This window comes from Dysgonomonas termitidis, from assembly GCF_042654545.1.
Taxonomy (GTDB): Bacteria; Bacteroidota; Bacteroidia; order Bacteroidales; family Dysgonomonadaceae; genus Dysgonomonas; species Dysgonomonas termitidis.
Genome location: NZ_JBHSGN010000105.1, coordinates 1 through 50,221 on the forward strand (window position 1 = coordinate 1; position 50,221 = coordinate 50,221).

The following is a 50,221-nucleotide window of genomic DNA, read 5'->3' on the forward strand; positions in this document are numbered from 1 at the left end:
CGGACGCAAACCGAATTAAATATGAATTGGTCTGCTGAGTTTTTCAGCAGACCCTAATTAATGAATTGTTGCGCGAAAAAGAGCAAGGAAAGCTCAATGATGGTGTTAGAGCGGTTTTCATTTATCCGATGAATGCTTTGGCAAACGACCAAATCAAGGGCTTGCGTGAAATTTTAATGAATTATCCCGATATTAGGTTTGGTGTATATAATGGCGGTACTGAAAATAAAGAGGCGGACGCGATAAAACTTTATGAAGCAATGTACGCCAATGAGAAATATCCTGAATTGAGAAAACGATTGCCAAACGAGGAAGTTTCACGCGAAAGGATGAAAGAACACCCACCACACATTTTATTTACAAATTATGCGATGTTGGAACATATGCTCTTTCGCCCGGGCGATGATACAATTTTTAGTAATTCCAATTTTAAGTTTGTGGTTTTGGACGAGGCACACGTCTATGCAGGAGCAACAGGCATAGAAACAGCTTTTCTGATGGGAAGATTAAAAGGAAGAATTAACGGAGAGAGGAAGCCTCAATTTATTTTGACTTCTGCGACTTTGGGTGATGGAAGCCCTGTAAGTAATAAACGAGTTGTAGAATTTGCAGAACGATTAACAGGTTGTGATTTTAGCACAGACGACATAATAACGGCATATCGGGACAATTCTCAAAAATCGTCAGAAATAAAAAAGTATCCAATTCAACTATTTGCCGATTTGGCAAATGAGGAAAATTTCTTTGACGACATATTGAACAAGTACAATCTAAATATTGCATATTCGCGAGAGAAAGAGGCGGAAATCTTGTATGATATTATTTCTACTTCTACTTGGTATGATACAATGAGAAGTAATAGAAATTTAATCAAACTCTATGACTTTGCCAGACTACTTGAAATATCCAGCCAAGAGGCAGTTCAATTTGTTTCTTTGTGTGCAAAAGCAAGAAAAAATGGGAAACCATTGATAGATATTCGCTATCATTATTTTTTAAAAGCATTAGACGGTTGTTATTTAGCACTTGATTACGAGGAAAGTTTGTCATTAATAAGAAAAGATTTTTATTCGACGTCATATAACAATTCAGCAAAAATGTTTGAAGTTACAGTTTGTGAGGATTGTGGCGAAATTGCTATCGTTGGGAAGGTTGTTAATGACAAATTGGTCAGAGCTAGTATTTCAGATGAGCGGAATTTTTATCAACCTCATTTTGATGAAGAATCAAATGACAAAAACGAAGATGTATATTGTCTTTGTAAAACATGCGGTGCAATAGTTGCGGAAGATGAATCACACAATCGTTGGTGTACATGTGGAAATACACAACCAATAAAAGTTGTAAAATTAATAAAAAACACTTCCATAAGCAATAAGGTATCCCATAATTGCCTCAATTGCAAAGGAACTTTGAGATACTTCAATTTGGGTTACGATACAGCAACAGGAGTTGTTGCAACCTCATTGTATGAACAAATTCCCGAATATACATTTACGATTGAGGATAATACTGAAACACAGGTCAAAAAAAATATATTCCTGCAAACTGCCGAAAAGAAAAAGAGTAAATCAAAAACAGGAAGTCAATTTTTAATTTTTTCAGATAGTCGGCAAGGCGCGGCAAAGTTTGCTTGCTTTTTAGGCGATTCATACAAAGAATTTTTACGCCGTCGTGGAATTTGGAATGTTGTAACACGAGAAGAAAACAATTTTAAGAATGGAATTGGCGTTAGCGACTTTGTCGGTTTACTTGATAACTATTTTTCGAGTTTACGATTATTTCGCAAAAGTAATTCCGACAGTGCCGAATCGTCCATAGTGGAAAATCGCCGTAACGCTTGGGTTGCCGTTCTAAACGAGTTGTACAGCAGCAATCGTGATACTTCATTGGTCTCTTTGGGTAAAGTTTCGTTTGAGTATCTTGGTAATAGCGATGATATTATAAATGTACTTGTCAGTAATTATAAACTTTCAAAAGAAGATGCGAAAAATTATCTAAATTATCTTGCTTTTGAAATCGTGCGTTCGGCAGCTATTATTACTGATAACGAAACGGATATAAACGATAGTGATAGAGAATATTTATATTTTACCCCAACGCAAAAGGTAATTACTAAAAATAAAGATAATTCGCTGTATGGTTCACAGGGATTTATGCCAACCCCATACTTATTAAAAAGTGGTGAAAAAAAGTATTATCGTTCTAACAAATTGACAATTACAAAAAAAGTTCTGAGTTTAGATGATGAAAAAGCCGTAGAATTTTTGGAACAGTATTGGGATTATTTGGTTTCCGATGGCAATAAATATAAACTTCAAACAAAAGACGGTAAAGGATATGTTGTTCCTGTAAAATATTTCAGAACGAATCTTGGAAAGAATGCAGTTCTTTGGCAATGCAAGAAATGTGGAAAAGTAACTCAATTTAATATTGGCAATAATTGTATTCAAATTGGTTGTAATGGAAACTTAGAAAGGCTCAATTCAGAAGAATTTTGCCGAAATAATTATTATGCAATGCTTTACAATAGTGAAAAGGTATCGCCATTATTTGTAAAAGAGCACACCGCTCAACTTGCAAAAAAAGATGCCTTGGATTATCAACAACAATTTATACGAAAAGAAATTAATGCTCTATCGTGTTCTACTACTTTTGAAATGGGTGTTGATGTCGGTGATTTAGAAACGGTATTTTTACGTAATATTCCGCCTCTCGCGTCAAATTATGCCCAAAGAGTTGGGCGTGCAGGTAGAAGTATAAACGCAGCCGCCTTTGCTTTGACGTTCGCGAGATTAAGTTCTCACGATTTTACTTTCTTTGACCAACCACAGGAAATGATAAACGGAGTTATTTATCCACCAAATTTTAATTTAGATAATGAAAAAATTCTGAAACGACATATTTACGCAGTTGCATTAAGCTCGTTTTTGAAAATCAACCCCGAATTGTATTCAGGCAATAACGCAAAAGCGTTTATTAACGAAAAGGGGTACAAAGAATTTGTAAATTGGCTTAAATCAGAGCCAAAAGAATTAACCGAGTTGCTAAAAAACTCAATATCAGGCATAAATCAACAGTTAAAAGACAAGTATATTAATAGTTATGAATGGCTTAATGACTTTTGCGGAGAGCAAGGTTCTTTTACAAGAATAATAAATGAGTTTGAACAGAATGTAAAGTATTTAGAACTAGAATACAAAAAGGCGATGAAAGCAAATGAAGCTGCAACTGCCAGAGTATTTGAACGAAAATTAGAAAGATATCAAAAGAACGATTTAATTGATTTTCTTGTTCGTGGAAATATCTTACCAAAGTATGGTTTTCCTGTTGATTCTGTTGAATTGATACAAAACATTGCTTCTCAAAGTTCTAAATCCTTAAATCTTAGTCGTGATTTGGCTGTTGCCATTGCCGAATACGCCCCGTCTTCTGAGATTGTCGCTGATGGCGGGCTATACACAAGTCGTTATATTCGGAAACCGATTGTGAATAAAAGTGAAATGAGCGATTTTGAAACTGCATATATTGCTACTTGTCCTGAATGTAAAAATATCAATTACTCAAATATGCCAATTAGTAAGGACGAAGGCAAACTTTGCGCTATTTGCGAAAAAGAATTGAAATCAAGAGATTTTTATAAAAGTATTGAGCCAAGAGCGGGTTTTGTTGCAGAAGAAGATGTCAAAGATGTTCCACTTAGTTCGCAAGAAAGAAAATATAAAACGGAAGCAATTTACATTGGCGACAAAATGGCATTTCCAATAAGTAAATATGAATTTGAAATAGAAAATATAAAATTGGAGGTAGAATCAACTGCAAATGATTCGCTTGTGGTTAAATCTACCGATTTTTTCTATGTTTGTCCAAAATGTGGATATTCCATTGCAAGTGATGAAATGAGTAAGTTGAAAGAATATGAAGATTATAGAGATGGAGTCTTACGAATAGAAAATACCAAAAATGGACATAAAAATCCATTCGGTAAAGGGAAATGTAACAATACTTCACTAACAAGATTTTGCTTGCACCACGAATTTAAAACAGATGTTGCTAAAATTTCTTTTGGTTGCGATACTTCCGACCAAGCTACAATGCTGTCTGTAATGTATGCTTTGCTAAATTCTTTTGCTAATGAGCTTAACATTGAAAGACGAGACATTAAGGCTTGTTTAACATACAAGAGAACTAATGGCAAAATGGAACATAAGATTATCATATATGATGCTGTTCCAGGAGGAGCAGGGCATTCAAGACGATTTGTAACAGAAGACGGTGCTGTACTAAATGCCGTAATAAAACGAGCAGTCAAATCGTTAGAAACTTGTCAGTGCGAACCTTCTTGTTATCGTTGCTTACGCAGTTATGAAAATCAAAAAATACACGAAATACTAGATAGAGAAAAAGCTTTGAACTTTTTGAAACAATTTACATATAAACATTTTGAGTCGGTTAGTTGATTTGGCTGGTGCAATTCGAGTGCCTTTTTGATTTTGTCTAACACTTGGGGCAGCAGATTTTTTTCAAATATTTTTCCACCTTCCATAAAATGCGGACACGCTGCGGACACGGAGAGAAAAACAAAAACGCTAAATCTTTATTTCTAAATGATTTAGCGTTTCTAAAAAGTACCCAGAGCCGGGATCGAACCGGCATGGAAGTGAATCCACTGGTGTTTGAGACCAGCGCGTCTACCAATTCCGCCATCTGGGCTTGTGAGGTGCAAAAGTACACAATATTTTTATATATCAAATAGCACGCCTTAACTTTTTTACAAAAGAATAGTATATTTTTCACAACGCTATTGTTATCATTTGTTTTGTTTGTATATTCGTATGATGTAACTTTGCATAAATTATAATCAACATGGATAATAAGAACAACTATTGCGTGATAATGAGTGGCGGTATAGGCAGCCGCTTTTGGCCTTTTAGCAGAGAAGCCCGTCCGAAACAATTTTTGGATTTCTTCGGCACAGGCCGTTCTCTCTTACAAATGACCGTAGATAGGTTCAAGAAAATACTTCCCCTTGAAAATATATACATCGTTACAAACAATGAGTACGCTCAAATGGTCATGGATGAACTTCCCGAACTGAAGCAGAATCAGGTCCTATTAGAGCCTATGCGCCGAAACACTGCACCCTGCATTGCTTTTGCCTCTTATCATATAAATTCTTTCAATCCCGATGCAAATATAGTTGTGGCCCCCTCCGACCATCTCATACTGAAAGAAGACGAGTTTCTAGCAATTATTCAAAAAGCATTCACTTTTGTTGAAAAGCATAACACTCTTCTAACTCTCGGTATCCGCCCCAGCCGTCCGGAAACAGGCTATGGATATATACAAATGAGCGAAGAACAATTGGATGGAATAACTAAAGTCAAAGTATTCACAGAAAAACCAAATCTCGAACTGGCCAAAGTATTCTATGAGAGCGGCGAGTTTCTTTGGAACTCCGGTATCTTTATCTGGAACAACCGCACCATCCTCGATGCATTCCATCGATACCTGCCTGAAATAACAAATCGTTTCGACCTGGGATTAGGTGCATTCGGTACCGATAAGGAAAAAGCGTTTATTGATGAAAACTTTCCGTTCTGCCCTAACATATCCATAGACTATGGCGTGATGGAAAAAGCGGCCAATGTATATGTTCAGGCTGCGGATTTCGGCTGGTCTGACCTTGGCACATGGGGTTCGTTATACGAGATATCGGATAAAGATGAGAATGCGAACGCTACTTTGATTGCCGAAACTTTATTCTTCGACAGTTCCGAGAACGTAGTCACCCTGCCTGCCGGAAAACTGGCGGTTTTGCAAGGACTGAACGGATATATCGTGGCCGAAGCTGATGGCGTACTTCTCATCTGCAAAAAAGAAGAGGAGCAGCGTATTAAACAATTCGTTGCTGACGTTAAGTTGAAATATGGAGAAAAATATATTTAAAATTAGATAGATACATGTCAAAACAACTTTTATCAGGTTTACCATATCTGGTGGCAGACATCAGTCTTGCCGACTTTGGAAGAAAAGAAATCGAAATAGCTGAACACGAAATGCCGGGACTGATGGCACTTCGCAAAAAATACGGAGCGACAAAACCATTGAAGGGAGCACGCATTATGGGTTCGCTCCACATGACCATTCAGACTGCCGTACTTATTGAAACCCTTAAAGAACTGGGCGCTGATATACGCTGGTGCAGTTGCAATATTTTCTCGACTCAGGACCATGCCGCCGCCGCAATAGCTGCCGCAGGTATACCTGTATTCGCTTGGAAAGGCGAAACGCTCGAAGAGTACTGGTGGTGTACAGAGCAAGCTCTTGCTTTTCCCGGAGGGAAAGGGCCAAATCTGATTGTAGATGATGGCGGGGACGCAACATTACTTATCCACTGGGGATATAAAGCTGAAGAAAATTCAGAAACCATAAACCGTAAAGGCTCCAACCACGAAGAACAGGTTATCTTAGACACCTTGTCGCGGATATTAAGAGAAGACAGCAACCGCTGGCACCGCACCGTTGCTGAATGGAAAGGTGTTTCGGAAGAAACCACAACCGGCGTTCACCGTCTGTATCAGATGATGGAGCGGGGCGAACTGCTGATACCCGCCATCAATGTGAACGATTCGGTAACCAAATCGAAATTCGACAACCTGTATGGTTGCCGCGAGTCCCTTGCCGATGGTATCAAACGCGCTACCGACGTGATGATAGCCGGTAAAGTAGCTGTTGTTGCAGGATATGGCGACGTAGGCAAAGGCTGTGCACACTCTATGCGTTCATACGGGGCACGCGTGATAGTCACCGAGATAGATCCAATCTGCGCATTACAGGCTGCCATGGAAGGTTTCGAAGTCACCACGATGGAAGATGCCGTAAAGGAAGGTAATATCTTTGTAACTACCACAGGGAATAAAGATATCATTACTATCGAACATATGGCACGCATGAAGGATCAGGCTATTGTATGCAATATTGGTCACTTCGATAACGAAATACAGGTAGACAAGCTTGTTAATTTCCCAAGCATTGAACATACAAACATCAAGCCTCAGGTAGATAAATATACATTCCCCAACGGACACTCGATCTTCCTGCTCGCAGAAGGCCGTCTGGTAAATCTGGGATGTGCCACAGGACACCCGTCGTTTGTGATGAGTAATTCATTTACAAACCAGACGCTGGCCCAGATAGAACTTTGGCTCAACGATTATGAAGTGAACGTATACCGTTTGCCAAAACACCTGGACGAAGAAGTTGCCCGTTTACACCTTGAGCAAATCGGAGTGAAGCTCACTAAATTATCCCAAGAGCAAGCCGACTATCTGGGAGTGCCCGTAGAAGGGCCATTCAAACCGGAGCATTACAGATATTAAGTATAAAAATCAAATAATCAACAAAGAGGTTGATTCCAGCATAATAATCTTTTCAAACCTTATTCTTAGGAGCAGGGATTTGAAAAGATTATTTTTTATTGAACCTTTTTACAGTAATCAGTTAACAACCTGCAACTGTTAGAAAGTAACAAAGGTAACAGATATATCAGTTAACAGTAAACAGTAAACAGTAAACAGTGAACTAACTTGTAACCCGTAACTGCCCTAGGGCGCAGTAACTTGTAACTTTCAAAAAAAGGTAACAAAGGTAACACTTGTTTACTTATTACTTTTTACCCTCATTGTAAGTCCCCCTTGGGGAAACAACGTTCGGCGGAGCCAATTTAGGGGGCCATTTCAATACTTCAAAGAGCTCTAAACTATCTGCTTGTACTATAGATAAATTTATCAGCCAATTATAGGTCTATATTTATTAATTTATAAAATATTTTCACTTGATAAACACGCAAAAGATTCGTGCGGCAGCAGGGGTCCGTTAGCATAATGAGGCTATTTGTTTAGTATATTTTGTCATGTTTGTGTCATTTTCCCAGATTTCCATCGACTAATATATAAAAAGCGGATAAATGGATAAAGTTGATTTGGAAAAGACATTTATTGATACGCTCCGTAGTAATGAACGGATTATCTATAAAGTTTGTTCTTTTTATGTTTCAGACGAATTTCCTTTGGCAGACTTGTATCAGGAAGTTGTAAGTAATCTTTGGGCTGCATTTCCCCGTTTCAAGAATGGATGTTCTATTTCTACATGGATGTACCGAATAGCGTTAAATACCTGTATATCCGGTATGCGAAAGGATACGCGCCGCCCCAAAGGTTTGCCTGTTTCCATATTACAGGATGCAATTGCAGAACCCGAAACATTGAGTGAACAAATAAAGGAAATGTACTATCATATCTACCGGTTGAAAACAATGGAGCGCGCTATTGTCTTGCTCTATCTGGAAGAAAAGTCATATCAGGAAATAGCCGATATCACTGGATTGACGGTAAGTAATGTGGCCACAAAAATAAAGCGTTCTAAGGAAAAACTAAAAAAAATGTCAAATCTTTAAATTGGGAAAACATGGAACTGGACGAATTAAAACATATCTGGCAATCTTTGAATGAACACTTGCAAAAACAAGAAGTCCTGAAAAAGAATATAATGAAAGAAATGCTACAGACAAAATCAGATAAGGCTTTGAGCCGTTTATTAAATTATGATATATTAGGCGTTGTTATTTTATTGTTAGCGATCCCTTTAATTATTTACGCACTTGATCTACATCCATATTTAGTTGAATACCGGCCATTTATGTATTCCATGTTAATCGTTGATATTATTCTTCTCTTTTGGCAATCCTACAAAGTATATGAATTGACACGGATTGATTTCTCAAAACCTGTAAGCACCAACATACAATATACCAATAAATATAATATACATATAAAAAGGGAAAAGCTGGGAATGCTGTTCTTTGTACCTGTAGTATTTTTTTGTTGTGCTTACCTATATGCCCGGCTAAATGTCAATATAATTTTGTGGGCCGGTCTTATATGTATGGCTATCGGCTTAGTATTATTTACAATCTGGTCATACAAAAGACTTTATGATAAAAATATTAAATCTATAATCCAAAGCCTCGATAATCTGAAAGAGTTAGAAGAGGATGATTGAATATCTTCGTCCCATCGGATTGTAAATCTCCCTGTGTCGTAGGGCTGTTAAGTTCTCCGCTTTGTTCTGTTATTTTCTGCCGTCATTGGCTCCGCTTCGCTCTGCCGAACGTTGTTTCTGAGTGAAACGAAGGATCTCCTTCGATTCAGGAGATGTTTGCCTCGCCTTCGCTTCGGCGATTTGCAATTCACTTCGTTCAACATGACACAGAGGGCATAAGAATTCTGAACTTAACAGCCCGGCCCTGCGTCGTGGTAAAACAAAAGTTCTTACTTGTTCTTCTATTTTACATCACGTACTGACACGAACTTATAATCCACATCTTGCCCGATAGCGCATAGAATGGAAATTAACCTCTATCGGCCTTTCTCTCCGTATATCTAATGTAATTCATCACTGCCTTAATGTCAAGATAAGAACATTCCTTGGGCAATCTCTCCTTTATCTCGGTCAAAGGAGTCTGAGGCGCAATCTCTCTCAATACCGGAAGCATATATTCCATCCTGCTTTCATCGACCAGACGGCTAACGGCCAATTCTCCCGTAAGTACAAAACCCGCCAGATGGCCTTCGATAGTCGTAACAGCCAGATTACGTTCCCTGGAAATCTCTTTCACCGACTTCCCGTCGTTGAAGAGAGACAGGGTCAGGCGTTGCGAATCGCCTTTCTGCGGCCGTTCCTTTTTCTCCGGTTTTGTTTTCGTAATTTCTTCCTTAGGCAATGTCAGTTTATCAAAAGATAACCCTTCAGTAAGATTGACGTCACCATAACGTACAAACTCCATGCGTTCGAGCAAACGGAGTAAAGTTGCATGTATCTCTTTAGCTTTCTTCAGATATTGTTTTACTTTCGATGCGTTTTTAAGACTGTCCAGATGCTCTTCCACAGGCAGTATTATATATTGCTGCACATCTTTATGAAAATACAGTATTCCTTTCTGTACGCGTTCCCGGAGATGGTTAATATCAGGGTTCGGAGCCGACAGTATCCGGTTCAGTTCCTTCGTAAAATTCAGGGCTATCTCCTGCTGTTCCACAGCCCTGCTGCACAACCGGGCAATCATCGCCTGCGTTTCTTCCTGCTTGGGAATTTTCTTTTCCGTCGCCAGTTCATACAAAGAATGCAGGCTGCGGATAAATGGCGTCCAGTCGAAATATTTCTTTACCTGTCCGGCACAATAACGAGGCTTTTCCCGAATCAATATCTGACGGAGATATTCCGGGCTTTGCTCTTTATTAGCGAACTCTAAGGCAAAACGGTCGGTGCTTATGCTCTGCGCCGTGATACGCGAAAACAACACAATCCCCTCCAGGGAAGTGCAACGGCTAAGCGCCACATATACCTGGCCTGCAGCAAAAGCCTGCCCTGCATCTATCACTACCCGGTCGAAGGTGAGCCCCTGGCTTTTGTGGATGGTGATCGCCCATGCGAGGCGTATCGGGTACTGGGTGAATGAACCCAGCTCCTCCTCTTCTATTTCTCCTGATTCTTCGTTCAGCTTGTAACGGACATTACGCCATGTTTCACTTTCGAGCTCCATTTCGTCCCCGTTTTCGAAGCGTACCTGTATCTTATCTTCCGTCAAGAGGCAGATAGTAGCCAGTTTTCCGTTGTAATACCTGCGCTTCTCTCCCGCGTCATTCTTCACAAACATGACCTGCGCCCCTTCTTTAAGCGTCAGACTGGCTTCGGTTGGAAGGGAATTTTCGGAAAAGTCCCCTTTCACTTCCCCGTTGAATTTATATTCTTTACCGGCTAATCCCAATAACTCCTCACTATTGATACGATCGGCCTTATAGTTGTGTGTGCAAAGAACAATATAGCGGTTTTCCCCGGGCAGTTTGAATGTGGGATTATAACGCCGGTTGAGCACCTGCAAATCCTGAGATGTGGCGCAATTGTTGCGGATGCGGTTGAGTATATCGATAAATTGCTGATCCTGCTGCCTGTATATCGTTTTCAGCTCTATATAAAGAGGTGTATAATCGGCCAGTACCTGCGCATGGAAAAAGAACGGGGACGGATAATGATGTTTCAGCAGTTCCCATTCCGAAGTTTGCACGACAGGTGGTAACTGGAACATATCCCCGATAAACAGTATCTGCACCCCGCCGAAGGCCTGCTGGTTGTTCCTATACCGGCGAAGCATATAATCGATGGCATCGAGCATATCGGCACGCAACATACTTACCTCGTCTATAATCAGCAGATCGAGCTCACGCAACATTTCTATTTTAGACTTGCGCAGCTTGAAATGATAGTCCAGTTTCTTCTTTCCTTCAAAGTTGGGAATAAACGGTTCGAACGGCAATTGAAGCAGGGAATGTAATGTCACTCCCCCTGCATTGATGGCGGCAACACCGGTAGGGGCGGCCACAACGACATTCTTATCTACATTTTGTCGTATATAATGAAGGAATGTAGTTTTACCAGTTCCGGCTTTTCCCGTAAGGAATACACTTTGTGAAGTATTACCCACTATATCGGCAGCCAGCCTGAAAACTTCGTTTGCGGAAAGTTGATTCATTTATTTTGATGATTAAGGTCACAGACCTATTTATTGCGTTCATATCTGAAACAGCGATAGTTAGTTATGACTAAATAATGTAGCACTAAATATTTTCTTTTACTTATATTACAAATATAATGCTTATTTCGTACATTTAGGGTCGCAGAGCCCTTTGTTATTTCCCGGGATATGCGCACAGTTGCGATGAGATCGAGAAAAAAGTGTCAGTATCAAATGAAACGTATTATGAAACAGATATTATCCTCCATTATATTGATATATATATTGAGTTCGTGTACCACGATCAATCTTATCCCTATAGATGTACGGCAACCCGCATTCATATCTTTCCCTCCGGAAATTACGAATGTGGTTATTGTCGACAACAGCCCTACGCCAGACAACGACGAAGAAACCGCAACCCCGAATAATGGTCCGTCTATCTTATCGATGGACAGCGCACGCACAATATTCCTGAACTCACTGACTAAGTTTATGAATGAAGAAAAATACTTCAACAAAGTAGAACTATACCCTTATAAAACATATAATGGATCGAGCAATGATATAACCCTGCTGCCGGCAAGGAAAGTTCAGACCATTTGCCAAGAGAAAGATGCGGATGCATTAATATCTCTCAATCTGTTCGCCATTTCCGCTCAACTGGAAACAGAGAACACGGCGTATTTTAGTAATTACAGCATTCTCGGCACAAAGTTGGGAATCATAATGAGAGCATATGCCAAAGACGGTTCTCAATACGGCAACCCGGTCGGCCTTGTAGACAGCCTTTTCAGAGAGGAAACGGCAGACTGGAGCCGGATAAAGAACAACGTAGACGAAATAAACAGCCTTGTTACCGAAATGTCGGTAGTAGGTGCCGATAAAATAACCGGCAACTTCATACCTTCGTGGAAGACAAGCCAACGCTGGTACTACTCGGACAACTCTTCGGAGATGAAAAAGGCTGCGAAATTTGTGGAACAGGGAAAATGGGCGGAAGCCGCGGACATCTGGGGCGGATTGTACGATGACAGTAAGCCGACAAAGAAAATACGTCTGGCATCCAATATCGCTTTAGCAAATGAATCCCTCGATGATATAGAGAATGCCGTAAAATGGATAACCACAGCTTTTGAGATGTTACCCGAAAAGAGCCGCTCGGAACTGGCCATCCAGATAGCCCTGTATAAGGCGGAACTGGATACAAGGCTAAAAAATATACCCAAGCTGAAGGAACAGCTTGGGATAGAGGAGGAACCCCTCGAAGGAAATCCTGATTCTGTTTCCGAATAAAGTATTACATTCTGTCCGGAACTTCTATGCCTAACAGCGACATACCGCTTTTTACGATTTTACCTACTTCCTGCGAAAGAACGAGGCGGAAATCTTTCAACGCAGTATTTTCTTCTTTCAGTATTGTATAGTCGTGGTAGAATTGGTTATATTCCTTTACCAGATCGTATATATAATTCGCGATTAATGCAGGGTTGTATTCATCTCCGGCCTGCTTCACTACGGAAGCATAATCGGAAAGCAACTGTATAAGGTTTTCTTCTTTGGCTGTCAATTCCGTATCAACAGGCAACAATGCAGGAACAGACAATCCCTGTTCACCGGCCTTACGGATCACCGATTGGATACGTGCGTAGGTATATTGTATAAATGGCCCTGTATTTCCGTTAAAGTCGATAGATTCTTTCGGATTGAAAGTCATGTTTTTCTTCGGGTCTACCTTTAGGATAAAATATTTCAATGCCCCCATCCCCACGATACGGGCAATATTGTTTGCTTCATCTTCTGTAGCCCCGTCCAGTTTACCCAGCTCTTCGGATGTTATCTTGGCAGTGGATACCATTTCTGCGACCAGATCATCGGCATCTACAACCGTGCCTTCACGCGATTTCATCTTACCTTCGGGCAATTCTACCATGCCATACGAAAAATGCACAAGCCCCTTGCCAAACTCGTACCCAAGCTTATCTAAAACGATGGACAATACCTGAAAATGATAATTCTGCTCGTTACCTACGACATAGATCATTTCGCTCAGGTCTTTATGTGCCTTGAAGCGTTGCTGTGCAGTACCTATATCCTGAGTCATATAAACGGAAGTGCCATCGCTGCGGAGAAGCAGTTTATGATCCAGCCCTTCGGCTGTAAGGTCAGCCCACACCGAGCCATCTTCTTTCTGATAGAAAACACCTCTTTTCAACCCATCCAGAACCGTTTCTTTTCCATCCAGATAAGTTTCCGATTCGTAATATATCTCATTAAAGTCTACTCCCAGCTTCTTATATGTTTCATCAAAGCCTGCGTACACCCATGAATTCATCATTTTCCACAAACAGACCGTATCCGTATCTCCGGCCTCCCATTTGCGGAGCATTTCACGGGCCTCAGCCATCAGTTTGGACTGGCTCTCAGCTTCTTCTTTCGACAATCCTCTTTCTTGTAATTCCGCCAACTCAGTTTTATAATGCCTGTCGAACAATACATAATAGTCACCCACCAGATGATCTCCTTTTTTACTGCTCGATTCAGGCGTCTCCCCATTACCCCATTTCTGCCATGCCAACATGGACTTGCAGATATGGATGCCACGGTCATTTACTATATTGGTTTTTATTACCCTTTTACCGTTTGCTTTTAACACTTCGGACAGAGCAAAGCCAAGCAGATTGTTACGCACATGCCCCAAATGCAAAGGTTTATTGGTATTTGGTGAAGAATATTCCACCATAACGAGCGGAGCATCCGCTTTTATCTCCTGGATTCCGTAGTTTTCAACAGAATGCACAGAATTAAGTTCCTGTAACCAACAAACTCCGGCTATAGTCAGATTCAGAAAGCCCTTTATTACATTAAATTTTTCTACTTCAGAAGTATTCGCGACCAGCCATTCCCCTATCTCCTGAGCGGTTTGCTCCGGACCTTTCCTTGACATTTTCAAAAAAGGGAAAACTACCAGTGTAAGATGACCTTCAAATTCTCTTTTGGTTTTTTGCAATGAGGCCTGCTCGGGCGATACTGTTTGTCCGTAAAGGATTTCAATCCCTTTTATTACGTTTTCCTGCAACTTGGCTTCAATCTTCATATATCAATTATTTATTATTCTTAATATTAAGTTTGCAAAATTATAAAAAACTATCTATAAAGCTTATAAAAGCTGGGAAGTTTTATCTATAGGGTAGATAGCTGTTAGCAGTTGGATCTTTGACGTATTGATTAAAGCCGTTACGAGTTTGCCTCGCCTTCGCTTCGGCGAATGTTATTTCTGCGCCCTTCGGGCAGTTACGGGTTACAAGTTAGTTCACTGTTTACTGATGACTGTTAACTGTTGACTGTAAATAGTGTTGCCTTTTGACCATATATGGTTAGCATATATGAAAACAGATAATGTATCTAAATTGTAAAAGATGATGCATAGAAACGTTTCATTAGCGATTCGAACCACTTTTTCACTACATCTAGTGATTGCCGGAAATAAAGAGAATATATTACTTTGTGTAATCTAATAAATATAATCTATGAAACGATATTCATATATAAAGAATACACTATTGATCTCATTGGTATTTAATTGTATAACATCTGTTTATGCTAAAGGTGAATTACCTAAAGATACATTATATACCGAACTGAAAAATGACATTGTCATACTTTCCACAACAAAGGAAACCAATAGCCTCAAATCTTTGCCGGCTGCTGTTTCTGTATTTTCTCCTAAGAATCTGGATGCATTGCAGGTGCACTCCCTGAAAGACCTGAGTGCCATTGTGCCTAACTATTTCGCGGCCGATTACGGGTCCAAAATGACGGCACCTGTTTATATACGGGGAATAGGCGCACGGTCCGGTGACCAGACAGTGAGCATGTACGTGGATAATATTCCTTATTTCAATACAACCTCTTTCGATACCGAATTATTTGATATCCAGCGGATAGAGGTGCTTAGGGGTACACAGGGCACGCTATACGGCCGTAACGCAATGGGTGGTATAATGAATATTTATACCTATTCACCCTTGACGTATGAAGGTACGAGTGTTAAGGCAGGTGGAGGGAATTACGGTTTGTTTACAGCCAATGCATCCCATTATCAGAGGCTGAGTAATAAAACGGGATTCTCTGTGGGAGCCTATTACCGCCAGGATAACGGATATTTCACCAATCTATATACAGGCAAGAAGGCCGATGACCTTAAAAATGCAGGAGGCCGGGCTAAGTTTGTATGGGATATAACCTCCCGGCTTTCACTTAATTACAGTTTGAGCTTCGACTATGTAGATCAGGGAGCTTTTCCCTATGCGAATGTAGCTACAGGGGATATAAATTATGATTCGGAAGGCTACTACAAGCGCAGGCTCGTGACAAACGGACTGGCCCTGAAATATGCAGGCAACAACTACGAGATAAATTCTACAACCGGGTATCAATACCTGAATGACGAAATGAATATGGATCAGGATTATACGCCTTTATCCCTTTTTCAGATCAATCAACGCCAACGGCAAAATTCATTGAGTCAGGAAGTAACGGTTAAATCTGTGAGTGCATCAGATTATCAGTGGTCGTTCGGCGGATATGGTTTTTACGATTACCTGCACAACACACCTCCCGTATATATGATGAAAGACGGGATAAAGCGTTTTCTGCAAGACCCGCTGACAAACGCAGGGGCGCCCATTACTTTTACCGATGATCAAATTGATCTGAATGGTGAGTACAAGCGCCCTATTTACGGATTGGCGGTCTTTCATCAGTCGACATTCAATAATCTTTTCGGACTTAAAGGTTTTTCTGCCACGTTGGGATTACGCCTCGATTATGAAAAGACTAAACTGGATTATAATGCCTATACCTCTGCCGGATTTGATATAAATACGGGCCCGGGCAGACCTGTTATGTCGCACACTGTCGATACGGCAGTAGTAGGAAAATCATCTTCCGATTATCTGGAATTGTTGCCGAAAGGGGTATTGAAATACCAGTTCAACCCCGATTCATATGTGTATGCATCGGCGTCCAGAGGCTATAAGGCAGGCGGGCACAACATCCAGATATTTGCAGATCTGCTACAAGAGGCACTTGAGGCAAAGATGAAAAACAGCATGCCGGGAAGCCAGCCTTCGGAAGAAGGTACTCCTATAAATGAGCGTATCTCATATAACCCTGAGTATAGCTGGAATTACGAATTGGGAGGACAGGCCGATATAATCAGTAATACCTTATCCGCGAACATTGCCCTCTATTATATGGATGTCCGTGATGTACAGATCACCCAGTTTATAAAGACCGGGGGCGGACGTATGGTAAGCAATGCAGGTAAGGCAGAAAGCAAGGGACTGGAAGTAGGAATAAAAGCCCGCCCGTGCAATGGTTTCTATCTTTATGCAAGCTACGGATTAGCCGATGCCACATTCAAGGATTATAAAGTAAGGGATAAAGAGGGGACTGTTATCCATGATTATACAGGGAATCATATCCCTTTTGCTCCAAGTTCCACATTCAGCGTAGGCGGCAGTATTTCTTACGATTTCAAACATAATACGATCCTTGACAAGATCACATTCGATACTAATTTCGCCGGTGTGGGCAAAGTGTACTGGGCTGAGGACAATGATATGTCGCAGGGCTTCTACGGTACGTTGAACGCTCATCTGGCGTTGGATAAGAGTATATTTACGCTCGAAGTATGGGGGAAGAATATTCTCGACAGGGATTATAATACGTTCCTGTTCGAATCTATGGGCGACTATTTTGCACAAAAAGGAAAGCCGGTGCGCTGGGGGGCTTCGCTGAAAATTACATTGTAATTCTTGCCTTTATATAATAAGAAAAGTGCCTTTTTGAGGCACTTTTCTTATTATACATGTATTAAATTCTTTACTTTGGCAGATTGAACGCGACTTTCAAGGCTTCCATATCCTTCATCGAAGTACCTTCCGGCTCAAATCCCATCGATTTGGCTGTCAGGTAAATCTGTGCGGATTTGGATAAGGTATCCACCATATCGAAAGCTTCCATTATGTTTTCACTGACAGAGCAGACCCCGTGTTTTTCCCACATCACCACATCGTAGTCTTTCAGCATTTCCACCGTGGCATCTGCCAGTTCCATCGAGCTTGGCATTTTGTATGAAATGATACCCAGGCCTTTAGGGCAGAACGCCCGTGTTTCGGGAATCATACTCCAAAGCAGGTATGTAAGCTTGTCTTTTTCGAGGAAAGCGGGATTATGAGTCATTGCTATCAGGTCGATAGGATGCGTATGCAACGCCGCTTTATAACCCGAGCCTATTCCTATCTGGTAATTGTGCATCGATAAATGTGACGGAAGTTCGGATGTCGGTTTCACCGGATTATCCGCTATTATCACATAGCTGGCACAGTCGTCGAGAATCCGAATAACGGATGCATTTTCCATCGGCCAGCGAGCAAGGTCGCGCATGCGCCTGTTTGTACCTTTGCAGAAGAAATAGCAGCCTTTGAGATGCGGAAGGGGCTTTCCTATCTGCATCACTTCGCTTATGGGCTTCATATTCCGTATTTCATCGTCTGCCACATCGGTAATATTGATCGTGATATTTCCGCCATTACGTTCAGCCCATCCTTTTTGCCACAGGTAGCCGGCTACTTCGGCAACTTCATTTACCCGTTTGGAGAGTTCGGGGCGATTTTCTAATATTGATTTCATTTCTATAATATTATAATTTCTGTAATTATCTTTTCAATAACTGATAGTATAGACAGATACGGGACCCAGCAAACCGGATGATTGTAATCCACTGTCTTTATTATACGGATTGACAGGGCACCAGGTCTGACGCTGATCTTCCGGAAGCATACTGTCCCCGGTCAGACGGTTTACCCAGTTATTGACAACTGATATTTCTATACTGTTTTCTCCTTCATTTATATAGTTGCTGATTTCTATCCGCCACGGCGCTGTCCATACTCCACCTGCATATTTGCCGTTTACGGAGACTTTAGCCATTACCATTGTTTTACCTAAATCGAGATAATAGGATTTGTCTTTTGAAATGTTTGCCAATGTCACATTATTCTTATAGACGGCTGTTCCCGAGTAATATTTTATACTGTCATTATCTGATAGCGTCCAATCCTGGAGCGTATTCATTACCACAGGTTTTACTGGGCCTCTCATTTTTGAGTCGAAAGTAACAGTCCACGGAGAAACAACAGCTTGTACAGGTTCTAGCGCCGGGTAATTTATATTCACGTCTCCTCCGGGTGATTCCTTAGATGGTTCGCGGAATACGATGAAAGCGCTTTCCACAGGTTCCAGTTTAAGGGGTAATATGGTTTTACCGTCTTTTACTGTATATGCTTTCAGCTTCCGGACAGTAGCCGTCAAAGGGTCCCACAATTCCGGTATTTTCCCTTCTATCCTGAATTCAGGATTTATGGAGATTGTTTGTCCCGACTGGTTTGATATAAAGTACATATCCCCGTCATTTTGTGTACGATGGATAAACAGCACAGGATCATCCTGTCCGGTTCTAAAGTCCGGAACTATTTTCAGCATATCAAATAACTCCTGCATCTCCATTCCGGAGGCGATCATACCTTTTCCGGTTTTTGCGTATCTGGTATTTATTCCATCTACACCATTCCATAGAGAAGCAGCAAGCTGTTTCACTTCATTGTCCGCCGCAGGATAATTCTCGTAACTTGGAGATCGTGTTGGTGCAGGACCTAAAACTACTGCGCCGTCATTCACCAGTTGTGATATTTTCTTTAAGAGTTCAGGTCGCATAGTTTCCTGCCGGGGCAAAACGAGCACTTTATATTTTATCCCGTCCGGTAATACGATATAGCCGTCTTTTACCTTAGCCCGTGTCATTAAAACTTCCGCGTTTATATAGTCAAAAGAATAACCTTTCGGCAAGGCAGGATCACAGACTCCGGTCATTTTAGGGGCGTCTTCACCTATAAAATAAGCCACATCGGCGACATAAGTGCCCTGCTGTAACATATAATTGCACCGTTTCAGGTACCGGAGAAAAATATCCATATCATAGAACCATGTATTCTTACGGTTAAATTCATTTCCGAACCATGCGTTCATACCCGGGTTTTTATCCTCGTAAGGCTGATGAACATACACATGCAACAGTGTACTATTTATACCTTCTGTAAAAAAACGGTCGCCACGCTGTTTCAGCAATTCCGGATAACGGGCAAAATGGGCGCCTCCCGCAGTAAAGGATTCCGCGAAGATCTTCTTTTTGCCATAAATATGCCCGCAGGAAGAAGCCGCCTTGTTTTCTATATCGCCAAGGGTGCCTTCGCTCCAGAATTCGCCTCCTATCTCGTCCGACTGGCCGCCATACTGCAAAAATTCACCGGGAAATCCCCAATGACCGTAATTTTCGAGCCATGTTTTTAAGCCATGTTTGCTACCTGCTTCACGGAATCCTCCCACAAAGTCATAGGCTACTTTATCTGCCACAAGCCGTCTTAAATCCCACAGAAAACGATCCGTGATATCGCGGCTGCCGACCACATAGCCGCTGAATGCAGGAATAAAAGGAACGGGATCATAGTTGTATCTCTTTTTGAAGTCTTCAACAAAACCGTCGGTCCAGTTCTGCCCTCCCACTTCATAGCTATCCTGCACTATAACTTTCCAGGTCTTCCTATCTTCGGCAGGAATGCGGCGTATTATCTCACCCATGAATGCATCGAAATGAGCCGCAACATGCTTTTTACTCATTTTATCAATTTCCAGGCCTTCTCCTTCAGCCGATGCTGGGGAATTGCGTGTGCCTGTCGGAACCATTCCCGAACGGATGATCTTCCAGTCGCCTTCCGGAACTTTCCACTCCAGATTACCATCTTTATCCATATACCCAGTAATATCAATGATTTTAGTCGGATCGACAAGAGACAATTTGTTGCCGGTTTCGGGTTGTTTGTCCCACATATATTCATGCCAGTACGGAAGCGGGCTTTGGAACATTTTGCCTAACGTTTTTTCTACATAGCGCTCCTCTAATGTTTCGGCAGATAACGAAAGCTCCGCTATGCCACAATTTTGGTTCGCGTTTGTAAATATTACCCTGAAATCTTTACTCTCTGTTTCCGGAACGGCTATTACCACCGGGCCATATGGGTTGAATCCGACCTGTACGCTTGCATTCGTGCGGTTGATATTGAATTTTCGAACTGCGTTGTATTGCCCGTTACTGTCTTTTACGAGTAATTCAATATCCGCGTTTATGGGATGCCGGGTGGGCAAAACCGATATAGACCTTAATACATAAGGTTCCGGATTTTCAAAATCTACTGTAACGGTTCCGAACGATTCCAAATTGATCCCCGTATCAGGATTTCCGTCTGCAATATAGGATATATCCCTGATCTGAGGTGTCGATTTTATTTTAGCAATCTTAGAGTTCAACGGCAGAAGTGATTTGTCGTAAGGAAAAGCCAAAACTTTTACATCCTGAAAATCGCCATCCGGCTTTTCCAGTTTCGTGCTTAATGCAAGCGGGCCTGTAACGGACAGTTCCGATACGGAAAGATAGCGCATCGACTGACCGGGTGTTACCCAGGGGCCTCCCGACTGGCTCCAGCCAGGGCCATTGAATATTCCTATTTCTATATCTAATTCTGTAGCCTTTTTCAGTGCGGTGTGCATTATATCCCACCACTCGTCCGAGAGCAGTTTTACATTCCCGTAGGGAATATCATTAGGACCTAATCCTATATTTCCGATAAAAGCTCTGTTGATGCCGACCTTCTTCATGGCTTCAAGATCTTTTATAACACCCTCTTTTGAGATGTTGTCCGATATCCAGTACCAATATACAGAGGTTTGCACCTCCCCGGGTATATCTTTAAAGTTTTTTTCTATTTCTGAAAAACTTACAACGGAATTTTCTTCATTTTCAGAAGACAAACAGCTTGTCAGAAAGAAACATATTAAAAATGTTCCGGCAATTAAATATAAAAACTTTATAATTTTCATACCTGTGATCTTTGATGCTGTTTATTTCAATATCTGAGGTAAAATTATAGAAATTATCAATACAAGCAACCCTATAACCAGTATAGTGATCGTCTTCTGTCCCGAACCTTTCCATTCTTTCAGTATAATGCCCCACAGATTACTGAACAATACGTTCAGCGACATCAGGATACTCCACGAGAATGCCATCATTACACTACCCGGCTCAAAGAAGCTCTGACCGATACCCAATCCGAAAAACTGAGAATACCAAAGCAATCCGGCCAAGGCGCAGAACATAAGGTTATTTATCCAGTTCGCACCTGTGATGGACGTATAATCCTTAAACGATTTATTCTTATAATTCTGATAAAGGCAATAGACCGCATTTGTGATGAAACCGCCCGTGGTAACAAGTAATATAACCGGGTTGAGAGCCAGCAGGGTGCTTGCTCCGGCTTCCAGCAATTGAGCCTTGATCGGTGCTCCGGCTTCCAGCCCGAGGTTGAAGCAGGCACTCATTACTCCTGCGAGAAGCGCAATAAGGATACCTTTTTTTAATGCAAAATCTTTTACCGCCTTTTTCTTTTCCTCCTCCGACATATTGCGCGATTTCAATGCTCCGGCATATCCGATTATCGCAATGCCGGCAATGGCTATCGATACTCCGATAAGGAGAATAAGCCCGTTGCCTTCAAAAAGGTTCTCTCCTTTCAGCAGAGCCGGAATCAATGTCCCGAAAGCCGAGCAGGTGCCCAGCGCCAGCGATTGCCCCAAAGCAATACCCAGATAACGCATACTAAGGCCGAACGTAAGTCCCCCTATTCCCCAGAGAATGCCATATCCTATTGGTTTCAGTATGGCGTCCCCTCCGGAAAACAATAGTTCGGTAAGCGAGAAACCGGAGGGAACAGCCAATAATGCTCCTATTAAAGGAAATACCAACCATGCGAAGATTCCCTGAACAAGCCAGAAACATTCCCACGACCAATTTTTCACTTTATTGATCGGCACGTAGGAACTGGATTGTCCGAGGCTTCCTATTGCAATTATTATTAATCCTATGATTGTATTCATATATATTCCACCTCCCCCTTGCCCCCTCCAAAAGAGGGGGGGATGAGAGTATTTGTTTTAATTAATTATTATTCATTTAAACATTCTTACTCCTCCCTTTTGGGGAGGTCGGGAGGGGTGTTTAACGTTTCGATGTTACGTCCTTTTCATACTGCTGTATTTCGCCGATATAATCTTCTCCGACAGCAATATTGTTTTTCAGGCAGAAGTAATCCCATACGGCATTCCAAGGCAAGCCCTTAGCTTCTTCGAGCAATGCGAGACGTTCAAAGTATTGTCCGTTGGCTTCGTACTCGCGAAGTTTGACGATCGGCTCGAGCAATCCCTGCAGGAATGCTTTCTGAGTAGAGCGTATACCGATTGCATAAGCGCCGATACGATTGATAGAAGCATCGAAGAAATCCAGTCCGATATGCACTTTGTCCAGTGCATCGGCACGTACGATTTCTTTTGCCAGATCGATAGTCTCATCATTGAGCAATACCACATGGTCAGAGTCCCAACGGACGGCACGGCTGACATGTAACATGATTTCAGGAGTGAAGAGAAGTAAAGATGAAATTTTGTCGGCGACACTCTCTGTCAGGTGGAAGTGTCCCATATCCAGTGTAACCATCTTTTGTTTTTTAGCCCCATAACCCAAATAGAAGTCATGTGAGCCTACTGTATAACTTTCGAGAGCGATACCGAATAGTTTAGACTCTATACAGTCTTTCATATTTTTATACTCTTTCGCAAATATCTGGTCTAAAGAGTTTTCCAGTAATGAACGGTACAGATAACGGTTTACAGTTACATCTTTCGATCCGTCGTGTACCCAGATATTCATAATACACGGATCGTTCTGGAATTTACCCATTTCTTCCGAAATGGCACGGCAGCGTTTTGTATGCTCGATCCAGAAATCACGGATAGATTTGTCGGGATTGGCCAGAGTGAGATCGCCGCTCTTAGGATGTCCGAATGATGTGGAGTTGAAGTCCAGTTTCAGGTCTTTCTCTTTCGCCCATTGCATCCAGCTTGTAAAATGGGATGGTTCAACTTCGTCACGGTCTACTACCTTCCCTCCGAAATCGCCATATATTTCGTGCAGATTGAGACGGTGCTTGCCGCCTACCAGTGTCTGCACCTTTTCAATATCGGCACGCAGTTCGTCGATGTTGCGGGCTTTCCCCGGATAGTTTCCCGTAGCCTGAATCCCACCGCCACCGAGATTACCCAGGTTTTCAAATCCTGTGACATCATCTGCCTGCCAGCAGTGGATGGATATTTGTATCTTTTGCAGTTTTTCGAGTGTAGCGTCTACATCTACTCCTATTGCCGCATAACGTTCTTTTGCTATTTCGTACGATTTTTGTACCAGTTCATTTTTTTTCATGATTATTTTATTTAAAGATTTAATTATTTAATGTTTAAAGATTCCATTTTTTTCGTGGCTTTGCCAAAGTCCCCCAAGGGGGATTCAGGGGGCCAGGATGGTGAGGAAGTCCTGATATTTCTCATTCCACTGTCCGGTATCCTGCGGATAGAAGGTTTCGGGGCTCACACTCCTGCGGATAACGTCCCTTATCTCCTGTAAAGAACCGACCAGCCCAAGTCCTTTTGCCTGCATCATTATATTCCCTATTGCCGTGGCTTCACCGGGACCTGCTACTACGGGCATACCGATTGCATTGGCTGTCATCTGGTTCAGCAATTTGTTTTGCGAACCGCCGCCAATCACATGCAGTTTTTCTATCGGGAAAGGCGCTACCTTTTGCAGGCAACCCAATACATATTTATATTTAAGGGCCAGGCTATCAAAGATGCAACGGATAAATTCCGCATCGCTTTGGGGTGATTTCTGGTTCGTTTTCTTACAGAAGTCAACTATTGCCTTTGTCATACACTCGGGATTGGCAAATGACGGATGGTCAGGGTCTACCAATGATTGAAAACCATTTACAGAACCGGATAGGGCTACAATTTCAGGATAAGTGTATTGCCTGCCGGCTATCTCCCATTCTTTACGGCATTGCTCCAGAAGCCACATGCCGGTAATATTTTTGAGAAAACGTACTGTGCCGTCTACACCTCCTTCGTTGGTGAAGTTCATCGCGAACGAATCTTCAGTGACTATGGGGTCATTGACTTCGATGCCCATCAGCGACCATGTTCCCGAACTCAGGTATGCGAAATTTTCATTTTCGGCAGGTACGGATACCACGGCCGAGCCTGTATCGTGCCCCGCAATGGCAATGACGGGTGCGTCGGTTATTCCGCATTCGTTCGCTAAAATACTGTTCAGATTACCGATTATCTGTCCCGGCATAACAACCGGAGGAATAATAGACGGACTGAGTCCTATTGCTTCCAGTAATTTATTTTCAATCTTTTTCGTCGTAGGGTTTAACAGCTGTGCAGTGGATGCAATGGTGTACTCACATACTTTTTTCCCTGTGAGCAGATAGGACAACGCATCGGGCATGAATAATATTTCCTTGGCAGCTTTTAGTGCGGATGAGCCTTCTCTTTTAGCAGCATATAACTGGAAGAGGCTGTTGAAATTCATTATTTGGATGCCAGTCAGTTCATATACTTCTTTGCGTGGTATGATCTTGAAATACTCGTCGGGTATGCCTACCGTATAAGGATCACGGTACGAGCGCGCTGTACCCAGAACGGAACCGTCTTCGCCCAGATATACAAAGTCTACGCCCCATGTATCGATACCGATAGCATCTATTTTTATATTTTGGGACGAGGCGGCGCGCATGCCATCCTTCAATGCTTCATACAGGGCGAATACATCCCAGTAGTATTTATCATGGATGTGTATTATCTTGTTCGGAAAGCGTGTAAGTTCTTTCAGTTCTACTTTGCCGTTACATAATGTGCCGATAATACTGCGCCCGCTGGTGGCGCCAATGTCGAATGCGAGAAAATTGTACGTGTTGCTCATGATTTCAGATTAATTTTCATGATACAAATTTAGGTTTTAACTAATCCTGCGAATTGCACAAAATGATATACTACCTTGAAAAAATGATAAATCTTATTTTCAGGGACATATATATTCTGTTGGTATTTTCTTATTACTTTATCTATATTATAAGTTGATCGTTCTTTGAAGTGTTGGATTTAGTATTTAAAAATTTAATGTTTAAGGATTCAATAATTAAAATGCGTAAAAGTTGTCACCTTTGTTACTTTTTATATAGTGTTCTTTGTGTAAATCTTTGTGCCCCTTGTGGTAAAGAGTTTTAACCACCAAGTACACGAAGGAAATCACAAAGGGCACAAAGGCTGAAAAGACTGTTACTTTTGTTACCTTTTAACGAGTAGTAAGTATTGAGTAATAAGTTGAAAGTTATATGAGATACGAGTAGACAAGATACGAGATACAAGTTGCTAACTGTTTACTGCTAACTGTTAACTGTTCACTGAAAAAAGTGTTACCTTTTTTAAGAGTTACGGGTTAATTCACCCTTCGGGCAGTTACGGGTTGGCCAGCGTCTTATTTTGTTTCACGCAAAGACGCAAAGGTGCAAAGTTTTTACATCTTATGATACGAGTTGTTAACTGATAACTGTTCACTGTAAAGGTTGTTACCTTTTTACGTCTTAGCGATGGGTTTAAAACCACAGAGCAAGAGGAGTAGCGCGGGGTTCATTGGAGAAAATATATATAAAAAGAGAGATCGGAGAAGGTAATCAGAATTTTTAGGACAAAAGGGTTATAGTCCGGCTTTTACACTGGCATAGTAAAAACTAAGAAATCGAAACCCATAATTAATAACTAATTAATTATCTTTGTACTCTTATTTATTATAAAAATTCATCCGATAAAAAAATGAGAATTGCTATTGTTGGCACAAGTGGTGCTGTAGGTCAGGAATTTCTTAGAGTTCTTGACGAGCGTGACTTTCCTATTGAGGAATTAGTATTGTTTGGTTCTGCCAGAAGTGCGGGAACTACTTATACCTTTCGCGATAAACAGTATACAGTCAAACAACTGGAGCATAATGACGATTTCAAAGATATAGATATAGCTTTCGTTTCGGCCGGAGGTAGTGTCTCCGTTGAGTTTGCTTCTACGATTACCAAGCACGGGGCGATAATGATAGATAATTCGAGTGCATTCCGCATGGATAAAGATGTGCCGCTTGTAGTACCTGAGGTAAACGGAGAGGATGCGAAGGTGCGTCCGAAAGGTATTATTGCCAATCCTAATTGTTCTACGATACAGATGGTGGTAGCGATGAATGTGATAGAGAAAATCTCTCATATCAAACGTGCTCATGTAGCTACATATCAGGCCGCATCGGGAGCAGGAGCCGCTGCTATGGATGAGCTTATCAACCAGTTTAAGCAAATAGCGTACAATACGGATGTTACCGTTGAGAAATTTGTTTACCAGCTGGCATATAACCTGATTCCGCAGATAGATGTATTTACCGATAACGGTTATACAAAAGAAGAACTGAAGATGTATAACGAGACACGTAAGATAATGCATTCCGATATTGAAGTCAGCGCAACATGTATCCGTGTACCGGTTTTACGCTCTCATTCGGAAGTTATCTGGGTAGAGACAGAACGTCCGGTTTCACCCGGTGAAGCCCGTGAAGCATTCTCTAAGGCCGAAGGTGTGATCGTACAGGACAATCCTTCTGAAAAAGAATATCCAATGCCTTTGTTTGTGGCAGGTAAGGACCCTGTATATGTAGGAAGAATCCGTGAAGATATCGCCAACCCGAACGGGCTGACATTCTGGGTGGTGGCCGATCAGATAAAGAAGGGCGCAGCACTGAATGCCGTACAGATAGCTGAATATTTGATAAAAGAAAAAGCTATTTAAATAGGAAACTTGTTTGTATAATCAAAACAAACAATTATATTTGCATCGCAATTGAGCAAAATGATGCTTTTTGCGATTTCAGGAAGTGTGGGTGAGTGGCTGAAACCACCAGTTTGCTAAACTGACGTACGGGTAACTGTACCGGGGGTTCGAATCCCCCCGCTTCCGCAAATGTTAAAATTTCACCGGATTTATAAGCGACCGCAGGGTCGCTTTTTTATGGTGTAAAATCATAATAAGCGTTGATTTACAATTGACTATAAAAACATTACCCCCGATACAATTATCCATTTGTCAGTTGGCAATACCGCCCAATCATAACCGCTTTCAGCTTTTTACCACTAAAAGTGTAACTGTTTAAATATATCAATTAAGCGAAGAATCATTTAAACGATTGATTCAACGACAAATAAACCGGTCACATTTTTGAATATCACTTTTTTTATGGCAAAAAATAATAAAGCCCCATACTTTATGATACAGGGCTATTAAGTCTATATGAAAGTATATTAATAAAATACTTTTTCAATGAGTTGAGATGTAATAACCAACTCTGCTTTTGGAAATTCTTTTTGTACTTCTTGAGTAACATCTTCCATTAAAGCCATTGGGAATTTTTCTGTCGCTTTTGTTGTTGGATAATATCTTCCAAGAACGAATATTCTTTTTTCAACGCTAAAATCTATTTCATACCCCCATTTATAAGCTTCTGTAAAATTCTCGTTACCATGTTCTTTCATTTCAAAAGAAGTTTCCACCTTTTTATTACCACCGTATGTATCTGTATAAATGATAGCTTCTCCTTTGCCATTCAGTCTATCAGTAAAGATAAATTTATAACCTCCATCTACTTTTACCGGTATTTTAGCAAGTTGAGCTTCAATAATTGCATTTTTTTGGTTCTCGGTCAAATCTCCTCCAACTACTTTTACATTTTGTTGCTTTACAATATAACTATGAGTTTCATAATCCACAATAACATTCAGGATCAATGAGTTTTGAGAATTATCAGTTATGGCAATTTTAGTTTCTCCTAAACCAATAATCTCAATACTAAAATCTATAGTTGAAATCATGTTGACTTTGACTATATCTTCATTTTCTGATTTTACAGAGTAATTTCCATCTCCCCCTTGTATCGGAAAACTATATTTAGTATCGTTAGGATACATTAACGAGATTGTTGTATTTTCCTGGTCCTTTAGCGTAATAGGCTTTAAACCACTGTCATTATCATCACAGGAATAAAATATGCATCCAATCATTAACAATGTAAAACAAAGCATTTTTTTCATAGTGTATGTATTTTTAATTAGTGTCTATATTTATATGATGCAATATTGGTGTTTTTTGCTGCATTTTATATTATAGCGAATGTAAAAATATAGTTATGATACTATTTCTTATGACAAAGTCATATCGTCAAATTACACTTTTGCATAGCGATTCCTGTAGTATAGAAGTTCACATTTCCTTTTCTGTTAAATTCGTCTTTTAGTTGTTTCCGGGTATGTATTCTATTTTGTATTCCATTTTCTTTATTCTTTGAAAATAACCTGTATATCTGTAAAGAACTTATTTAAATCGCTATTAATGTCCGAAGCGGCTGTTTAAGTTTGTTAGGACAGTTATCAGAGACCGTTTGTTTACCGTTTTTCTTATAAAGAAAAAGCAGAAAAGGACTACCTTTTCTGCTCTTTATCTTTTAGAGATGTAATAGTTAAATTACAATGCAGCTAAATCAGCACCAGCTTTAAATTTAACAGTTTTCTTAGCAGGGATATTGATAACTGCCTTAGTTCTAGGATTAATCCCTTTTCTAGCAGCTTTTTGAGTTACAGAGAATGTACCGAAACCAACTAGGGCTACTTTTCCACCTGCTTTAACTTCTCCTGTTACTGATTCGATAAAAGCTTCCAGCGCTTTTTTAGAATCTACTTTGCTCAAGCCTGATTTTTCAGCAATAGCATTGATAAGTTCTGTCTTGTTCATAATAAATTTTGTAATGATTAATTAAACATTATATAACTGAAATTACGTTTTTCTCCATCTTCTATTTCTAGCTCCCAAATATAAGTGTTTTATTTAATAATCATAAAAAAAATAGGGAAAAACTCACACCAAATCGCAAAATATCTAAATGTAGACCTCATTTTAGAATAAAAAAGAAAAAATATAAGTACTTTTGGGCTTTGGATAAACAAATTTTAAGGAAATAAGATGAATCAGAATAGTGCGGGTTTTATGGGTTCCATTCCGGTTGTCACACGGAATCTGCTTATCATAAATGTATTAGCATATTTCGCAACTATAATGTTGAAGAATGTAGTGGACCTGAATGATTACCTGTCTCTTCATTATATCTCTTCCTCCCTTTTTATGCCTCACCAGATCATAACGTATATGTTTATGCACGGCAGTATTAGCCATTTATTTTTCAATATGTTCGCCGTATTTATGTTTGGACGCGTATTGGAAACAGTGTGGGGGCCTAAGAAATTCTTTGTATATTATGTTATTACGGGAATAGGAGCGGCAGCCCTGCAAATATTAGTGACCTACCTCCGGATCAGAGGTATCGAAGGAAGTTTATCTCCTGATATAGTATCACAAGTGCAAGCCGGAGTTACCAGTATTATGGCAAACGTAAATGATCACGAAGCAATACAGGATTTATTCGTACTTATCAATACTCCAATGCTGGGCGCGTCAGGCGCAGTCTTTGGAATACTGGTAGCGTTCGGGATGCTGTTTCCCAACGCAGAGCTAATGCTCTTGTTTCCACCGATACCAATCAAGGCTAAATGGTTCGTTATCGGATACGGAGTCATAGAGCTTTCTTTAGGTATTGTGGATAGGGTTGGTGATAACGTGGCACATTTTGCCCATCTGGGAGGACTAATAACAGGTCTTATCATATTACTTTACTGGCGTAAAAAAGGATTTACTACAAATGGGAATATTTTCGGATAATATAAAACCGATACTTAAGCGAAAGGATGTATTGATACGGTTGATCGTCATCAATATATGCGTTTTCCTGATATTGATAGCGGTCAACATCACCAAGCTGTTCAATATAGATATTACTGATTACATTATCAGCTATATAGCCATACCGGCACAACCCGGATTATTGAAGACGCATTTCTGGACACCTTTAACATATATGTTTGTGCATGAAGGCTTTTTCCATATACTATTCAATATGTTAATGCTGTATTGGTTCGGACAGATATTTCTTTCGTATTTCAATGCCAAAAGCCTTGGCAGCTTATATATACTCGGAGGATTGGCCGGAGCCGCCCTTTTCGTACTGACATTCAATACGGTCCCGATGTTTGTGCTTATGAACGAGGCTCCGATGATCGGAGCATCAGCTTCGGTAATGGCAATCATATTTGCGGTTGCATTTTATCGGCCTGATACCGAAATCGGGCTCCTTTTTCTGGGACGGATAAAAATCATCTATATAGCTTTGGTAATCTTTGTTCTCGATTTTATCGGCCTTACCAGCACCAGTAATCCCGGAGGTCATATAGCCCACATTGGCGGCGCATTAATGGGATATATATATGCGAAGCAATATCTGAAGGGAAAGGACATCACTCGCTGGGTCAACAGAATAATAGATTTTATTGCCAATTTAACAAAGCCTAAATCAAAGACCAACCCTAAAATGAAGGTGAAGTACAAGAACCAAACGGACTACGAATATAATCAGCGAAAATATAACGAATCCGAAGAAATAGACCGCATTCTGGATAAGCTTAAGGCCTCAGGCTATAACAGCCTTAGTTCAGCAGAAAAAAAACGATTATTCGATGCCAGCAACAAGTAATCTCTTAGGGAAGAAGATCGGCAGAGTTATTAAGTATACGGTCTTTGCAACCAACATTGTAGCAATTATTTTATTACTATTATCATTATTAGCATGGTCGGTGGTTCCCTCCAAAGCTCTCCTCATCGCTTATTTAGGGTTGATATTTCCCATCCTGCTATTTATTAATATAGCTTATCTCATTCTCTGGACTGTTTTCTTCCGCTGGAAGTATGCTGTCATACAACTTGTTGTAATCCTGGCCTGCTGGCAACCGATATCTACCTGTTTCCCCGTACATATGGAAACAAAAGAAAAAGACATCCCCAAAAACAGTATTAAGGTGCTCACCTATAATGTCAGGGGGTTTAACTGGCTGACAGGCAACAAAGCCCGGAATAACCCGATTCTGGACTATGTAACACAAAGCAATGCCGACATTGTCTGTTTTCAGGAGTTTGCCGTATCAACCAAGAAGAGTAATGGCAGTATCATTTCAGTGCAGGAACTGAACGAGATAATGAAGGACTATCCATACCGTTCTATCACCGAATTAGGGAAAACGGGTAAGGCAAAAAAGTCTTATATTTACGGCATCGCCTGCTATTCAAAGTTCCCTATCACAGAATCAATAAAGGTACCTATTCAAAGTACTTACAACGGCTCTGTTATACACAAGCTGGAAATAGACCGCCGCACTGTCACCCTTGTCGTGAACCATCTGGAGTCGAACAGGCTGACCACTGAAGACAAAAAACTCTATAAAGACTTTCTGAAAACAAGGGACAGGGAATCGTTCGACGAAATGGCCAGTACCCTTCAGGACAGATTGGGTGCAGCATATCAGATACGCGAATCGCAGGTAAACCTTATCAGAAGTTTTATGGATAAGCAGGATGCCAAAGCAACCATCGTATGCGGCGACTTCAATGATACGCCCATATCATACGCCTATCGCACGATGAAGGGCGATTTGGTGGACTCATACGCAAATTCGGGTTTTGGACAAGGGATAACTTATCATGAAAACTACTTCTGGGTGAGAATAGACTTTATACTGCACTCCCGCGCCTTCGAATCCTATAATTGCACAGTAGACAAGGTTAAGTATTCCGATCACTACCCTGTGTGGACATATCTCGCCTTCAAGTAAATTTCACTCCTCGATCACCGTATCTCCAACAGAACCACATTCTCTACATGATGAGTATGGGGGAACATATCTACCGGCTGAACTTTCGAAACTTTATACTTCTCGTCCAATAGAGACAGATCCCTGGCCTGAGTCGCCGGATTACAGCTCACGTACACAATCCGCCGGGGTTCGGCAAATAATATGGACCTGATAACATCGTCATGCATCCCTGCGCGCGGAGGATCGGTAATGATTACATCCGGACGGCCATGTTCATTAATGAAATCCTGTGTAAGTATATCCTTCATATCCCCGGCATAGAACAGTGTATTATCTATCTTGTTGTTCTGCGAATTGAACCTGGCATCCTCAATAGCATCTTCCACATATTCTATTCCAATGACCTTTTTCGACCGGCGCGCGACAAAGTTAGCGATTGTGCCTGTTCCGGTATATAGGTCATACACAAGCTCATCCCCGTTCAACTGCGCAAAATCCCGTGCAATTTTATATAGATTATAAGCCTGCTCACTATTTGTCTGATAGAATGATTTCGGACCAATTTTAAATTTAAGCCCCTCCATCTCTTCATAGATAAAATCATTGCCTTTCCATGTCAGCACCTCCTGATCGGTGATCGTATCATTCGCCTTCTGGTTGATAATATACAGCAGGGCCGTAATCTGAGGAAACTTATCGGCGATGGCTTTCAGCAAATCTTCCTGCTGTTGTTTGCCGTCATCGTAGAATACAACGATAACCATCAATTCGCCGGTAGTAGATGTGCGGATTATCAGGTTGCGCATCAATCCTCCCCTGTTCCGCAGGTCAAAAAAAGCATATCCTTTTTCATGGCAGTACTGACGGATAAAGTTGCGTATCTGGTTCGAAACATCATCTTGCAACCAGCATCTATTGATATCCAGTACCTTGTCGAACATTCCCGGAATGTGAAAGCCCAACGCATCCATATTCATTTCTGCGAAATCCCCTCCCGAACGTAATTGCTCCAAGGTCAGCCATTTCTTATTCGAGAAAGTGTATTCCAGCTTATTCCGGTAAAACTCTGTCTTTTCCGAACCCAGGACAGGTTGAATTTCGGGCAGCTCTATTTTCCCTATGCGGGTAAGGTTGTCGGCCACCTGTTTCTGTTTGAATTTCAACTGCTCCGGATATGGCAGTATCTGCCATTTACATCCGCCACAGATGCCGAAATGTTCACAGAATGCTTCTACCCGGTCAGGAGAGTATGTTACAAAGCGGACGGGTTTACCCTCTGCATACTTATTTTTCTTACGGGTGATCTGTAAATCGACTACATCGCCCGGTACTACATACGGGATAAACACGACCAGATCATCTACTTTGGCTATGGCCTTGCCTTCAGCGGCTACATCTATAATCTGTACATTCTCTATCAGAGGAAGCTCTTTTTTCTTTCGGCTCATTGATGTTTCTTTAGTTTCGGAAATGGATGCAAAGATAGGGAAATAGTTAGGAATTATGAATAATAAGTGTAAGTTATGGATATAAAGGCTATCACATATTCCGGCTTTTAGCTGATGCTTATCAGTTGCCGGCATGTATCCGGTCAGTTTTATGTAAAATCATACATATAGAAATAAACGGACAATTTTATGTATGTTTTGAAGATCTGGAAAATAAAGTATAAAAAGTATTTGCCGGAGTGTTTTTTTGCTGTCTCCCGGGGTTCTGGCCAACAGACCCGGCGCAAATGATCTCAGCTAAGATCCTCTTGCAGATATCACATAATTTTAGTATTATTGCAATCTATTTGTCATCATTATGCATGGCCGCTTTAATCTTTAAATAAGATATTTGCCCATATACATCATTTTGCAAATAAGTGCTCTTAAATTAACGATTAATATTTAATACCTATATCCGGGCCGGTTTCGGTTTATTACTGCATTCGTTTCGCCCCGGTATAAAAACAAACAGATGTCATATCCACCGGGATGCCGGAGCTTATTCAATAAAATATTCAACAAAACAAAAATAAGGTAAATGAAAAGAACGTACATTTTTTTTAGTTTAATTATCAGCGTCTGCGCTTTTAGCAACTGTAGCAAAAAGGAAGTATCAAACACCGTATCTAATCAGGAAAGAGCGCAAATCACACTGGACTCTCTTTACCGGAACTATTCGGCTCCCAATACCAACCTGCTGCGGGAAAATTATCCGTTCGACGAAGCATACACTGCTACGTATCTGGCTTCATCAGAACAGGCCAATACACCTAATCAGTATTCTTACCTGTGGCCTTACTCGGGCACATTCTCTGCTGTCAATGCACTGTTTGAAGCCACAAAGGACAAAAAATACCAGCAAATACTGGATACAAAAGTGCTGCCGGGACTGGAAGAATATTTCGATCTGAAAAGAAATCCTCCGGGATACGCTTCATATATAAACGCAGCTCCGCAGTCCGACCGGTTCTATGATGATAATGTATGGCTGGGTATAGACTTTACGGACACTTATATGATGACCAACGAGAGTAAATACCTTGACAAGGCCAAACTGATCTGGACTTTTGTTGCCAGTGGTATCGACGACAAGCTGGATGGTGGTATCTATTGGTGCGAACAGAAAAAAGAATCCAAAAATACCTGTTCGAACGCCCCGGGTTCCGTCTTTGCTTTAAAACTGTTCGAAGCTACAAAAGACAGTACATATTTCCATTTAGGAAAAAACCTGTATGACTGGACAAAAAAACACTTACAGGATACATCAGATTATCTTTATTATGACAACATAGGGCTCAACGGCAAAATAGGCGAAGCCAAATATGCTTACAACAGCGGGCAGATGATGCAATCTGCGGCGCTCTTATATAAGTTTACAAAGGATGAAACATACCTCTCCGAAGCACAGAATATAGCCAGTTCGTGCTATAATCATTTCTTTAATGATTTCACCTCACCGGATGGCGAACAGTTCAAATTACTGAAAAAGGGTGATGTATGGTTTATAGCCGTTATGCTCAGAGGTTTTATAGAACTATATCATCTGGATAACAACAAGATATACATAGATACCTTCGACAAGAATCTGGACTATGCATGGACCCACACACGTGACGATAACGGACTTTTCAATACAGACTGGAGCGGGAAAAAGAAGGATGACAAAAAATGGTTGTTGACTCAGGCCGCCATGATTGAAATGTATGCGCGGATAGGAGCTATAAAATAATGAAGGATTAATAATTAAGAATGAAGAGTGGTGTGAGTGGCATGTAACTTATAATTCTTAATTTATAACTCAATAACACCCCTTATAATTTAACGACCAGAATGAAAAAAATTTTACTTGCGGTTTTATTCATGAATTGCTTAGCGTTGTGCCTTTACGCCCAGAAGCAAACAGAACTGTCGTCTCCGGACGGGGCACTGAAAGTGTCATTAAATATATCCGACAGGATATATTATGACATTTCGTGCAATAATGATGTATTATTAAAAAATAATTATCTGCAATTAAGCCTGAGGGACGGAATACTGGGACAAAACCCCAAATTATCGAAACAAAAACGGTCGCAGGTAAAATCGGAAAGCAAACCTGTTGTCCCATTGAAATTTTCAACGGTGAAAGACGAGTATAACCAGCTCCTGCTAACGTTCAAGGGAGATTACTCAGTTGAATTCCGTGCATACAATGATGGGATCGCTTACCGTTTTATCACAAATAAGAAAACGGAAGCAGAAGTATTGGGTGAAGACCTCGTTGTGAATTTCCCTGCCGGATACCTGCTGCATCTGCAACAACCGGGTAGTTTCAAAACTGCATATGAGGAACCATATACACACATCGAAAGCAAAGACTGGAAAGCCTCCGATAAGATGGCTGTACTACCGGTATTGATAGATACAAAAAAGCAATACAAAATACTTATCTCCGAATCCGACCTGTCCGACTATCCATGCTTGTTTCTTAAAGGCACAGGCACTAACGGTATGCAATCGGTATTCCCCAAAGTCCCCCTCGAATTTGGTGACGACGGTGACCGCAGCGTAAAATTGCTTAGAGAGGCCGATTATATAGCCAAAACTTCCGGAAAAAGGAATTACCCGTGGCGCTATTTTGTGATAACAAAAGACGATAAGCAACTGATAGAAAACACCATGACATATAATCTTGCTACCAAAAACCAATTGCAGGATATTTCATGGATAAAGCCCGGACAGGTAAGCTGGGAATGGTGGAACGATGCGTCGCCTTATGGCCCGGATGTAAATTTTGTAGCGGGCTACAACCTGGAAACATATAAGTATTATATAGATTTCGCCTCCAAATTCGGAATCCCTTATATTATTATGGATGAAGGCTGGGCAATGAGTACGCGCGACCCTTATACACCGAATCCGAAAGTAGATGTACATGAACTGATCCGCTACGGAAAAGAAAAGAATGTAGGGATTGTGCTCTGGCTTACATGGCTGGTTGTAGAAAACAATTTCGAAATATTCAGGACATTTCAGGAATGGGGCGTGAAAGGTGTGAAAATCGACTTTATGGACAGGAGCGATCAGTGGATGGTAAACTATTATGAAAGAGTGGCTAAAGAAGCCGCGAAGCACAACATCCTGGTCGACTTTCACGGTTCTTTCAAACCGGCAGGACTGGAATATAAATACCCGAATGTACTCTCTTATGAGGGTGTAAGAGGAATGGAACAGATGGGCGGTTGTACTCCCGACAACAGTGTTTACTTCCCGTTTATGCGTAATGCCGTAGGGCCTATGGATTATACGCCGGGGGCTATGATCAGCATGCAGCCAAATGTATATTGCGGACAAAGGCCGAATTCCGCCAGTATAGGAACACGCGCTTACCAACTGGCGCTATTTGTGATCTTCGAAAGCGGGCTGCAAATGTTAGCGGATAATCCTACTTTATATTACCGCAATGAAGATTGTACAAAGTTTATCACACAGGTGCCTACCACATGGGATGAAACTAAAGCTTTGGCTGCGCAGGTTGGGGAATATACCATTGTAGCTAAGCGTAAAGGAGATAAATGGTATATCGGAGGAATGACTAACAATAAAGAAACCTCCCGTGAGTTTGAACTGGACCTGAGCTTTCTCAACAATGGAAAAACATATACAATGACATCATTTGAGGATGGTATCAATGCCGGCAGGCAGGCAATGGACTACAGAAAAAAGAGCACTGGTGTGAAATCCGGGGATAAGATTAAGATCAATATGGCAAGAAACGGAGGTTTTGCTGCTGTAATAGAATAAGATTATAAAACAAAGGGCAGTTAATCTTTTATTATTTACGATAGATAACCTCAGGCCTCTGGCTTGAGGTTATTTATTTTATAAGAGATATGAGGCTGTTTGCATAAAACAGGGATTTCTTTATCTATACATTTGCCGGAGCTCTTTGAAAGATTGATTAAAGCAGTTACGAGTTACAAGTAAACAAGATACGAGATACAAGTTGTTCACTGAAAAAACTGTTACGTTTGTTACCTTTTTTAATAGTTACAAGTTACTTCGCCCTGCGGGCAGTTACGAGTTACAAGTTAGTTTACTGCTAACTGTTGACTGTTCACTGTTGATTGTTAACTGATATATCTGTTACTTTTGTTACCTTTTGCAATATAAGTGTCCAGATTCCGTTTTCTCGTATTTCTTAAGAAAAACTGATAAAAACATCTAAAATCTTATATATTCAATATTTTTATGCTAAATTTGCACACTTAGAATATTTGTGTGCAGTTTTAATATATGGCCATAAACAAAACCCGAAATATATTAATTGACGTAGCTCGTCAACTATTCGCAAAACTGGGTGTGGATAACACAACCATGAACGATATCGCTGTGGCTTCGCATAAGGGCCGCCGCACATTATATACATACTTCAACAACAAGAATGAAGTTTATCAGGCAGTTCTGGAAACCGAACTCGACCAGATGTACCACGCCCTGCAATCGGTAGCGAGCAAAAAACTTCCTGCCGACGAAAAGCTTCTCCTTTTCTTTTATACCCGGTTCGACGCGGTAAAGAACGTCGTAGTGAGAAACGGCACCTTAAAAGCCGACTTCTTCCGTGACATCTGGCGTGTGCAGAACGTACGCAAATCATTTGACATAAAGGAGATACAGGTACTCAATGACATACTGACCAAAGGAGTAGAAGAGGGCACCTTCGAAATGCCCGACACACAAGCCACTGCCGAAATACTTCACCATGCGCTCAAAGGCCTGGAAGTACCTTATATAAGAGGGCAGATAAGAGCAGAAAGTCTGAAAACGGAGTCTCAGCGTGAGAATATCGCCTATCTGATATTCGAAGGGATCAAAAAGAAGAAATGATTATCAACTGAATTTATATTTAATTTACATCTTAAATTATGAAATTACTTGAAGGTAAAACCGCTGTCATTACAGGTGCAGCCCGCGGCATAGGTAAAGCCATTGCCCTAAAATATGCAGAACAAGGTGCAAATGTTGCATTCACCGATTTAGCGATAGATGATAACGCAAAAGCCACTGAAGCGGAAATCGCCGCTTTCGGAGTAAAAGCTAAAGGATACGCTTCTAATGCCGCAAACTTCGAAGATACGCATAAAGTGGTAGAAGAAATAATGAAAGACTTTGGTCAGATCGACATCCTTGTAAACAACGCAGGTATTACCCGCGACGGCCTGATGATGCGTATGAGCGAGCAACAATGGGATATGGTTATCAATATCAACCTGAAATCGGCATTCAACTTCATCCATGCCATCACTCCTATCATGATGAAACAGAAAGGTGGCAGCATTATCAATATGAGCTCAGTTGTAGGTCTTTCCGGTAATGCAGGGCAGACAAACTACTCCGCATCCAAAGCCGGTATGATCGGATTGGCCAAATCGATAGCTAAAGAGGTTGGCTCAAGAGGTATCCGTGCCAACTGTATCTGTCCGGGATTCATCATTACAGAGATGACAGGCGTATTGTCTGACGAAGTAAAACAAAAATGGGCGGAACAAATTCCGTTGCGTCGCGGCGGTACTCCGGAGGATGTGGCTAATGTAGCTGTATTCTTAGGTTCTGACCTTTCTTCGTATGTTAGCGGACAGGCTATTCCTGTTTGCGGCGGTATGAATATGTAAGATTTATATCTATATAAGGAGACGGGTTCAACTTATAGCTGAACCCGTTCTTAATTTCATTCATGGTGATATGGCTCATTATTCAGAATTGTCATAGCTCTGTATAGCTGCTCCACAAATATCAGGCGCACCATCTGATGCGAAAAAGTCATACGCGAAAGGGTCAGCTTTTCATTCGCCTTATCATACACATTCTGCGAAAAGCCATAAGGGCCGCCAATGAGAAAGACAAGACGTCTGGCCACTGTATGTGTCTTCTTCTCAATATAGGCTGCGAATTGCACGGACGTGTATTCTTTCCCCTTATCGTCCAGTAAGACCAGATAGTCACCCGCTTGCAGGTTCCTGAGGATAAGCTCGCCTTCTTTTTCTTTTTGCTGACCGGCAGTAAGGCTCTTCGTATTCTTTATATCAGGGATAACCTGAATTTCGAAAGGAATATAATGCTCGAGCCGCTTCTGATATTCACTCACTGCATCGATGAAATATCCGGCATCAGTTTTGCCTATGACAAGAAGGGTAATTTTCATTAGAATAATTTTAGCCTGCAAAAATAAGGTTTTTACCTGGTCGCATCTATCACTCCCCTGAAATATCCGATAGATTCGGCTATCCCCGCCAAAGGAGTTTTCATATTACGCTCGTATTCCAGACTACAAGCCCCGTCGTATCTTACTTCGCGAAGCATGCGCACAAATGCAGGAATATCTATGATACCACGCCCGATCTCCCCTGTTTTACCTTCTTTGCTGGCTGCAGTTGTATTTTTCATATGAATATCAAACACACGGTCTTTATACCTTTTCAGATCGGCAACAGGATCTTGTCCGTCACGGGCGTCGTGACCAATATCGAGGCACATACCAATACGCGGGTCCAGATCTTTCACATTCTCGTATATATCCGTAGCATTCGGGTATAGCTTGATATCAGGACCATGCAGGTGAATGGCATACTTGAAGCCGTACTCTTTCACCTTTTGGTCTACATAGGGCAATACCTCGAGATCAGGAACACCAACGATTAACTTCACCCCTACCCGTTTGGCATAATCGAAAGCGCGGTCTACTTCCTCCTTTGTTTTCATATAGATAGGCCCAACGGCATATCCGGTGACATTATGAGCTGCAAGTTTTGCATGAAAAGCTGCAATCTCCTCATCGGTACTGGTTAGGGGCAGATGAAAGTCTTTAATGCACAGATAATGGACATCTACTTCCTGCATCATCTTCAATGTCTCATCTAAGTTGAAGTTAACAAAAGTATAACCCGCAATGGCAACTTTAAACAGTTCTCCGTCATCCCTGAAGTTCCTTTCCGGTTCTTTTGCATACAGGCCGCTACCGGAAAGAAGTATGCAGCTGCAAATAATTGATAAAAATACGCTTAGTTTTCTTTTCATGGTTATTATCATTTAACATTAAATTTATCTATAAGGAAAGAATAACCCGTCAGTATTTTACAAAGTTAAAAATAAAATCAGATTTGTATGTCTTTTACTTTATATCGTTTACAATCTCCCCGATGGACAAAATTCCATATCTTTGCATTTCGAAATACTAAATAGAAATACTATGCGAATAATACCTGATTCCGAATTGATTATCAATACTGATGGCAGTATATTCCATCTGCATATAAAACCGGAGCAACTGTCGGATAAAATAATAATGATGGGCGACCCTGAAAGAGTTACACTCACCGCTTCGTTTTTTGATAACATAGAATGCAATATACAAAGCCGTGAGTTTCATACTATCACCGGGACTTACAAAGGTAAACGCATAACAGCCATATCACACGGCATTGGGCCTGATAATATTGATATTGTCCTCACGGAACTGGATGCCTTAGCCAATGTGGACTTCAATAGCCGGGAAGTAAAAAAAGACTTCAAGCAACTGACGATGGTGCGGGTAGGAACATCGGGCGGATTGCAACCACACTGCCCGATAGGTTCATATGTAGTAGCAGCCAAATCGATAGGATTCGACGGCGTGCTAAACTATTATGACGGACGAAACAGCATTACTCTGAACGACTTTGAAGCGGCATTCAAAGAACATGTAGGCTGGAACCCTCAGCATTGTGCGCCCTATGTAGTCAAAGCTGATGAGAGTCTTGTGGAACAAATCGGATATGACATGATAAAAGGTGTAACTATTTCCGCCATCGGCTTTTATGGCCCGCAGGGGCGGTATGTACGCATACCTTTGGCAAATCCTGATCTGAATAGCAAGATAGAGACATTCCGGTTTGGAGAAGATATGATAACCAATTATGAGATGGAGAGTGCCCCACTCGCTGGATTGGGACGATTGATGGGACATCGTGCCATGACTGTGTGTACCATTATCGCCAATCGCCTTGCCGGAGAATCAAACGCGAATTACAAAGGTTCAATTGAAGATTTAATTAAAAAAGTACTAGACCGCATTTAATGAAGCCTTACACGAAAAAGAAATTAACCAAAGTTTTGTTGATAATACTTATTCATCTGATAATTATTGGATTGGCTGTTCTTTTTGCTAACTGGAAAATCCCCCATGACACCAAAGATTATGTCTACAATAACACAGACAGCATTCCCGCACAAAAAACCGCATTGGTATTGGGGGCGGCCAGGTATATAGGAGGCCGCCAAAATTTATATTTCACATACCGTATCCAGGCAGCCAAAGAATTATACGATGCCGGAAAGGTAAAGGCTTTTGTTGTGAGTGGAGATAACAGCACAAAAGACTACAATGAAGCCCAGGATATGTATGACGCTTTAGTTGAGGCCGGAGTACCCGGAGATATTATATACATGGACTATGCCGGACTGCGCACACTCGACTCGGTGGTGAGGATGAGCGAAATATTCGGACAAAAATCTTTTATTATCGTGTCCCAGAAGTTTCATAACGAGAGAGCCGTATTCCTGGCTCAATATTACGGATTGGAGGCATATGGGTATAACGCGAAGGATATTGATCTGAATCGCTTTTCGTACCGGACAAAAATAAGGGAACTATTCGCACGGGTGAAAGTCTTTGTCGATATCATTACAGGTAAAGGGCCAAAACATCTTGGAGAACCTATAAACATCAATTAATTTATATAAACAATAAAACCATTCAAAAGACTTTATGAAGAAACTTCTACTCGCACTCTCTTTATTTACAGCATGCTCTTTGGCCTACTCGCAAGATCCGAACAGAGAACTTCTAAAAAAATTAGTAGAAAAGAATATACTTACACAGGATGAGGCTGATTCGCTGAGGGCATCATCAAATAAGGATAGTCAGAATAATTCATTTACCCAGTCTGTAGAAAAAATAAGACAAGCATTTAACACGCCATATATGCAATTCGGGGGATACGGTTTATTGCTGTATAAGTATAGCGATGTAAACAAGGTAAAGCATGATTTGAGCACCAGAGTTGTCTTTTTACATATGCAAGGGCAGATATTTAAAGATTTCAAATACTTTGCGATGATGGAATTTGTAAATCCTACGTTAACAGAATATTATGTCGACTGGACTCCCTCAGGTAGTTTTAACCTCAGGGTAGGGCAAATGAAAACACCTTTTTCCCTCGAAAATCAATTCTCTCTTACTGCTTTGGAGTCGATCACCAATACCCGTTCTGTCTCAGCACTTGCAGGTATGGGAGATGATGTTTTAAAATTACAAAACAATAAGAATAACGCCGGGCGCGACATGGGTATAAAGATATCCGGAAACCTCATCAATAAGGGTACTCATCATCTTCTCGAATATGGACTGGGAATATATCAGGGGACAGGCCTCGTTACCAGTGAAACAAATAATTCGAAGGATTTTACAGCCAATATTATGCTACAACCTGTAAAAGGATTCCGCATAGGCGGTGGCGGGTATTTTGGCGAGGCTACTTACAGAAAGACCGGAGAAAGCGAGCAAGAAGACCATGTGCGGAACCGTTGGATTATCAGTTCAGATTATAAAAACAACAGGTTATATGCACGCGCAGAATGGATAAAGGCCAACGATGGCGGTATAGCCAAGGAGGGTATTCATGGCGTGGGATTATGGTATTTCATTCCGGAGAAGCTCAACGCATTCGCAAAGATCGATTATCTGAATCAGAATAAGAATATAAATAGCGAAGTGATGGATTATACCTTAGGGGTAAATTATTACTTCTATAAATCGTGCCGTTTCCAACTGAACTACACCTATTCCGACTACTCAAATAAGTGGGACGCACCAAATTCGAATATTGTTCTGGGACAAATGCAGATCGTATTTTAAAATTGGCGGGCGAGAAAGTCAAAAAAAAGATCATAAATCATAATAAACAGCAATAAATAAGAGTGGTAACTAAAAGAAGCTATACACCGATAGCCTGCCGGAAATATGAGAGTAAAAATAATTGATAAGGATTCATTATTCTCAATTTTTCATTTATTTATTGTTTAATTTGTAAAAAGATAACACTTATTTACGCTAGCGTTAAAATATTTTAATATATTTGTCATATTAAACCAAAAACGAATTATCTGGAGTAGAGACTAACCATATGATTAGCTGTGCCTAATCTCTTTTTCTCAAAATGGTAATAACAAGATGAACTTCTGTTAATATGGCCCTAAAGTATCAAATCAACAAAAAAGTATCAAATTTATCTTTCATTCTTTCGGTTGAAAATTTGGAGGTTAGCTCTATTTTATTAGAGAGAGAGAGAGAGAGAGAGAGAGAGAGAGAGAGAGAGAGAGAGAGAGAGAGAGAGAGAGAGAGAGAGAGAGAGAGAGAGAACATATTAACAAAAAAAAATCAGAAAAGCAACAGATCGGATATAACAAGAAATATCTATCTGCCATTTTATTATAAAAAATCTTCTTTTGGAAACAAATTGATTTCCAGAAGAAGATTTTTGTGTGTTTACACAAAAATATAATTAAGCTGAGAGAAATGTTTCCAAATAAAATGTCGAGTTGATATAAAATAATATTTAGCTATTAATTACAATTATTATGAAGAAAAGAGTGGTGTTAATTTTATCCTGCTTATTGCTAAGCGTCGGATTTATAGTAGCACAAACAACGAGGATTTCCGGTACTGTGGTAGACAGTAATGGAGAACCCGTTATTAGTGCTTCAGTTGTAGTGAAAGGGACTACTGTTGGAACAATAACTGATCTGGATGGTAAGTTTTCCATTAATGTACCTGATGGAAAAAATACACTGGTATTCACATTGGTGGGAATGAAAACAGTAGAAGCAAAACCATCTCAGAACATGAGAGTGGTAATGGAGAATGACGATAAAGTATTAGAAGAAGTCGTTGTTACAGCCATGGGTATCAGCAGGTCGGACAAAGCTTTAGGCTATGCAGTTGCTAAAGTTGATCCGAGTAATGCTGTCCAAAAAGCAGAACCCGATTTATTCCGTTCGTTGAACGGGAAAATCCCGGGAGTACAGATAAGTTCATCGTCATCTGTTGCAGGTAGTGGTACAAAGGTGTCTATCCGTGGTAATTCTTCTATGTACGGAAGCAATGATCCTCTTTATATAGTGGATGGTATTCCTTACAGTAATACTGAAGTTACCACCGGCAACAGACTAACTTCTGCAGGTGCTTATGGAACGGGGATCTCTACCTTAGACCCGAATGACATTGAGAGCATGAGTGTTCTTAAAGGTGCGGCATCAGCGGCACTGTATGGTTCACGCGCTGCAAACGGGGTAATATTGATTACAACAAAATCGGGTGCCAAAAGGAAACGTCAGTCCCAGAAAGGAACTGAAGTAACTATATCATCGTCATATGCATGGGAAACGGTCGCTTCTCTGCCTGATTACCAAAATACATACGGCCCGGGATCGGATTTCTTGTACTCAAATGCCAATGGTTCATGGGGACCAGCTTTCTCCGACTTGGAAACGTTCCCTACATGGAGCAACTACCTAGCAGCCTACCCGGAATTAGGGGCGACACAGGAGTATAAAGCTTATCCTAATAACGTAAAGAATTTATTCCGCACAGGTGGCCTATTAGACCTTTCCGCGAACATTGTAAGTTACAATGACAAAGGGAATTTCAATCTGACCGTATCCCGTGCTGACCAGGATGGATATATCCCTCACTCTGAATTTGAACGGACGTCATTCAGTGCAGGAGGAAATCAAAAACTTGATAATGGTATCCGTGTAGGAGGGACATTATCTTATAGCCGCACTATTCAGAATGGACCATTCTTTGGGGCGGGAAGTTATACCGGATCGGCTAGTTCATTTGCCCGGACGTTGCTTCTGCCACGAAACTTCGATACTTCCTTGCCTTATGAAAACCCGCTTACCGGAGCTAATTTATTCCCGCTTAGCGGAGTTGACAATCCACTTTGGTCATGGAAATACAACACAATAAATTCGGTAAATGACCGTACTGTAGCAACAGTAAATACCGGATATGAATTCACCAAATGGCTATCATTCGATTATACATTCGGATGGAATCAATATGAACTGGAAAGAAGGCAAGTTATTAATATCGGCTCTGCTGCAAGTTCAGGAAGAGGATATATATTGAAAGATAATTATAAGTCACAGGAACTGGAATCGATCTTTGTACTTACTTTCAACAAAGACTTTGGAACGGATTATAACCTCAAAGCTGTATTGGGACACAATGTGAATCAACGCACCACAAGAAGAACCACAGTAGACGGTACCAGAATGATATACAAAGGCATCGACAATCTGGATAACGCATTGACACAAACAGCAACAGAAAACTATACAAGAAGACGACTATGGGCTATGTTCGCCGATGTGACATTTGGTTATAAAAATTATCTTTACCTGAATGCAACAATGCGTAACGACCATTCGTCCACATTGCCAAAGGATAATAACAGTTATTATTATCCGGCTTTTACAGGCTCCTTTATATTTACCGAAGCCTTCGACATAAAACCCGAGATACTTAGTTTCGGTAAACTGCGCCTTGGTTGGGGACAGGTAGGTAATGACGCATCTCCTTATTATAAAAACGGAACATACCTCAAGGCCTCGCCTTTCGACGATCGTCCGCTTATGTTATATCCGACAGCTATCTATGATGAGAAGCTAAAACCGGAGTTTACTACTGAGTTTGAAGTCGGTACGGAACTGAAGTTCTTTAACAACCGTGTAGGAATCGATTTTGCATGGTATACCAGGACAATCAAAGATATGATTGCACCTATCAGTTACCCTCGTTCGACAGGCTTGATCGAATATTATACAAACTTTGGTAAAATAAACAACAAAGGAGTAGAAATAGGACTTTCGGCGACGCCAATCGAACTACGAAACTCTCTTAAATGGGATATTTTTGCAACGTTTACTCATAATAAGAGTAAAGTCGTTTCTTTGACGGATGGTATGGAACGCGTTACATTGTCGACCGGATCAACCAGCGAACCACAACCTACCATGCAGGCAGGTTCCCCTTATGGTATTCTTCGCGGAACTAAAATTGCCCGTGACGAAGAAGGTAATCCATTAATAAATCCTGCTACCGGAGGTTATATGGTTGATACCGAATTAGGTGAATTAGGTGATCCTAACCCCGACTTTAAATCAGCTATTACAAATACGATATCATATAAAGGAGTTACATTCAGCTTTATGTTCGATATGAGTGTAGGTGGGGTTATCGTATCAGGTCCGGTTAGCGATATGTTAGGCCGGGGTGTAACCAAATACAATGAAGACCGCTTAGGAACCCGTATTCTACCAGGCGTCCTGGCTAACCCGAATACGCGCAAGCCATATCTGGATGAAAACGGTAATAAGATACCGAATACTGTACAAATCAATGAGAATAATATGTGGTTTGCATCATCAAGTGTCAGCCCTACATTCGCAATGAACGGTGTACATGAATTCAGCACTTTCGACGCTACAGTTTTCCACCTGAGTGAGATCTCTTTAGGTTATGAAATTCCAAAAAACTGGTTAAGGAAAACATTCATTGGTTCAGCCAGCTTTTCTGTAATTGCAAGAAACTTATGGCATTATGCTCCGGGATTCCCGAAATATATGAACTATGATCCGGGATCAAACTCTTTTGGTGTTGGAAATGTACAGGGAATCGACAGAGAAACAGCCCCTACTACACGAAGAATAGGATTGAACCTGAAATTAACTTTCTAAAAAATTAGAGAAAATGAAAAATAGAATAAAATTCTTATTAATAATATTCGCCCTTCTTTTCGTTACATCATGTACCAAAGACTGGTTGGATATCAATGATAATCCGAATAGCCCCACTACCCCGGAGCTTTCAAAAATGTTGTCAGGTAGCCAAAGATATATGACTAATGCACTTGGACAAGGAAACTTTATCGGTAATAGTTTATCTTCTTATACTCATCATTTAGTATCACGCGAGGTACAAAATTATGGCATGTCTCCAACAGCAAATAATATCTATAATTCATGGAATTATTTCTACAATTATTCACTCGCTGACTTTGATGCTATTATTAAACTTGCCGAACCAGATGGTAATTTGATTTATGCAGGTATTGCAAAAATATTGAAAGCCTATACAATTTCAATGATGACTGATCTTTGGGGCGACGTTCCTTATTCTGAATTCAATATATTTGAAATAAAAGCGCCTAAAGTTGATAAAAGTGATTTCATATATAATTCTGCAATTGATTTATTGGAAAAAGGAATTGCTGATATACAAAACACGAACGCTGCCAATGCCTATGCTCCGGCAAGCGATGATTTCTTCTATAATGGAAATAAAGACAAATGGGTTCGTTTGGCTAATACCATCAAACTAAAGTTGCTATTACAAACACGGAATGCAAAATCCGATATTACTGATTGGCAAAAAAAATTATCAGATTTGGCAACAGCAAATAAATTTATAGGTTCCGGAGAAGATTTTCAATTCTGGTACACTTCGAAAACCAGTCCTGATGAACGCCATCCTGCTTTTGTCGCTGAATATGCCAATAGAGGTACAACATACTATATTAGCCCCTACTTCTATGAAATGATGAAGGGCCTGACTTATAATAATACCAAAAATCCGTTTGCAGGAATTGTTGACCCGCGAGTTCCGTATTATTTCTATAATCAGTTAAAAACAGGTCAGAATGCACAGAACAATCACTCATATCGTGAAGGTAATTTCCTTTCCATCTTCTTTGCAGACAATAGTTCTAATAACTCCGGCGATCAGTCCAGCTCGATGAGTAAGATCGGCATCTATCCTTGTGGCGGAAAATTTGATGACGGTAATGGCGGCGCAGTTTCTGCAACTACCGGAAATGGTGCTGCTCCTGTTAAATTCATTACATACCATTCACTTAAATTCATATTGGCAGAACTTGTACTTACCGGAGAGATAGCCGGAGATGCAAAAAAACTGCTTAAGGAAGGAATAGACGCTTCTATTGCGCATGTGAATACAGTAGCAGCAATGCAAAATGCTCCTTCAATAACGGCTACTGACAGAGATGCTTTTACAACTGCAGTACTTAGCAAATATGATGCAGCCTCTGACGCAGGAAAACTGGAAATCATCATGAGCCAGAAATGGATAGGAAACTTCTTTTCTCCGATAGATGCTTATACGGATTATCGCAGGACAGGTTATCCGGGATTATTCAATCCGGCCAATACGGCAGATCCGGAATATGGTGTAAATCCTACTGTTACAACTAACTCTCCGGCACGGGTACCGATTAGCTTGCTTACATCTTTTCCCAGATCTTTGTATTATCCCGCAACTACAGAAGTAGATCTCAATCCGAACATAAAGCAAAAAACAGATGTGTCGGTTAAATTTATATTCTGGGATAAATAAGACAAAGCGATTGATACATAATTTAAAGTTAAAAGAAACATGAAAAAAATATATTTGTATATCATAGCAGCGATCTCATTTTGTTTGGTTGCTGCAGGTTGTGACAAAGATTTGCCGTTCCCGATAGATGAAGTAACAAGAGGGGTGGTCATAGATATTGTTAAGACCAATGGAAGTGACAACACCCTCATAAATGGGAAAACAACCGGAAACTATCAGGTAGACGTGGCTATCCCTACTCAACAAGGTGATTATTCGATGATGGATCGCGCGCAATTGCTGGCAGTGCTGAATGACGGTACAAAGACAACCAGTCAGGTTGCTGTGGATATTATTACTAGTTTTCCATCAACAATTACCATTAATATTGCCGATGTGTATAGTAAATTCGGAAAGACAGCTCCGGCTCTTGGCCAAACATTGACTTTTACGCTGAATGTTGTTTTAAAAAGCGGAGAAGTAATTCCGGGTTGGAACCAGTATACAGGAGTCTATAACAATCAGGCTTTTGCGGGTTGGCAGATGGGTAGCAGAAAGCTCTCTTATCGTGTGCAATATTCCGTTACAAATGCTACTCCTTGATAAATAACAATTGCATAATATTGAATAGCCCCAATCCCTCCTAATATCGGAGAAGGGGCTATTTAAATATCGAGAATGAAATAGGGGACGGGATACACCCCTTATAATGTTGCATCCAATTCATACAAACACTTTTTAATGCAGGGATGCATCAAATCTAAAAGAGACCGGGCCCGGCAGGAGTGGTCGGAAGAAATATCTTCCGACTATTTTTTTATATAATCATTTGATATTA

General features: G+C 40.7%; 34 protein-coding genes, 2 tRNA genes and 1 pseudogene. 24 read left to right on the plus strand and 13 right to left on the minus strand.

Annotated features, from left to right (window positions below; genetic code table 11):
* Window positions 1-53: 53 nt before the first annotated feature.
* A pseudogene (locus ACFO6W_RS17845) lies at window positions 54-2,744 on the plus strand (DEAD/DEAH box helicase family protein); the annotation flags it as partial.
* A 93-nt stretch (window positions 2,745-2,837) separates the two neighbouring features.
* Complete coding sequence (locus ACFO6W_RS17850) at window positions 2,838-4,460, plus strand: DUF1998 domain-containing protein (RefSeq protein ID WP_379998961.1); 1,623 nt, start codon at window positions 2,838-2,840, stop codon at window positions 4,458-4,460.
* 169 nt (window positions 4,461-4,629) lie between these two features.
* On the opposite strand, the gene ACFO6W_RS17855 is transcribed toward ACFO6W_RS17850, so the two are convergent.
* Window positions 4,630-4,713 (minus strand) — tRNA-Leu (locus ACFO6W_RS17855).
* A 153-nt stretch (window positions 4,714-4,866) separates the two neighbouring features.
* Between ACFO6W_RS17855 and ACFO6W_RS17860 the strand changes: the two genes are divergently transcribed.
* From ACFO6W_RS17860 to ACFO6W_RS17875, 4 genes are all read left to right on the plus strand, one after another.
* Entirely contained in the window at window positions 4,867-5,949 is a 1,083-nt protein-coding gene (locus tag ACFO6W_RS17860; RefSeq protein ID WP_379998901.1) for a mannose-1-phosphate guanylyltransferase, read from the plus strand.
* Window positions 5,950-5,963: 14 nt separating this feature from the next.
* Window positions 5,964-7,382 carry an adenosylhomocysteinase gene (gene ahcY, locus ACFO6W_RS17865; RefSeq protein ID WP_379998903.1) on the plus strand — a complete coding sequence of 473 codons (1,419 nt, stop codon included), beginning with the start codon at window positions 5,964-5,966 and terminating at the stop codon, window positions 7,380-7,382.
* Window positions 7,383-7,969: 587 nt separating this feature from the next.
* The gene (locus tag ACFO6W_RS17870; protein WP_379998905.1) at window positions 7,970-8,458 is read left to right on the plus strand and encodes an RNA polymerase sigma factor; all 489 of its coding nucleotides are present in this window, start codon (window positions 7,970-7,972) and stop codon (window positions 8,456-8,458) included.
* Between the two features lie 11 nt (window positions 8,459-8,469).
* A complete protein-coding gene (locus ACFO6W_RS17875) occupies window positions 8,470-9,063 on the plus strand; it encodes a hypothetical protein (RefSeq protein WP_379998907.1) in 594 nt (197 codons plus the stop codon).
* Between the two features lie 349 nt (window positions 9,064-9,412).
* On the opposite strand, the gene ACFO6W_RS17880 is transcribed toward ACFO6W_RS17875, so the two are convergent.
* Window positions 9,413-11,590, minus strand: coding sequence for a helix-turn-helix domain-containing protein (locus ACFO6W_RS17880; RefSeq protein WP_379998909.1), 2,178 nt, complete (start codon window positions 11,588-11,590; stop codon window positions 9,413-9,415).
* 228 nt (window positions 11,591-11,818) lie between these two features.
* On the opposite strand from ACFO6W_RS17880, the gene ACFO6W_RS17885 reads away from it, so the two are divergent.
* Window positions 11,819-12,868, plus strand: coding sequence for a DUF6340 family protein (locus ACFO6W_RS17885; RefSeq protein WP_379998911.1), 1,050 nt, complete (start codon window positions 11,819-11,821; stop codon window positions 12,866-12,868).
* Window positions 12,869-12,872: 4 nt separating this feature from the next.
* Here the strand turns inward: ACFO6W_RS17885 and argS are convergent, their stop codons facing one another.
* Window positions 12,873-14,669, minus strand: coding sequence for an arginine--tRNA ligase (gene argS, locus ACFO6W_RS17890; protein ID WP_379998913.1), 1,797 nt, complete (start codon window positions 14,667-14,669; stop codon window positions 12,873-12,875).
* A 433-nt stretch (window positions 14,670-15,102) separates the two neighbouring features.
* On the opposite strand from argS, the gene ACFO6W_RS17895 reads away from it, so the two are divergent.
* Complete coding sequence (locus ACFO6W_RS17895) at window positions 15,103-17,391, plus strand: TonB-dependent receptor (protein WP_379998915.1); 2,289 nt, start codon at window positions 15,103-15,105, stop codon at window positions 17,389-17,391.
* A gap of 70 nt (window positions 17,392-17,461) precedes the next feature.
* On the opposite strand, the gene rhaD is transcribed toward ACFO6W_RS17895, so the two are convergent.
* From rhaD to ACFO6W_RS17920, 5 genes are all read right to left on the minus strand, one after another.
* Window positions 17,462-18,271, minus strand: a complete 810-nt coding sequence (gene rhaD / locus ACFO6W_RS17900; RefSeq protein ID WP_379998917.1) for a rhamnulose-1-phosphate aldolase — start codon at window positions 18,269-18,271, stop codon at window positions 17,462-17,464.
* 33 nt (window positions 18,272-18,304) lie between these two features.
* Window positions 18,305-21,571: a glycosyl hydrolase gene (locus tag ACFO6W_RS17905; protein WP_379998919.1), complete on the minus strand. Its 3,267-nt coding sequence runs from the start codon at window positions 21,569-21,571 to the stop codon at window positions 18,305-18,307.
* Between the two features lie 21 nt (window positions 21,572-21,592).
* On the minus strand, window positions 21,593-22,627 hold the full coding sequence (gene rhaT / locus ACFO6W_RS17910) for an L-rhamnose/proton symporter RhaT (RefSeq protein ID WP_379998921.1): 1,035 nt from the start codon (window positions 22,625-22,627) through the stop codon (window positions 21,593-21,595).
* 121 nt (window positions 22,628-22,748) lie between these two features.
* Complete coding sequence (locus ACFO6W_RS17915; RefSeq protein WP_379998923.1) at window positions 22,749-24,005, minus strand: L-rhamnose isomerase; 1,257 nt, start codon at window positions 24,003-24,005, stop codon at window positions 22,749-22,751.
* Window positions 24,006-24,089: 84 nt separating this feature from the next.
* Window positions 24,090-25,568, minus strand: a complete 1,479-nt coding sequence (locus tag ACFO6W_RS17920; RefSeq protein WP_379998925.1) for a rhamnulokinase — start codon at window positions 25,566-25,568, stop codon at window positions 24,090-24,092.
* Between the two features lie 890 nt (window positions 25,569-26,458).
* Here ACFO6W_RS17920 and ACFO6W_RS17925 point away from each other — a divergent pair.
* Both ACFO6W_RS17925 and ACFO6W_RS17930 read left to right on the plus strand, forming a co-directional pair.
* Window positions 26,459-27,466, plus strand: coding sequence for an aspartate-semialdehyde dehydrogenase (locus ACFO6W_RS17925; RefSeq protein ID WP_379998927.1), 1,008 nt, complete (start codon window positions 26,459-26,461; stop codon window positions 27,464-27,466).
* An 81-nt stretch (window positions 27,467-27,547) separates the two neighbouring features.
* Window positions 27,548-27,634, plus strand: a tRNA-Ser gene (locus tag ACFO6W_RS17930).
* 341 nt (window positions 27,635-27,975) lie between these two features.
* On the opposite strand, the gene ACFO6W_RS17935 is transcribed toward ACFO6W_RS17930, so the two are convergent.
* Window positions 27,976-28,761, minus strand: coding sequence for a hypothetical protein (locus ACFO6W_RS17935; protein ID WP_379998929.1), 786 nt, complete (start codon window positions 28,759-28,761; stop codon window positions 27,976-27,978).
* Between the two features lie 430 nt (window positions 28,762-29,191).
* Window positions 29,192-29,458 (minus strand): HU family DNA-binding protein, encoded by a 267-nt coding sequence (locus tag ACFO6W_RS17940; protein WP_006801109.1) that lies wholly within the window; start codon window positions 29,456-29,458, stop codon window positions 29,192-29,194.
* A 228-nt stretch (window positions 29,459-29,686) separates the two neighbouring features.
* Here ACFO6W_RS17940 and ACFO6W_RS17945 point away from each other — a divergent pair, with 228 nt between their 5' ends.
* From ACFO6W_RS17945 to ACFO6W_RS17955, 3 genes are read left to right on the plus strand one after another with little or no spacing between them, the layout of a single operon-like run.
* Window positions 29,687-30,439, plus strand: coding sequence for a rhomboid family intramembrane serine protease (locus ACFO6W_RS17945; RefSeq protein WP_379998931.1), 753 nt, complete (start codon window positions 29,687-29,689; stop codon window positions 30,437-30,439).
* Window positions 30,420-31,307: a rhomboid family intramembrane serine protease gene (locus ACFO6W_RS17950; RefSeq protein WP_379998933.1), complete on the plus strand. Its 888-nt coding sequence runs from the start codon at window positions 30,420-30,422 to the stop codon at window positions 31,305-31,307. Before ACFO6W_RS17945 ends, ACFO6W_RS17950 begins: the two co-directional genes overlap by 20 nt.
* A complete protein-coding gene (locus ACFO6W_RS17955) occupies window positions 31,291-32,439 on the plus strand; it encodes an endonuclease/exonuclease/phosphatase family protein (RefSeq protein ID WP_379998935.1) in 1,149 nt (382 codons plus the stop codon). The genes ACFO6W_RS17950 and ACFO6W_RS17955 overlap by 17 nt, the downstream gene beginning before the upstream one ends.
* A 14-nt stretch (window positions 32,440-32,453) precedes the next feature.
* Here the strand turns inward: ACFO6W_RS17955 and rlmD are convergent, their stop codons facing one another.
* Window positions 32,454-33,869 carry a 23S rRNA (uracil(1939)-C(5))-methyltransferase RlmD gene (rlmD, locus tag ACFO6W_RS17960; RefSeq protein ID WP_379998963.1) on the minus strand — a complete coding sequence of 472 codons (1,416 nt, stop codon included), beginning with the start codon at window positions 33,867-33,869 and terminating at the stop codon, window positions 32,454-32,456.
* A 580-nt stretch (window positions 33,870-34,449) separates the two neighbouring features.
* On the opposite strand from rlmD, the gene ACFO6W_RS17965 reads away from it, so the two are divergent.
* The 4 genes from ACFO6W_RS17965 (at window position 34,450) to fabG (ending at window position 39,562) form a co-directional block, all read left to right on the plus strand.
* Window positions 34,450-35,640: a glycoside hydrolase family 76 protein gene (locus ACFO6W_RS17965; protein ID WP_379998937.1), complete on the plus strand. Its 1,191-nt coding sequence runs from the start codon at window positions 34,450-34,452 to the stop codon at window positions 35,638-35,640.
* A gap of 101 nt (window positions 35,641-35,741) precedes the next feature.
* Complete coding sequence (locus tag ACFO6W_RS17970; protein WP_379998939.1) at window positions 35,742-37,694, plus strand: glycoside hydrolase family 97 protein; 1,953 nt, start codon at window positions 35,742-35,744, stop codon at window positions 37,692-37,694.
* A 492-nt stretch (window positions 37,695-38,186) separates the two neighbouring features.
* Window positions 38,187-38,777: a TetR/AcrR family transcriptional regulator gene (locus tag ACFO6W_RS17975; RefSeq protein WP_006801063.1), complete on the plus strand. Its 591-nt coding sequence runs from the start codon at window positions 38,187-38,189 to the stop codon at window positions 38,775-38,777.
* A gap of 38 nt (window positions 38,778-38,815) precedes the next feature.
* Entirely contained in the window at window positions 38,816-39,562 is a 747-nt protein-coding gene (gene fabG, locus ACFO6W_RS17980) for a 3-oxoacyl-[acyl-carrier-protein] reductase (protein WP_379998941.1), read from the plus strand.
* Window positions 39,563-39,618: 56 nt separating this feature from the next.
* Here fabG and rlmH read toward each other — a convergent pair whose 3' ends face one another.
* Together rlmH and ACFO6W_RS17990 are read right to left on the minus strand one after the other, a co-directional pair.
* Window positions 39,619-40,092 (minus strand): 23S rRNA (pseudouridine(1915)-N(3))-methyltransferase RlmH, encoded by a 474-nt coding sequence (rlmH, locus tag ACFO6W_RS17985; protein WP_379998943.1) that lies wholly within the window; start codon window positions 40,090-40,092, stop codon window positions 39,619-39,621.
* 32 nt (window positions 40,093-40,124) lie between these two features.
* Entirely contained in the window at window positions 40,125-40,964 is an 840-nt protein-coding gene (locus ACFO6W_RS17990) for a sugar phosphate isomerase/epimerase family protein (RefSeq protein ID WP_379998945.1), read from the minus strand.
* 172 nt (window positions 40,965-41,136) lie between these two features.
* Between ACFO6W_RS17990 and ACFO6W_RS17995 the strand changes: the two genes are divergently transcribed.
* The 7 genes from ACFO6W_RS17995 (at window position 41,137) to ACFO6W_RS18025 (ending at window position 49,986) form a co-directional block, all read left to right on the plus strand.
* Window positions 41,137-42,003: a nucleoside phosphorylase gene (locus ACFO6W_RS17995; protein ID WP_379998947.1), complete on the plus strand. Its 867-nt coding sequence runs from the start codon at window positions 41,137-41,139 to the stop codon at window positions 42,001-42,003.
* Window positions 42,003-42,659, plus strand: coding sequence for a SanA/YdcF family protein (locus ACFO6W_RS18000; protein WP_379998949.1), 657 nt, complete (start codon window positions 42,003-42,005; stop codon window positions 42,657-42,659). Before ACFO6W_RS17995 ends, ACFO6W_RS18000 begins: the two co-directional genes overlap by 1 nt.
* Before the next feature lie 34 nt (window positions 42,660-42,693).
* Window positions 42,694-43,842 carry a porin gene (locus tag ACFO6W_RS18005; protein WP_379998951.1) on the plus strand — a complete coding sequence of 383 codons (1,149 nt, stop codon included), beginning with the start codon at window positions 42,694-42,696 and terminating at the stop codon, window positions 43,840-43,842.
* 331 nt (window positions 43,843-44,173) lie between these two features.
* Window positions 44,174-44,488: a hypothetical protein gene (locus tag ACFO6W_RS18010; protein ID WP_379998953.1), complete on the plus strand. Its 315-nt coding sequence runs from the start codon at window positions 44,174-44,176 to the stop codon at window positions 44,486-44,488.
* A gap of 76 nt (window positions 44,489-44,564) precedes the next feature.
* Window positions 44,565-47,729 carry a SusC/RagA family TonB-linked outer membrane protein gene (locus ACFO6W_RS18015; protein WP_379998955.1) on the plus strand — a complete coding sequence of 1,055 codons (3,165 nt, stop codon included), beginning with the start codon at window positions 44,565-44,567 and terminating at the stop codon, window positions 47,727-47,729.
* 13 nt (window positions 47,730-47,742) lie between these two features.
* On the plus strand, window positions 47,743-49,404 hold the full coding sequence (locus ACFO6W_RS18020; RefSeq protein WP_379998957.1) for a SusD/RagB family nutrient-binding outer membrane lipoprotein: 1,662 nt from the start codon (window positions 47,743-47,745) through the stop codon (window positions 49,402-49,404).
* A 39-nt stretch (window positions 49,405-49,443) separates the two neighbouring features.
* Window positions 49,444-49,986 carry a hypothetical protein gene (locus ACFO6W_RS18025; RefSeq protein WP_379998959.1) on the plus strand — a complete coding sequence of 181 codons (543 nt, stop codon included), beginning with the start codon at window positions 49,444-49,446 and terminating at the stop codon, window positions 49,984-49,986.
* The last annotated feature ends 235 nt before the right edge of the window (window positions 49,987-50,221 follow it).

Excerpts from the sequence above, each read along its gene's own strand:
- ACFO6W_RS18025 (WP_379998959.1), top strand. The coding sequence starts at position 49,444 with ATGAAAAAAATATATTTGTATATCATAGCAGCGATCTCATTTTGTTTG.
- ACFO6W_RS17915 (WP_379998923.1), bottom strand. The coding sequence starts at position 24,005 with ATGAAAAAAAATGAACTGGTACAAAAATCGTACGAAATAGCAAAAGAA.
- ACFO6W_RS17945 (WP_379998931.1), top strand. The coding sequence starts at position 29,687 with ATGAATCAGAATAGTGCGGGTTTTATGGGTTCCATTCCGGTTGTCACA.
- ACFO6W_RS17940 (WP_006801109.1), bottom strand. The coding sequence starts at position 29,458 with ATGAACAAGACAGAACTTATCAATGCTATTGCTGAAAAATCAGGCTTG.
- ACFO6W_RS17970 (WP_379998939.1), top strand. The coding sequence starts at position 35,742 with ATGAAAAAAATTTTACTTGCGGTTTTATTCATGAATTGCTTAGCGTTG.
- ACFO6W_RS17995 (WP_379998947.1), top strand. The coding sequence starts at position 41,137 with ATGCGAATAATACCTGATTCCGAATTGATTATCAATACTGATGGCAGT.
- ACFO6W_RS17860 (WP_379998901.1), top strand. The coding sequence starts at position 4,867 with ATGGATAATAAGAACAACTATTGCGTGATAATGAGTGGCGGTATAGGC.
- ACFO6W_RS17975 (WP_006801063.1), top strand. The coding sequence starts at position 38,187 with ATGGCCATAAACAAAACCCGAAATATATTAATTGACGTAGCTCGTCAA.
- ACFO6W_RS17920 (WP_379998925.1), bottom strand. The coding sequence starts at position 25,568 with ATGAGCAACACGTACAATTTTCTCGCATTCGACATTGGCGCCACCAGC.
- ACFO6W_RS17950 (WP_379998933.1), top strand. The coding sequence starts at position 30,420 with ATGGGAATATTTTCGGATAATATAAAACCGATACTTAAGCGAAAGGAT.
- ACFO6W_RS17880 (WP_379998909.1), bottom strand. The coding sequence starts at position 11,590 with ATGAATCAACTTTCCGCAAACGAAGTTTTCAGGCTGGCTGCCGATATA.
- ACFO6W_RS17925 (WP_379998927.1), top strand. The coding sequence starts at position 26,459 with ATGAGAATTGCTATTGTTGGCACAAGTGGTGCTGTAGGTCAGGAATTT.
- rhaT (WP_379998921.1), bottom strand. The coding sequence starts at position 22,627 with ATGAATACAATCATAGGATTAATAATAATTGCAATAGGAAGCCTCGGA.
- ACFO6W_RS17870 (WP_379998905.1), top strand. The coding sequence starts at position 7,970 with ATGGATAAAGTTGATTTGGAAAAGACATTTATTGATACGCTCCGTAGT.
- ahcY (WP_379998903.1), top strand. The coding sequence starts at position 5,964 with ATGTCAAAACAACTTTTATCAGGTTTACCATATCTGGTGGCAGACATC.
- ACFO6W_RS18005 (WP_379998951.1), top strand. The coding sequence starts at position 42,694 with ATGAAGAAACTTCTACTCGCACTCTCTTTATTTACAGCATGCTCTTTG.
- ACFO6W_RS17875 (WP_379998907.1), top strand. The coding sequence starts at position 8,470 with ATGGAACTGGACGAATTAAAACATATCTGGCAATCTTTGAATGAACAC.
- ACFO6W_RS17895 (WP_379998915.1), top strand. The coding sequence starts at position 15,103 with ATGAAACGATATTCATATATAAAGAATACACTATTGATCTCATTGGTA.
- ACFO6W_RS18015 (WP_379998955.1), top strand. The coding sequence starts at position 44,565 with ATGAAGAAAAGAGTGGTGTTAATTTTATCCTGCTTATTGCTAAGCGTC.
- ACFO6W_RS17850 (WP_379998961.1), top strand. The coding sequence starts at position 2,838 with ATGATAAACGGAGTTATTTATCCACCAAATTTTAATTTAGATAATGAA.
- ACFO6W_RS17990 (WP_379998945.1), bottom strand. The coding sequence starts at position 40,964 with ATGAAAAGAAAACTAAGCGTATTTTTATCAATTATTTGCAGCTGCATA.
- ACFO6W_RS17955 (WP_379998935.1), top strand. The coding sequence starts at position 31,291 with ATGCCAGCAACAAGTAATCTCTTAGGGAAGAAGATCGGCAGAGTTATT.
- argS (WP_379998913.1), bottom strand. The coding sequence starts at position 14,669 with ATGAAGATTGAAGCCAAGTTGCAGGAAAACGTAATAAAAGGGATTGAA.
- ACFO6W_RS18000 (WP_379998949.1), top strand. The coding sequence starts at position 42,003 with ATGAAGCCTTACACGAAAAAGAAATTAACCAAAGTTTTGTTGATAATA.
- ACFO6W_RS18020 (WP_379998957.1), top strand. The coding sequence starts at position 47,743 with ATGAAAAATAGAATAAAATTCTTATTAATAATATTCGCCCTTCTTTTC.
- ACFO6W_RS17885 (WP_379998911.1), top strand. The coding sequence starts at position 11,819 with ATGAAACAGATATTATCCTCCATTATATTGATATATATATTGAGTTCG.
- fabG (WP_379998941.1), top strand. The coding sequence starts at position 38,816 with ATGAAATTACTTGAAGGTAAAACCGCTGTCATTACAGGTGCAGCCCGC.
- ACFO6W_RS17965 (WP_379998937.1), top strand. The coding sequence starts at position 34,450 with ATGAAAAGAACGTACATTTTTTTTAGTTTAATTATCAGCGTCTGCGCT.
- rlmD (WP_379998963.1), bottom strand. The coding sequence starts at position 33,869 with ATGAGCCGAAAGAAAAAAGAGCTTCCTCTGATAGAGAATGTACAGATT.
- rlmH (WP_379998943.1), bottom strand. The coding sequence starts at position 40,092 with ATGAAAATTACCCTTCTTGTCATAGGCAAAACTGATGCCGGATATTTC.
- ACFO6W_RS18010 (WP_379998953.1), top strand. The coding sequence starts at position 44,174 with ATGGCCCTAAAGTATCAAATCAACAAAAAAGTATCAAATTTATCTTTC.
- rhaD (WP_379998917.1), bottom strand. The coding sequence starts at position 18,271 with ATGAAATCAATATTAGAAAATCGCCCCGAACTCTCCAAACGGGTAAAT.
- ACFO6W_RS17935 (WP_379998929.1), bottom strand. The coding sequence starts at position 28,761 with ATGAAAAAAATGCTTTGTTTTACATTGTTAATGATTGGATGCATATTT.
- ACFO6W_RS17905 (WP_379998919.1), bottom strand. The coding sequence starts at position 21,571 with ATGAAAATTATAAAGTTTTTATATTTAATTGCCGGAACATTTTTAATA.